The organism is Paraburkholderia sp. IMGN_8, from assembly GCF_038050405.1.
In the GTDB taxonomy this organism is placed as follows: Bacteria; Pseudomonadota; Gammaproteobacteria; order Burkholderiales; family Burkholderiaceae; genus Paraburkholderia.
On record NZ_CP150901.1, the window covers coordinates 1956888 to 2014558 of the forward strand.

Sequence of the window (57671 nt, forward strand, 5' to 3'; positions counted from 1 at the left end):
GCGTCGCTGTCGAAAGGCTTCCCTACTTTGCCGAGCACGTCATCGAGCACCTGGCGGGCGTCGAACTGATCGTGCTGGTCGGCACGCAACCGCCGGTGAGCTTTTTCGCCTATCCGGACAAACCGAGCTGGCTGACGCCCGACGGATGCCGCCTCGCCGTGCTCGCACATCCTCACGAGGACGGCACGACCGCCCTGGAAGCGCTGGTTGACGCGCTCGGAGCGGGACAGTCTCTCGTGCCGGTCAACCCGCGCAAGCCCGGCGAATTTTCGCGCAGCGGCCCGCTGGATGCGGAGTTCGTCATGCAGGTCGTCGCGAAACATTTGCCGGAGCAGGCGATCCTCGCGGACGAATCAGTGTCCTCGGGCTTCCCGCACTATGGGTTGACGGAGTCCGCCGCGCCGCATGACTTCCTGAACCTGACCGGTGGCGCGATCGGCAGCATGATGGCCGTGTCCACCGGCGCGGGCATTGCCTGTCCCGACCGCAAGGTCGTCACGCTTCAGGGCGACGGCAGCGCGATGTACATTCTGCAGTCGCTCTGGACACAGGCGCGGGAGAACGTCGACGTGGTGACCGTGGTTTATGCGAATCGTGGATACAGGATTTTGAGCAACGAATTGAAGCGCGTGGGGGCCTCTTCCGAAGGCGCACTCGCGGCGTCGATGTTCGATCTGCAGAACCCCTCGCTCGACTGGGTCGCGTTAGCCAAAGGCATGGGCGTCGAGGCAGTCCGCGTCGAATCGCGAGGAACCTTCGAGGAAGCGTTTGCTTCAGCGATGAAACAACGCGGTCCGAGACTCATCGAGGTAATCATTTGACGAAAACGCGATCGTCTTGAAGGACGGCGGTCAGGGATACGCACTCTCGTCGCGCCGCTCCTCCGGCTCGCTCGGATACCGATGCTGCCCGTAGCGGATCAGCAGTACGCCCAACGCCAGCAGCACGATGGCGGCGGCCGAGGCGAGAAGGTGCAGTTCGGTATTGGCGCCGGCGCGCAGGATCACGTCCCGCGCTATCGAGACCATCGCGATGTAGAGCGGAAAGCGCACCGGCAATTGTCCCGCCTTCAAGTATTGCCCGACCATGGCGAACACTTCGAGATAGAGAAACATCAGCAGCAGATCGGTCAGCGTGACACCTTCCGAGGCGGCCATCTTCCAGATCAGATGACCCATCGCCAGCGCGGTTGCGATGCCGATGACCAGCAAACCGATCAGTTCCGCCATCCCCATCAATTGGTCAAGCCGGTTCTTGATGCTCTTTTGCAGAACGCTTTCGTACTTCATCCACGGGTTCCTTGTAGGGTTGGCATGACCTCGCGCGGCACCGCGCCTGGAGTGGCGTAGCGGCGCGAGATAGGGCACCGACACCATGCCATAGCCAGCAGGATAGCAGTGTGACCGTGCACATTGCCCCGTGAAAAAATACGGATTGCCCGCAACCACCGTCGATGGCTTTGCCACGCCGCTGCGCGATCTCTGAATCAGGCAGCTACGCGGAACGCAGACGGATCCGGGGTGAGTTCAGTGAAGCGCAGCCGCGGCATCGTGCCGCGGCGAGCTGCATGCAAGCAGGTTATGGAAACGCGGGAATGGTCGGATCCGCCCCCTGAATGTCGGCCTCCGCGTGGTGAAGCTTGACCATCTGTTCGATTTCCTCAACGCGATCTTTCGGGACGTCGACTAGCATCAGGATTTCACCGAGCGCGATCGCTTCTTCGAACCGCTTCAATCGCGTGTTCGGCACGTCGACGCCGATCATCGGCGCCACCCACGCGCCGAACCCTGCGCCGGCGAGCGTAATCATAACCAGCGCGCCGCCCGCAATCGTCAGACCGGCAGGTGGATAGGCCATTGCGACCAGGCCTGCCAGCGCCCCGACAGCGCCGCCCGCTGCGGTCCCTCGCGCGAGTGCCGGAAGCAGGTCGCTGCGCTGCGTCAGCGTGGCTTCCGGTAAATGTTCGAGCGGCACGTCCTGTCTGGCAATCACGTGAATGTGCCGCCACTCGATCCGTGCCAGCAAGAGTTCGTTGATAATCGCCTTCGCGCTTTGCGCGTGAGGTAACAAGAAGTACAGGCGTCTCATGTTGGCCTCCGAAAGAGGGAGAGACCAGAGCAGGGCGTCGGACTCCCGTAAGTATTCTCGCGCCGACGAAAGATAGGAGGAAGTAGGGATGTCCGCCGAAAGGTGTGGGGAGTGACCCGCCATGTATGCGCAAGCGCTGCCGGACGACCCGGCGACTACTGAACCGCCTCTACGCATCCGGACACAGGTGCGCGCAATGCGGTAACCTGATGCAACGGTGGCGGCCTTTGCCATCGTTGGACAACGGCGTGCTCTCACGACTGAAGTCATGGAAAATTTCGACGACGCGCGCAACCGGATGGTCGAGCGTCAACTGCGAGCCCGAGGCATTCGCGACACGCGCGTGCTGGAGGCGATGCGCGCAGTGCCGAGGCACCGATTCGTCCCGGATGCGTTGTCCGAGTTCGCGTACAGCGATACGCCTTTGCCGATCGGCGAAGAGCAAACGATCTCGCAGCCGGCCGTGGTCGCAAGAATGATTGAAGCGGCGGAGGTCAAACCCGGCGACCGCGTGCTCGACGTCGGCACAGGCTCCGGCTATGCGGCCGCTGTGCTCGCGCAGCTTGCCGCTCACGTGGATAGTGTCGAGCGCCACCGCTCGCTTGCGGACCGCGCGCGCGCCGTGCTGGCCGAACAGGGTTACGACAACGTCGACGTATATCATGCCGACGGCACGCTGGGTCTGCCTGAGCGCGCGCCGTTCGACGCGATCATTGCAGCGGCGGGAGGGCCCCGGGTTCCGCAATCATGGCTCGACCAGCTGGCGCCCGGTGGGCGCATTGTCATGCCGATCGGACGGGGGCGCGAGCATCAGCGGCTCATCAAGCTGACGCGCAAAAGCGAAACCTGGTTCGATGAAGAGCATCTGGGTGATGTGGTTTTTGTGCCTTTGATCGGCAAAGAAGGATGGTTTTCGGATTCCGCTTAGCGCGGAGTGGCTTTTTTTTGTTCTGGTTGCTTTTGGTGGTGGTATTTGTCTGTTTTTTTTGAGGAGTGTTGGTTTTTTCCTGATTTTTTTGCCTGCGCGGCGCTATGGGTGTGTGCCTGTGGCGTTGGCCTTTCCTTGATTTCTTAGTGGTCTATTAGCGTCGCCCCTGTGCGGGGCAGGCACTTACTTTCTTTGCCGCCGCAAAGAAAGTAAGCAAAGAAAGCGGCTTCACACCGCTAATTCTTAAGCGGGTCCCCTGGCTTGGAGGGTGTAGTGGAGCATCTGGAATCGGTGCTCTCGCACATTCAGCCCTGGTGACAAGGCAGTCATACTTCCGGCGGCGCTGCGCGCGCCGTGGCGGTACTTCATTAAACCGCCCGCCATTTTTGCGCCATGTGGGACTTCACAAAACCAATCGTCGGTGTCGAGGCCTGCACTTGCTGTGGCGTTGTGGCGGGCACGTGCGTAGAGCTTTCGCCTCTCGCAACACGATTGCCCCCATCTGTCATATTGGCTCCACGCCGAGGCGAAGCCGATGCCCCCACCGCGCACAAACGAAGCCACTGGTTACCTCAGCGGACCGTTCCGGCGAGCACGTAGTGCGAGGCGGGAAGAATGGTGCCGGAAGTACATACCCGCGATCGGTGTTGGGAAGTACCGCTGCGGCGCGCGCAGCGCCGCCGGAAGTATGACGGCCTTGTCACCAGCGCGGAGTGCGCGAGAACACCGATTCCAGATGCTCCACTACCTCCTCCAAGCCAGGGGACCCGCTTAAGAGCTAGCGGTGTGAAGCCGCTTTCTTTGCTTACTTTCTTTGCGGCGGCGCCCCGAAGGAAGTCCACTTGGTGGGCAAAGAAAGTAAGTGCCTGCCCCGCACAGGGGCGACGCTAATAGACCACTAAGAAATCAAGGAAAGGCCAACGCCACAGGCACACACCCATAGCGCCGCGCAGGCAAAAAAATCAAATCGACCCCCGCGATCCCCGCTGCGCGGTGCCATCTCGCGAACGAACAACCCGCTCCCGCGCGATCTCAGCCAGTTGCCACGAAGCAAGCGCCATACATCCAAACACGACTTCGCGCATTCTCTTAACCAACGCCAACGAAAGCGCCGCATCGCGATCGACCCCAAACATCTGCGCGAGCAACACAACCGCGGCGTCCTGCACACCAAGCCCAGCCGGAATGAAAAATGCCGCGTGCCGAACTGCCTGGGTAATCGCCTCTATCGCGAGCGCGCCGCTTGGCGACACGGGATGCCCCAGCATGGCAAGTGCCCAGTAAGTCTCAAGAGCGCCTAGCGCGTAGCCGGCAAACTGCCACAGGAAACTGCGCAGCAACAGCCCGCCGCGAGACATCAACGCGTCGATCTCCCGGTCGAGCTGCTTGCCGTCGATGCTCCGCAATAGCGGATGCGCGTCGCCCAGCAAGCCGGCCGCCCAGCGTTCAATCGCGTGAAAAATGCCGCCACGGCGTGCGACCACGATCGCCATGACCGGCAGCGGAATGGAGAGCAAAAACGCCACGCCGATGCTTCGCAGTGCATCTGCGTGCTGTGCCGACACGACGATCAGCACAATGCCCAGCGCGGAAAACGCGTACTGCACGGCCATCGTCACAAGTACCTCGACGATGACCGATGCGCTCACGCTACAGGTGTCGGGCACGCGCCATCGCGCCAGCCGAATGCCGACAATTTCACCGCCGATGCTCGCCACCGGCACCAAACGGCTGACTGCCTCGCGCACGGTGGCGACCCACCACAGAAACCCGAGTGACGCCCGCTTGCCGAGCAGAAGCCGCCACGCATGGGCGTCGAGCAATAACGGCAACGCATGCAGCGGTACCAGCCATAACAGGACAAACCCGGCTTGCCCGATCACATGCATCACGTCGCCGATGCCATGATGCAAGGCGAGGGCAAGCAGCACCCCGATGCCGATCGGAAGCCCGGCCCACTGAAGCCACTTCATGCCGCTTGCAAACGGTGGGCGGACAGGTCGGCGAAACCGCCGCGCACGGTGCCCGCGGCATCGAGTGCCGCTGCGACGCGCGTGGACAGCAGTGCTGCGAGTTCGTCCGCATGCCGGTATGTCCGCATTCCCGCCGTGAGCGCGCCGTCCCCCGGCGAGGCAGGATGACAGTAGATTTCGCCGACGCCAGCGGGCAGGCGGGCGATCGCATCGAGCAGCGTGCTCTCGTCCATCTGTCCCGTGCGGGCAATGCCGACCACGTAATCGTTATGCGCGATGTCGGCCTGATCGAGCCGCGCGCGCATATGCGAAACCCAGGGTTTGAGCCACAGAGGCGTATCGAACTCGCAAGGCAGACGCATCGCCCGCATGCCGTACTCTTTGCCGATCTGCAGAATCAGCGAGAGTACCGTAGGGTGCATATGAAAGTGCTTGTGTGTATTGACGTGATCGAGCGGCAAACCCGTTCTCGCAAAAGCATCGAATTGGGCACGGATTTCCATCGCAAGTTGCGCGCGCACGTGCGGCAAAAAGAAGAAACGGAATCCGTCGCGCACCATGTTGTCGCCGAACACCCCCTGGGCGTCGACCAGTGCCGGGATCATGGCGCGCGGCAGGGTTGCCGCGCCGTCCGCAAGCACCAGATGCAAACCGACCCGCAGGCCCGGCAGAGACCGCGCCCGCTGGACGGCATCCTGTACAGCGGGCGCGCCGACCATCAGGCTTGCCGCGGTCAGTACGCCGTCCCGGCAGGCGAGCTCGACAGCTTCGTTGACACGCCGATGCAGACCGAAGTCATCAGCCGTGATGATCAGCCTGCGCTGCGGTTGCCGATTCGGCTGCGCGCGGTCACCGGCTACGCTCTCCATCACGCTTGGTGGGCGCGCAGGAACCGGAAGAATTCGACGCCTTCCCGCAGGCGCCGTTTCATCATGTCCCAGCTCGTCAGCATCTCGCGCAATATTTCCCAGATCTTCGAGGGCCGGAAATAGAAGCGCTTGTAGAAGTTCTCGAGCTGGTGGTAGATCTCGTCGCGCGACAGATGCGGATAGCCGATCGCCGCGAGTTGCACACCTTCCTTGCTGACGAGATTGATGACCTTGTTCTCTTCGAGCCAGCCGTTCTCGACCGCCTGGTTATACAGCGTCGTGCCCGGATACGGCGCGGCAAGCGACACCTGGATCGTATGCGGATTGATCTCTTTCGCGTACTCGATGGTCTTCTGGATCGTGTCCTGCGTCTCGCCCGGCAGCCCCAGAATGAAGGTGCCGTGAATCTTGATGCCGAGCTTGCGGCAGTCTTCGCTGAAACGGCGCGCGATGTCGGTGCGCAGCCCCTTCTTGATGTTCAGCAGGATCTGGTCGTCACCCGATTCGTAGCCCACCAGCAGCAGGCGCAGGCCGTTTTCCTTCATGATCTTCAGCGTCGAGTACGGCACGTTCGCCTTCGCGTTGCACGACCACGTCACGCCCAGCTTGCCCAGACCGCGGGCGATTTCCTCGACGCGCGGCTTGAAGTCGGTGAACGTGTCGTCGTCGAACATGATCTCCTTGACTTCAGGCATGTTGTCGCGAATCCACCTGACCTCTTCGAGCACGTTCTCGACCGAGCGCGTGCGGTAGCGGTGGCCGCCGACCGTCTGCGGCCACAGGCAGAAGGTGCACTTCGAGCGGCAGCCGCGGCCCGTGTAGATCGACACGTACGGGTGCTTCAGATAACCGATGAAATAGTTGTCGATCGTCAGATCGCGCTTGTAGACCGGCGCCACGAACGGCAGCTCGTCCATGTTCTCGAGGATCGGACGCGCTGCGTTGTGCTCGATCGAGCCGTCGGGCGCGCGATAGCTCATGCCCAGGATCTGCGCGAACGGCTTGCCTTCGGCCACTTCCTGGCAGGTGAAATCGAACTCTTCGCGGCAGACGAAGTCGATCGCCTCGCTCGCGGTCAGCGAATTGTGCGGATCGACCGCGACCTTCGCGCCGACCATGCCGATCAGCACGGAAGGCTTGCGCTTTTTCAGGTCTTCGGCGAACAGTGCGTCGGTGGGGAAGGACGGCGTGCTGGTGTGGATGATCACCAGATCGTATTGCTGCGCGATGTCGAGCGAGGCGTCGACGGACAGGCCGTCAGCGGGGGCGTCCAGTACGCGGCTATCGGGGATCAGTGCGGCGGGCTGCGCGAGCCACGTCGGATACCAGAACGAGCGGATTTCACGCCTGGCCTGGTAGCGCGAACCCGCGCCACCATCGAAACCGTCGTACGACGGCGCCTGCAAGAACAGCGTTTTCATGAATGCTTCGCCTATCAGATTGGGATGCAATGATTGTTTGTGTGAATGATGCCGCACCGGCTTGATCGGGCACCGGGTTGGACTTGAATGCTTATCTGCCGTCGGAAGCCTTCATAATCCTCGGGCGTGGCCGCGTGACGCGATTATCCACCGGCACGCGCTCCCCGCGCCACATCACGTTCGAGCCGAATGCCGCGGCCAGCCACTGTGCGGCCAGCAGGATATCGCGCAGCGGCACAAGCGGGAGATCGCGCCAGAAGGAGCGCGAGTGGCGAGCGCTGCGCGCATGCAGCATCACGCGCGACAGAGCGCTCACGATCGTGCTGACCACCATCGCCTTGGCCGCGAGCGGATGCAAGCCGGCCTCCGCGCCTACGTGGAAATAAAGCGCGAGCAGCGTGCCGGCGAGCACCCACGGTGTCGTGAACGTGATAAAGAGGCTCGCGAAGCCGAACCGGTTGACTGAACGGATAGTACGCAACCAACGCGTTTCGCGCTGCCACAACGTCGCAAACGTGGGTTCGATGACATCGGTGGCCACCATCACCTCGGACAGAACCGTGCGCAGGCCAAGGGCGCGGACATGCTCGGCGAGCCAATAATCGTCCGCAAGCGAATCCTTGATCGCCGCGAATCCGCCGATACGCGCGAGTGTCGCGCAACGCAGCACGAGGGTCGCGCCGAATCCGAAGCGCCGCGAGCCTCCTGCATGGGCAACACGTACCGAAGGTGCGAACCATTCATTGATAAAAAGCGCACCGACGCGCGGCCAGAAGCCGCCGACACCCTGTGCCCGGTAAAGGCAGGTCACGACGCCCACCTCCGGATCAGCCAGCGGCGCCGACACCGTTGCCAGGTAGTCCGGTTCGACAGCGATGTCGCTATCGGCGATCACAATGATGTCGTGCCGCGCCAGCCCGGCCATATTGATCAGGTTACTGACCTTGAGATTGCTGCCGTGCACGCTTGCATCGACCGCAAGCTGTATATCGACCTGCGGATACGCAGCCTGCAAACGCCGAACGACAGCAATCGCCGGATCGCTCGGCGACGACACGCCGAATAAAAGTTGAAAGCACGGATGAGTCTGCTCGCAAAACGTCGCCAGATTCTCATACAGCCTCGGCTCCGCGCCGCAGAGCGGCTTTAGCACGCTGACGGCGGGAGCCGGTCGAGTTCCATCAACAGGCGCGTTCCCGGTTCGTTCCGTGCCGAAGAAGGGCATTGCCAAAGCGGCAAACACGCCATAAATCGTGGCGAAGCAACACACCGTCATCAGCAGCCATTGGCAAACCGACAGCGAATGGGCCGTCATCTTCCGCTACTCCTGGCAGCCCGCCGCGCATCTGCCGGCAGGCGACTCAAGGAATTTTCATAAGGCACGCAAATGCGCATGATCTCAACTTCCCTTTGCATATCTTTTCGTTCGACGCTTTCCGCTTCAGCACACTGCAACAGGCGACATAATTTGAGTATTGTAATGTTTGAAATAATACAGACAGAATTGCAAGTCTGAAGATGGTTTGATTCGCCTGCTCTTATCAGTTCTGTGTCTTCGCTATCGTCGCACGGTCACTGAGCGCCGATGGAACCAGACTTTTACTTACCTGTCACTTACCCGCCACAGTGAAGCTGGAGACCAGCCCGCTTGCGGGTGCCGCAAATTCTAGCAATGCCCGCATCCGCTTTGAGTGTCTGAATGTGCATTTCATCGTTACATTAAATAGGACTTGCTCTATTCCATTGCGTGCAGCACATGAACTGGTTTAGCGCGCCGCCTTCGGCGTTCATGGATGTGCAGACAGCTTCACGTCCGAATGGTGTTGCCGATTGAACTGGTGTTCAAGACGAATCCGAAGTCCTTTATCGAGCTGCAAGAGCTGTTCGCGCACGGATCGCACACGTTGCTCGCTGGTACCCTGCAAGCTGATTCGCTGATCCAGCAGGTCACCTCTGCGCACTATCGTCCAATCGGAAACACAGGCTTGCTCATCCTTCATACAGTCCAGAATCTGGTCGACGATGTCCAGATCGGGACCGGAGACGACGTTCAGAATATGGGTCAATCGAAAGCCTGGAAGACAATTTTCGAAATCGTCTTCAGTACCGCTGGTGCCGGTCGAGGAAGGTGGGCAGGACGTTGCGTGATGCATAGCGACTCCGGAAAGAGATGAATCGAACCGGTGCAAGCTATGCCGCTCCCGCTTCGTTGCCGACTATCGGCCGCATTGCCTTCAAGGAAGGCTTCCACCTTGCCCGGGAGGGGCAGGTTGGCGTCGGTGTGCTACCGACTCTTAATGCATTTTCGATGATAACAAAATTTCGAACAGCCTGCCTCCGACGCAACGAACCGCTTTGTCCAAATCCCGAGGCCCCGGCGCGTTCTCGCGATCGGGCACACCGCCGCTTGCGACGTTGGATTGTTCCTCGTGCTGCGCACCACGGGAAATTGTAGCGAAAAGCGAGAAACTGCGTTCATCAAACGGCCGCTGATCATTCATGCGGGATAGCCGATACTCGCAGGGCAGGTTCTCCCTGCTTCGCTGTGTAGTTCCGAGGCGACCCGGTGATCGAGAAGTGCCGGCAAGTGACCCCCATGTCAACCCCGCATCTTTTTATGCAGAAGAAACTTTGCGGATCTCCGCGTGCCGCTGCGATTGTTCTTGCCGCGATTCGCGCAAATGCGAAGCGAAGCATCCTGTCCTGGTCGACTATTGCCCTGATAGCGGCCAGTGTCGCGACAGGTTGCTCTTCGGTGACGGACGTCGTTGCGAGTGACAAACCTGACGTCTACATGGTGACGGCGCAAGCGACCGGCACCAGTCTCGCCTGGGCGCAAGCGCACGAGAAGGCTGTGTCCGCGGCGGCTGGTTACTGCAAGCAGAAGGGGATGCAGTCCGCGATCAAATCAGAAGTGACAAGCGGCGTGAGCCATCTCGAACAACATAGCGCCACCGTGTCGTTTGAGTGCCACCGTCAGATATGGGCTGTCGCCACCGGCGCAGCGCATTGAGCGCGGAGCGTCGCGGCATGACAAAAGCGGCGGCAAGGGTGCCGTCGCTTCGCATTTCCTGACCTGGCCGTTTCGGTGACCCGGGTACGTTTCAAACACTATTTCGTATTGACGAGATCGGAAAAGGCGCAAATCAGACGGAGGCGTCCTCGTTCAGCTCCTTATCCGAATCGTCCACAGCTGTATCTTCACCGCCGTGTATGCCGTACGCGACCATCAGCCGATACAGCGTGACGCGCGAGATTCCGAGCGCCGTCGCCGCTTTGCCCACCCGGTAATCGTAGCGCCGCAATGCGAATTCGATCGCGTTGCGTTCGGCCACTTCGCGGACAAGGTCGAGCGACGTCGTTTCCTTGTCGATCGGCGATCCGAGGTCGAGATCATGGGGCGTCAGCAGCCTGCCTTCAGCCATCACGAGCGCGCGGCGCACGCGATTGATCAATTCGCGCACATTGCCGGGCCATTGGTAATTGCACATAGCGTCGATCGCCGACGGCGTGAAGCCGCGAATCTTGTGGGTGCTTTCGGTCTTGTACTTCTGCAGGACGTAATGCGCGAGTATTTCGATGTCTTTGCCGCGTGCACGCAGCGGCGGCTCGTCGATACGCAGCACGCATAGACGATGGAACAAATCGGCGCGGAAGCGCCCATCGAGTATTGCGGCTTCGAGGTCGACGTGGGTCGCCGAAATTATCCGTATGTCGACGGGAATCGATTCGTTGCCGCCGAGCCGCTCGATCTTGCCTTCCTGCAGGAAGCGCAACAGGCTCGCCTGCGCCGCGAGCGGCATGTCGCCGATTTCGTCGAGAAACAGGGTGCCGCCATGCGCCGATTCGATGCGGCCGATCTTGCGCTGCTCCGCGCCGGTGAACGCACCGCGTTCGTAGCCGAACAATTCCGATTGCAGAAGGTGCTGCGGAATGGCACCGCAATTGATCGCAATGAACGGCGCCTTGCGCCGCGGCGAGCGCTGGTGGATCGCGAGAGCGGTGAGCTCTTTGCCGGTGCCCGATTCACCTGAAATGAACACACTGGCATTTGCGTTGGCGACCTTGCGGATTATGCCGAAAAGCCGCTGCATCGCATCGCAGGTGCCAACCATCTCGTTGTCGCCCGGGAGGGCGGCTTCGGCGGCATTATCAAGGTAATCCAACGCTGCCATGCCTAGAGCATGGCTGAGCACATGGGAAATCGAGTCAGGCGACAGCGGCAGCGTGATGTAATCGAAACAATAATTGCGAATCAGTTCGCGCACCGCGCGGCTTGCCGGTTGGCCTTCGGCCGTCACAGCTACCCAGCCGATGGTCGATTGGCTCAGGCACGCCTTGAGGGCATCAAAGTCGCGCGGAGCGAAGCCGTCGAAATCGATGAGACCTGCTGCGACGCCCGTTTTCTTCGTCGCGGCTTCTGCACCGGCGGCGGTTTTTGCCACGGTTACATCCCAGCCGACTGCGCGCATATTCGCCAGGAGCACGTCGCTCGGTGCGCGAGCAACGCAAATCAGACGACGTTGGGTGTCCGGTCGGAGCAGGGGAGCGGACTGCGCCGGGCCGGCCGTCACGCAGGGGCTCGTTCGAAAACGGGCAGGTGATTTTGGCACGATATTTCCCCCTTCTTTTTGCGTTGTTGCACGCCTGAAAACCGGCTGTGCAACGACGTTCGGTACTTGATGCTACTCGCTACGGACACCGCAAAAAAAGAATATCGATGCCGCCGTCATAGCGAGGTCCGCGAAGCTCCTATACAGGCTAACGTCCCGATTCCCCCGCGGATATATTGGTACTTTCCCCGGGGTAATACGACCTGGAAGCCTTGTTCATTGCCAACTTACCCGCTAGCCGCCGCCCAGGGTGGGCAGAAGAATCCGGTAGATGTGGATAAATGCAGGCCCCAGCAGGACGGTGAGAAGGGCAGGAAAGATGCAGAAAATGAGCGGAAATAGCAATTTCAGCACGATCTTCGACGCCTGCTCCTCGGCGCGCATCCGGCGGCGTGTGTGTAGCGTGTCCGAAAGCACACGCAATGAGGAACCGATGCTGGAGCCGAAACGTTCCGCCTGAATCAGCATCGTGCAGTTGGGCCAGCGCGATCTGTGGCTTGGTCGCGAAGGCCAGATCGTCGGGAATGCCCGCGCGGCGCCGCGACGGCGGGGTCGCCGGCGGTGCGCCTGCGCAGCGGCCAGTACAGCGCGACCAGCACTGACGCGGGCTCGGCGTCGTCGTCGAGCCCGGTTGGCGGCCACTCGTGCGGCGCCGGTGTCCACATCGTGCCGAACAGGCGATCCCACAGCGGCAACATTTGCGTGAAGTTCTTATTGAAATGTTCGGCGCGGCGAGAGTGATGCAGCCGGTGATATTGCGGGTTGTTGACCCACGTAACGAAGCGACCGAGGTCGATGCGCAGGTTCATATGCGCAAAAAAGTTGACTGGCAAAAACACCAGGGTGGCGATGCCCGCGATCGACGGATCGACCCTGAACAGCACGCCAACCAGCGGAAACAGCAGGAAGCCCTTGAGTAGCGCCTCAAACCAGTAGTGGCGCGTGGTCACGGTGACGTTGAACGATTCCGCGCTGTGATGCAACGAATGCATGCGCCACAGCAGCGGCCACGCATGTTGCAGGCGATGAAACAGATATTCGAGCAGGTCGATCGTGAGCATGAGCGTAAGAACCGATACGAGCACGCCCCAGCCGTGGGCGGGCAACACGATCAGGCCGCCTCCCAGCAGGTTGACGATCCAGACCGAGGCGGCCGCGGTCAACGGCCGCCCGGCCTGACCCAAGGCCGTAGAGATGGCTGAGTATGCGAGGTTCAGGCGGATGGCCGCTCTGGACTGCAGACGCTGTACCGGCCGGCGCGCCTCGATCAACGCGCCTACGATGAACAGCGACAACACGATCTCATAGCCGAACCACCATTCGCATGCGAAGTGCCACAGCGCGGGAAGCGGATTGGACGCAAGCATGGATTTCCTCGTTAGATACAAGGCCGGCTTCTTGCCTGGCCGCCAGTTATGCTGTTCATCGTCGGCATCAGTCGGCGCAGCAGTTCCTGAGACGAAGCGAAGACGAAAAGCTCCAAAGTCGCTGCCGGTGCCGAACGATTCACAGGATCAGAACACCCCAGGAATCACCCGATAGCGAACCTTGCCTTTGTACCGACGGTAGTTCTCGTCGGAAGACAGGAGCCGCTCCTCACGCATGATGCGCCCAGCCTGCAGGGCAAACTGAAAGCCGAACACGAGAACGTTCTGCAAGCCAAAGTTCGTCAGCAGAAAGCCGATATCCGCGACGAAGTAGCCGAGATACATTGGATGCCGTACGAACCGGTAAGCACCACAGGACACGACACCGCGGTTGGCCGGCAGAATGCCGAACGAGCGTCGCAGCGAGGCCTTTGCAAGGAGCTGCCAGCAGATACCGGAAGCCTGAAGCGCAGCACCAACCCATTCCGGTACGAGTCGCACCCCGGGTCCAAGCTGAACGGCAAGAAAGTAGTACGTGGCACCCATCGAGCACAGGAACGCGAACGGCGTCCAGTCACGCTTGACCGGAATTCTAGCGAAAAGCGACAGACCCACGGTGAAGCACTCGGCGATCACCAGCAGCAACAGCGTGATACGTCCGGGATCGGCAAGCCAATGCTGAATCGCGAAGTAGGCGAATAGGCTCAAAAGCAGAGCGGAGCCGAGCCGCGCCGATACTTCGAGCAGCGCGTCGCGCAGGTGTGGCGCGGCCTTTTGCGCGATGTACGCCAGGCTCCCAGCAAGAGGTATCGCAAGCGCTGCTGTTTCGGCGGTGATTGTGCTCATGTCCTTCTCCGACTGTTCTTACTGGGGCGCAGCATCGAGTGGGCCTGCATCATCGGGCCGGGTGCCGACATATATTCGTCGAGGATCCTCACCAATCCGCACAGATACTTTTTGACGCTTTCCAGTTCTCCGCTATCGAGCGTGCGATCAAAATCGGCCAGATCACGGTTGACCGGTTCAAAGTAAGAATCGATCATCGCCCGCCGGCCTGGAATGAAGCGCAACAGGATGCGCCGCCCGTCGGTCGGATCGGTTTCGCGCTTTATCAGCTCCGCTTTTTCAAGGTTTTTCAGGGAGGTCGTGATCGTGCCAGGCGACAGTCCCGTCAGTTTCGCCAGCCGGCCGGGCGTGACCGGTTGCACCTCATCGAAATAAGCCACTTCCAGGCATTTCAGATCGGTGACGTTCAGTCTCAGTTGCCCGGCAACAAATTGGTTGAAGGCCGCGAGCTTGACACCCAGCATGAACCGGAGCTTGACGACCTCCACGCGTTCGTCAGGAACATGAGTCATGTTTGCACTCCAGTCATCAAAACTGCGACAAGGCTGCGCCTGCCTCACCGGCCAGCGTCGGCAACAGTACGCGCATAACCTGAATGACCGCCGGGCCGAGCAACACCAGCATCAGCGTCGGAAATATGCAGAACATAAGCGGAAACAATAATTTGACGGCGATCTTCCCGGCTGCCTCCTCGGCCCGAAGCCGTCGCTTGAGCCGCAGATTTTCCGAATGCACGCGCAGCGAATCGCCCATGCTGGTGCCGAAGCGTTCGGCCTGAATCAGCATCGCCACCAGCACGTCTATGTCTTCCACGCCCGTGCGCAGTGCCAGGTTCTTGAGCGCGGTTTCCTTGCTTGAGCCAGCTCTCAGCTCGAGCAGCAGCAGTTGCAATTCGTCGCTCAACGTCCGGCTTTTCAGGTGCATTTCATCGGCCACTTTCATCAGCGACGCGTCCAGCCCAAGACCCGCCTCCACGCACACGGTGAGCAGATCCAGCGCATCGGGAAAATCCTCGAAAATAGTCAGCTGGCGCAAGCGCACCTTGCGAGCCAGGGCGACGTTGGGCAGGTAATAGCCGATACCCGCCAGCACCAGCAGCAGGACCATAAGCAGGTTGCGGTTATCGTTCGAGAGGTAGGGTCCAACCGCTATCATGCAGACCAGAGGCAGTCCGATGACCAGAACCGTCTTGGCGGCGAAATATAGCCCGGGCGCAGACGGACCGCGCCATCCCGCGTGCATGAACTTCGTGCGCAACACCGAATGCTCCCAACCCTCTTTGGGAATCGAGAGTTTGGCGATCGGCTGCGAAGCCTGCACAACCTTCCTGACCCATTGCGAGACCTGGCCATCGCCGGTTTCCGGCAAGGACTGGCCGGCGCTAGTGATCTGACCAAGCCGGCGATGTAGCGAGTTCGGCATGAGCAACACCATCACCCCGAATGCGACAACGGCGACAATCACAAAAACGATGGCCAGCAATATGAGTTGTTCTGTTTTCATGGCGGGCATGGGATCGACCCATCTCCAAAGAATGAAAGTGACATGCCTCGATCAAACATGGATGCGAATGATTTTTCGCATCCAGACTACGCCCGTCATCATCATGACCAGCGCCGCGCCGATCAGTTTCAGTCCAGCCGGATCGGTCCACAAGACACGAAGGAAATTCGGATTCACAATCGAAATCAGAAGGGCTATCACGAACGGCAGAGCACCAAGGATCCAGGCCGACAGTCGGCCTTCTGCCGACAGGACCCGGACCTTGCCGAGCAGCGCGAGCCGGCTGCGGATAAGCTGGCTGATGTTAGCGAGAATTTCGGCCAGGTTGCCGCCACTCTCGCGCTGAATCAGCACCGCGATTACGAAGTAGCGCAGATCGCTGATCGGTACGCGGTTGGCAAGTCCCCCCAACGCGTCGTTGAGCGGCACGCCAAAATTGATTTCGTCGAACGCCGTGCGAAACTCGGAACCGATCGGCTCGGGCATCTCGTCGCCCACGATGCCGAGAGCCGTTGAGAACGAATGACCGGCCCGCAATGACCGGCTGATCATATCGGCGGCCTCGGGCAATTGCTCCTCGATCAGTCTCAGCCGCTTGGCCTTGGCCCGGCTGACTTTGAGCGGCGCAAAGAGGCCCACGATCAGCATCGCCGCCAATTGCGCCAGCGGCGGCATGTAGATCAAGCTGCCTACCGCCCATACCACCAGCGGCGGAAACACGGTGTAGGAAAGAAATTTCCCTACCGACCAGCTCAGCCCTGACTGAACCAGCCAGCGATCAAGCACTTGAATGCGCGGTACCCGCAGCAGCAGGCCGGTCATCAACGGTGAATTGCTCAGCTCACGCTGCTTGAGAATCGACACCGCCTTGTCGTTGCCGTGCCCCCCTGCGGACATCATACGGATGCGGCTTTCGAGGCGTTTGGCGGCGCTGCTATGCCGGCTCTGCCACCAGAGGTGGCCTGCCTCGATCAACAAAATGATCGCAAAAAACACCAGAATGATGAAGCCGTAGTAAAGATAGTTCATGGCGAAATCCCTCGTGGTGGGGCGGCCGCTCACCACAGCCGCTCCGTCCTGCCAGTCGTCTTTGTCAGCCGCCGTTACACCGGATAGTGATGTGTCGGGTCATACAACGTATCCGGCACCGGCACGCCAAACGCTTGGAGCCGCTCGGAAAATTTCGGCCGCACGCCCGTCGCGCAGAAATACCCGCACACCTTGCCGTCTTTGTCCATACCGGTGCGCTTGAAAGTGAAGATCTCCTGCAAGTTGATGACCTCGCCTTCCATGCCGGTAATTTCCTGAATGCTGACGATCTTTCTGCGCCCGTCGGTGAGACGGGCCACCTGAACGATGACGCTGATCGCCGAGCTGATCTGGTGGCGCGCGGCCTTGGGTGGCAGATTCAACCCGGCCATGCCGATCATGTTTTCAAGCCGTGTCAGTGCGTCTCGCGGGGTATTGGCATGCACCGTCGCCAGCGAGCCCTCATGCCCCGTGTTCATCGCCTGCAGCATATCCAGCGCCTCTGGGCCACGCACTTCGCCCAGAATGATCCGGTCGGGCCGCATCCGTAGCGCGTTTCGCACCAGTGAGCGCTGCGTGATTTCTCCCTTGCCTTCGATGTTAGGCGGACGTGTTTCGAGCCGCAGCACGTGCATCTGGCGCAACTGAAGTTCGGCGGCGTCCTCGATCGTCACGATACGTTCGTCGGACGGAATGAACCCCGACAGAACATTGAGCAATGTCGTCTTGCCGCTGCCCGTACCGCCCGAAATCAACGTGTTGATCTTGGCGGCGGACAGCGCTTCCAGCATCTGAACCATCGGTGGCGTGAGGCTCTGATAGTCGACCAGATCCTTCACCGTCAGCGGATTGACGGCAAAGCGGCGAATCGAGAGCAGCGGGCCGTCGATCGCCGACGGCGGAATGATCGCGTTCATGCGCGAGCCATCCGGCAGACGTGCGTCTACCATCGGGTTTGATTCGTCGATGCGGCGACCGACACGCGACACGATTTTTTCGATCACTTTCATCAGATGCGCGTCGTCGTAGAACGTCACATCGGTCATTTCCAGTTTGCCGCGCCGCTCGATATACACGTGCTTGTGCGTGTTGACCAGAATGTCGGAGATCGTAGGATCCGCCAGCAGCGGCTCGAGCGGTCCGAAGCCAAGCATCTCGTCGCGCACGTCGCGCACGAGGTGGCGCCGCTCGACCTCGTTTATCGGAACATTGTCTTCTTCGATAATGCGCTCGACCAGCAAAGCCAGTTCATGCTGAATCTGTTCGTTCGTCAGGCGCTGGAGTTTTTCCAGTTCAACGCGGTCGATAATGGCCTGATGCACGTTTTTTTTGAGTTCCTGATACGCTCTCCTTGCCATCCTGTTCCGGGTAAGGCTTTGCTGGTGCGCGGACTCATCGCCTTGCTCAATAAATTGCTCGCGCAGCGTCAAGATGTTTTCCATTTTTCTCTCCTCTCTCAAGCCCTGCTTAACACTGGTCTACCGAAAAATTTCTGCAGCATGCCGCCCCGATCGTTTGCCGGCTGCGGCGACAGGCTTCGCACCAGTTCGCTCAGGCTCTTTGCCACGCCACTCGATTTGGCAAGCCGCAGGATCGGTACACCCTGATTGATCGACGCCGACACCAAAGCACCGTCTTCGGGAATCACGCTCGCCACCCGCAGGCCCAGTGTCTTCTCCAGCTCGGGTAAGCCCACCGGCCCCTTCTTCTCATAGCGATTGACCAGTACACGTACCTTGTCACCCCGGTAGCCGAGCGAGCGGAACATATCGAGCAACCGGCGGCCGCCACGCAGATACGGCAAACTCAGTTGCAGCACCGGAAAAATGCACTCGCTCTGGTCCAGTGCAGCAATCGACACGTTGCTGATGCTCTGGCCGATATCGAAAATGATCAGGTCGTATTGACTGCGCACCAGATGCAGAATCCGCTGCAAATGTTCCGGTCTGATTTCCTTCGCCTTGGCCGGATCAGGTGCGCCGGCCAGCACATCGAAACGATCGCTGACGTGAGTCAGGCACGCATCGAGAAACGCGGGGTCGAGCCGGTCGATCTGGATGCAGACATCGGCCAGCGTGGCGGGCGGCGTAATTTCCGAAACCAGAAAGGCCGCCTCACCGAATTGCTGATTTAGATCGATCAGCAATGTACGCTTGCCGACTGCCGACGCGGCGAACCCCAGATTGGCCGCCAGGAACGAAGTGCCGCTTCCACCTTTGCAGGATACGAAAGAGATCACTCGACCCTCGCACCGCGTGCCGGTAACTTTTTGAGCGATGCCTTCGACGGCGTGCTGCAGGTCTTTGGGATCAGCCGGCCACGGCTGCACATCGCGCACGCCGGCACGCATCGCACGAATCAGCAGATCGGCGGACGGTGACGGTGCCAGCAGCATGCAGGCCAGACCGGCTCGCTGCACGGTCAGCGCAGTGAGTGTGCCGAAATCCTGCTGCGTCATCTGCGCGCCATCGATAACCAGCAAATCGACGCCATCGAGCGCCTGCTGATGCGCGCACAGATCGGCCAGCCCTGCGGTCGATGTCCTGACTCGGTGATGGGACTCTCCCGCCGCGACAACCCGTGCGATCGCGCTGGCATGTGCGGGATCCGATGAAATCGTGAGGATGTCGATCATTTCGTTCTTCCCTGTGGATGGTCGGTGTACTAACTGCAAGTGGGATTGGTGCCGTTCACGCTATCCAGGCTTTCCCGCGGCAAAGTCGTCGTGAAAGGGGGCATCGGCATTTGGAATGACACAAATGGCAAGATCGAGCTGATCGTGAGGTTGCTAACGCTGACTGTGACCGCTGTGCATGATGAAGCGTCACAGCCCGATGGGGTGTAAGTCACGGTGACGTTGGCAGGCTGGATAATTGGCAACATCTGCTGCATCTTCGCAATCACGGGGTTACTCGCCGACTGGCTGCTGTTGATATCGCAAACGACGGCCACTCGGGCGCCAAGTCGGGTTGCTTCTGCCTCTGTGTTCATATCGAACAGCACGCGCCCCATCTCCATGATGCCGAGAAGCAGGGTGAAGAAGAAAAGCGACGATACCAGTGCGAATTCGAGCGCAGCGATACCGCGCTGGCGCCGCATGCGCGGCTGACGATGGATGTTGAGCGTTTTCATAGCGCCTGCCTCATCACGCAGCTGATATCGCCAAAGATCAGACCTGCAAGATTAAAGAATCCGGTGATCTGCGCGTAGGGATACCCCGTGACTTTCACCTGGACGAGATTGATCGTGTCGCCGGAGGGGTCCGTTTGCACATTTTTGAATTGCCCGGTACAGCCACTGGTGTTGGTCTGGTCGCATATGACCACCATGTTGGTCGTTAACCCGTTGACCAATGGAGGGTTGGTACAAGCGGGGTTGCCGTAAACGACGAGACATTGGGCGGTTCCCATCGGGTAGTCGGCTTGCACCGGACTATAGGCTGACAGCAATCGCGTTGCGTCACGCACTGACTTAACGATAGTGTTGTACTGATAGAGGGCGTGGCCAAATTCAAGAATGCCCAGCAGCAAGATCACCATGGGAATCGCCAGCAAGGCGGCTTCGACGGACACGGAGCCCCGCATGCGGCGAACGGATCTGATTCGATAGTGCATGACGCCTCTCCTATTGCACCAGCACGGGCACCTTCGGCCCGATCCCGATGGTGTTTGTGCCAGGTATGCCTTGAGTTGCACAAGGCGTGTTCGAATCGGAGGCTAAGCCAAGATACTGGAGCATCGTCACACCTTGCATGGGGTCTTTAGTGGGATTGCTTGTCATCGGATGTAGCATCAGGACGCAAGCCCACGACGAAACCTTCACGGGTACCGATGTGCCACTCACCCCGCTGCAATTGCTGACGATCGGAACAATCGCCAGTCGGCGGTCAGCGCCATTGGCGTAGTCGCTTTTCGGCGGTGGGCTGGCATTTCCGTCCGTGGTGTACAAGCCCGCGCTGGTGTCGCCCTGGTACGGCTTGAATTTCAGGCGCTCGGCAAGAAAATCCTGAAAGCTGCTCTGTTGGCTATTCCCTTGCAACAGCCAATTATTCGCATAGGCAAAACCGGTGAAATCGGATGGGCCGCTGCTTGGATCCTTATATTGACCACCTGCATAAATGCCAAAGCGTGTATTCCATGCGGCCGTGAGCGAACTCTTGTTGCCGGGTGCCGTGTTCAGCGTTGGGCCGGTCGGCAGGTTGCATTGCCCGGACCCCGCCAGCAAAGCGGCAAGTGCGCTCGCCCCGCCGCCCGTGCCTAGATCGACCCAGCCGAAATTGCCCTTGATCTTGTCGCAAGGGGGCGGAGATCCTGGGCCGACCTTGCTGCAAACCCAGTCGAGCGGATTGATGGGTGGTGCCGGTGCGGGAGCCTGGCAAATGTACACCGGCAGCGCACACGTCGTCTGCGCCTGCGTGGTCGACGCTACCGCGGTTGCGGCAACGGCTGACGTACCGAGCGTAGCGCTGATCACCTGCATGAACCAGTTGTTGATGTTGGCGCGGTTGACGGTACAACGCACAAAACCGATGCTCGGCACATCTGCAGCACTGAACTGGTCTTTGGTCAGATACGGGCCGGTAAACTGCTTGCTAAACGTGACGTTGCTGTTGGCCGTGAGCGCCACATTTTCACTCTGCAGCAACACTTTATTCGCCGCACCAACCGTCATCCCCGCCGCCTCGGGCGTCGCCAGCGACAACGCCTTCGTGAGATCGCGCGATGCCGCCAGCGCGCAGGCGTCGGCGGCGTTGGACAGTTCGCTCTTGGCAATATAAAGCTTGCCCAGATCGAGCGCGAGACCGGCGAAGCCGATCAGCACGGCGAGCGATAGCGCGACGATGATCGCCACGACGCCGCGCTCTCCCCGACGACCCGGACCGCATGCACCCGATTGCATTACGTGACGCATGACGACCTCCCGCATGTTGTTTTCACTGACCGCCGGCCCCGCCGCCGTTCCCGCTCCCGACGCCGATGACGAATGCATTCGGCGAGGGGGTAGGCTGTTGAAACGATTTTTCGTAGGTGCCCATCGCCGAGACGGCGGACTTGCCGTCGATGCCCGATGCGGACTGCGCATGCTCGGCGGCGTGCGGATCGATGATCTGCGCCTGCATGACGGCGCGCTTGGCCTCGCCAAAGTGGGCGTCCCAAATCGGCGTGCTGGTCATGCAGCCGCTCAGGGCAGCGAGCATCGACACGGCGAGCACGGACCGATGCGGGAAGACGATGTGTGCGAGTTTCATGAGAGTCTCCTTGACGATGGCATCAGTGTTCGGCGGGCTGGCTGGCCACAGCGGTCTTTGCGACCTGCTGCGGCTTGTGGCCCTGCGTGCTTGCGGCGGCGATCCGGGCGGCAGCGCTTTCGATGCGCGCAGCGCGCTCGGCTTCACGGTCGGCGGCTGATTGCGCTGCTGCCGTTGTTGCTGGCGATGTCGCTGCTGTTGACGGCTCCGCTTCCGACGTCGGGCCCGGCACCGCGGCCTGCGGCTCGGCAGGCGGCAACGCTGTCGCAACGGGTGCGGCGGGCGTTTGCGGCGCCGGTGCGGGCGAGGGCAGGGGTGCCGGCGGGCTCACCGAAGCCGGGGCTGGCATGGGCGAAGCGGCCGGCGCAGCCTCGGCAGGCGCGGCACGCATTTTCGGGTGACGGCCTTCCATGTTGCCGGTCGCGTAGACGTCGGCCTCGTTCGGCTGCGAGAAGCTGTCCGTGGGCAGTGGCAGGTCCGCGGTTTGTAGCGGCTTGACGAGATGCGGCGTGATGATGAACACGAGTTCCGTCAGGTCCTGCTGGAACGACGTGCTGCGCGCCAGCGCACCGAGCACCGGCACTTCGCCAATGCCGGGAATGGCTTTCAGCGCGCCGGTGACGTTGCTCTTCATCAGTCCGCCGATCGCAAACGACTCGCCGTCGCTCATCTGGACGACGGTGGACGCGCGACGGGTCGTGATGAGCGGCAGGATCGACACACCGCTCACGTTGGACGCGCTAAGCGTGATGCCAGTCGGCGACAGCTCGGACACCTCGGGTGCAACCTTCAGGCTGATACGGCCGTTGGAAAGCACGGTCGGCGTGAACTTCAGGCCGACACCGAATTCCTCTTCCTGGAGCGTGATGCTCGTCACGCCGGTACCGCTGCTCTGCGGCACCGGAATGAAAATCTTGCCGCCGGCGAGGAAGGTGGCCTCCTGGCCGCTGATTGCGACGAGGTTCGGTTCGGCGAGGATCTTGACGAGGTCGTCCGTCTTCTGCGCATCGATGGCGAACTTTAACGGTCGGTTGTTCGCCTTGCTGCCCATAATGACGCTCGTCACGCCAGCCAGCAGGTCGCTCACGAGCGCGCCGCTCCATGAACCGAAGCCGCCCTGAATGTTGAGCGCCGCGCCCATCTGGTTGATGAGCGTCTTCGACACCTCGGCGACCTTGACTTCGAGCATCACCTGCTGGGGCGCGTCGACCGTCATCATGTTGATCACCTCGGCCGGCTTGCTGGTGCTCGCACTCTGCTGGTTCACAGGCGCGCCGCCTATGCTCCCGGACCCCGCCTGCGATTGCTGGGTGGGCTGTGCGTCCGCGTAGGCCTTCGCGATCTCCATCGCCTGCTGGGCAGCCGGCGAACTCGATACATGCCCCCCGAGCACCAGGTTGCCTGCTGCGGTCGATACCCGGATGCTGCGCTCATTGGGCAACAGTTGCCCAAGCGATTGCTGCACGCCATTGGCGTCAACGTTGACAATCACGTCGATCATCTGGCATCCGCCGCTGCGTCCCTGCACGATCATGTTGGTCGTGCCGACCGCCATGCCGACGAGATAGAGCGTGCGCGGCGACACCAGCGTGGCTTGCACGATCGTCGGATTGCCGAGCGTGCGGTTGCGTGCCGGTTCGGCGAGAGGCAGAAGTGCCGACTTGCCAACCGGTACGACGACGCTGGTTTCATCATGGATCTCGCCGGTGCAGTTCGGGCCGCGAAGCGGCGCGGCGGCAGCAGCGCCGGCAGCTCCGCCGGCCGGCATCGGCGCCATGCTGACCATCATCGGCATCGGTGAGCGGCCGGCCGGAAACGGCGCATTCGGCCTGGCCTTAGCGAGCGCCGGAACTTCGGCCGCTTCCTGCGCTGCGCCGCTTTGCGCGACAAGCAATCCGGTGCACAGCGCCGAGGCGAGCACGACGCCGCCGAGCGAGCGGCTACGCATCGCGCCGCCGGATGAGAACCCCTGTTTCGTCTTCATTTTTTCATGCCCCCGTTACCCGATATCGGTCAATCGAGACTTCCGTTCTTTGTCTTCGTGGTGTCCGCTGCAGCGGTCCGTCATCGCAGATACCACCGAGTCCAACCTAGAAACATTCGACACTGCCCAACACGCCCGACAGCACGCCCACGCAGTCCCGCTTCGCCGCTGGTCGTGCGGCGTAGTGCACGCGCGCCGGACGTGCGGGCAAAGCAGCGGGCGCCGAGGCCGGCACGGCTGGCGTGCCGAGCAGCGTGACCTTCGTGGCACCGACGGTGGGCAGCGTCGCGGTATCCACCTGGTTGCGCAGCACCAGTGACAGCGTGCCGACACTGCGCGCGAGGTCGAGTTTTTCCGCCTGCTCAGGCGTGACTTCGAGCGTGACCGCATTGACGACTTTCGGTTTTGTTTCGTCACGGCCCACTTCCTGCGCGACAGCCAGCACCAGAATTTTCTCCAGCACGATCTTGGAGATGCTTTCGTCGTTGCCCGATTTGTTCGTGCTGCTTTTGTCTTGCTGCGTGCTGACGATGATGTCGACATAGTTGCCCGGCAGAGCGAAGCCAGCCACGCCGATCACATCATTGACGCGTACTGTGATTGCGCGGCGACCTTCTTCGATCACCGCCGATAGCCCGCCCTGTGTGCCGACCGGCGTCAGCTTGCCGTCCAGAATCGGTTCGCCGCGCAGCGCGCTGTTTTTCATCACACGCCCGTCGAGTTTCTGCACATCGGTGAACGCACCGGACGGTATGCTGCCCGCAGGCCAGTCGACCATCTTGATGAATTCAGGGTTAAGGCGTTGCCCGAGATTGATGTCAAGGGCAGCGACCGCGACTTTGGTCGTCATCCCCGACGATCGGTCCATCAGCCAGCGCGATGCCATCGCGACCGCACCGAGCCCCGCCACTGCAGCGACCAGCAACATCACCAACGCACGTACGTTCTTCATGATGAATCTCCCTGATGCCTGACCTGTTTCCCGACTAGAATTTCCGGCCGCTTATCCGGTCAATTAACCGGCCGCGAATTTTTTTGCTGCCCACTCCGCGCCGCCCTGCTGCTGTGGCGGCGGGTTATCGTGTTCGCCGACCACCGCGAAATAACTGTTCCAGGCGCGTAGCAGGTTCGGCCCGTCCGCTACGGCCGGCTGTTCGAGGTATCGTGCGTTGGCCCGCACGATGCGCAGCAGATCACCCGGATAACACGCGAGCAGCGGCCGGCCGGACGACATATGCAAGTGATGCACGAGGTACTCGAAGGCGTCGTCGTCCGACGCCACGGAGAGTTCTCCACAGCGCTGCTCGTACACGGCGCGATACTCGACGACATCGAGTGGGCCGACGTACAGCTTGCAGCCGAGGCGCCGGAAGAACGCTTCATCGCCGAGGTCGGCTGGGGAGAAATTGCTCGAAAACGCAACCCAGACGTCGAAGGGCACCGAGAAGCGCAAACCGGTATGCAGCGTGAGCATGTCGCGTCCACGATCGAACGGCACGATCCAGCGGTTGAGCAGCTCGGCCGGCTCCACGCGCTGGCGGCCCAGGTCGTCGACAACGTACAGACCGCCGTTGGCCTTCACGTGCGGGGGGGCCTGGTAAAAACCGCTGGCCGCGTCGTAGCGCAGTTCGAGCATGTCGAGGGTCAGCTCGCCGCCTGACAATACGGTGGGCCGCTTGCAAATTTGCCAGCGGGCATCCGAAGGTGCGCTCAACGCGCTGTCGGGCTGCGTCGAGCCACAGGGTTCGTGAATGAGCGGGTCGAAAATCTGGATGACTTCGTTTTCGACCACGATTGCGTACGGCACGGCCACGTGGCCCGGCAGCAGCCGCCCCAATCGTTCGGCCAACGAAGTCTTACCGCTGCCCGGTGGGCCGAAAAAGATCACCGGCTTGCCGCTGTTGACCGCGCCTCCGATGTCGTCGAGCAGCGTCCCCCTGACAGTCAAGCCAGCAAAGGCAGCCCGCATGCCGGCGCGGGTAGCCTGCAGTTGCCGCACCGATTGGCGCTGGAGCATGGCTTCGTATGTAGCGAGCGCTACCGGCGCCGGGCCGACATAGCGGCAACGGGCCATGAACTCGCTTGCGCGCTGACGCCCGCTATCGGTCAGCTGCAGGTCGACGTCGATATCGCTGGCGCCGCGCCGGACGATCTCAAGCACCCGTTCGCGCACCGCGAAGGCCACTACGCCGTCGAGCACGCTGGCGCCCAGCTTGAGGCGCTGCACCAGTTGAGACAGCGACACCTTGCCCAGCAGGAAGGCAGTCTTGGCTACCAGTTCAAGCAGGAAATTTTGATCGAGGCCGGTATCGGCAATAGTGCGCGGCGCGCGCGCCAGCAAATGCGTTTCTGCGCCTCCCCCGTTGAGGCGAGCCCGGCTGGCGTCCTGCAGGCGGCTGATGTCAGCCGGCGCGCCCGGCGCCGTTTTCAATTTGTCGGTCATGTTATTTCCCCGGTTATCTCGTGCCGCGCACGAGCCCTGCTGTACTGCTTGCTCTTTTTCCCTTCTATGAGGGTGCTTCCTGCATGGTCGAGCGCTTGTGCGCTTAGCCGTCAGAGCGTGCCGCCTCTCGTCTGGAGAAACATCACGCACAGCGTGCCCAGGGCAATCGCGACGCCGTATGGCAGCGACCCTACCGAGGTGAACGTAGCGCCTTTGCCTCGCGCTTCCTTGCCACCTAACAAGGCGGGTCCTGCCAGGACGATTGCCAACATGTTCGCGCCTGTGTCCTTCACTGCACGCTTGAGAACGATCGTCGCCAGCGCCCACACGCCGCCCAGCACGAATGTCACAAGCACAATCTCCAGGGCAATGTCTGATCCGACAAACGCGCCGACCGCCGCCATCAGCTTTACGTCGCCCGCGCCCATTGCGCGCAGCAGGTACAGCGGCAAGAACAGGCTTCCCCCCGTGAGCATTCCGAGCAACCACCGGCCGCCACCTTCACCCACCCCATGCAGGCGCCACTGCATCGCCAGCGCCAGCGCCAGCCCTGTCAGCACAAGCCAGTTAGGAATGCGACGGGTGTGTAAATCCCAGCCCGCGGCCACCGCCACCAGTCCCAACAGGCACACACCGACCGGAAATTCAAAGGCGTTCATGGAGTCCCCCGTTTTCGTTTCGCCAAGGCAAAACAGGAAGCCGACCCAAAAGAATGAAAGGGCCAGCCCTTTTCTCAATTTTTAAGGCACCGTGATAGCGTTAAACCACGCACCAAGGTTGGTGTACAGGGTATTGAGGCCCCCACCGAGAGCTGTTGCGCCCCCAATGATGGCCACCCCTACCAGCGCGGCGAGCAGGCCATACTCGATCGCCGTCACGCCGTCGTCTTCTCGCAAGACGTTACGAATCAGATCGCGAATCCGTTGCATCTGAGCCCCCAGAAAAAGTTCCTTCCCCAAGCGCACTTCGCCAGTGCGACGCAAGGAGCTGCCCTGAAGGAGACACGGGCAGCTCCCTTGCCGCGGCTTATGCTGCTGCTGCGGCGGCGGTGTTCATTTTTCCGCCGATGTTGTTGAACAGGGTATTGAGGCCCGTGCCGAGAACTGTTGCGCCGGCAATAATGGCCACCCCCACCAGCGCAGCCAGCAGACCATATTCAATCGCCGTCACACCATCCTCTTCGCGGGCGAAATCACGGATCAGGTCGAGAGTCTTTTGCATTTGAAGCTCCTTGAAAAAGAAGTTTTTAGTACACCCAAACATGCCCGCTGCGGGACCGAGCAATCATGAAAGGCTGCTGACTGCGCAGCCGGAATTGGCCTGGCTCACCGGTTCAGTACTGGAGCGCATCGTTTCGGTATCGTGTGCTCCAGCCGTTCCCCCTCCCCAACGCCATCACTGCGGAAACTTCGATAACCGTCGACGCCAGTGATCGCTGTTCCCCGCCGTCGGCACTACCGTCCTTGAAGGTTGGTTATGTGCCGAAGCTTTCTGGCGCCGCGGAATTGATACCCCCGTCAGCAGTTCTACGGCGCCTGAAACCGCGGCGCCCTTTACTGCTCAAGCAGCGCGCCACCGTTGCGAGACAATTAGCGAAAAGAATGCCAGCCCGTCGAAGGGCTTGATGGCATTGAATGTTTCGCACAAGCAAAAGACCCGGAGCGCTGGCGACGTCCAGAATGTCTTAGTTTTGAGAAGCTTTTTGGCGAAATCGGCCCAAATAGCCGGAAAAGTGCTTCACCGCTACTTACGAAATATGGTTGGGACCGGGGGCACGTGTTGTTGCGATCAGTGCTACGTCTGTGCGAATGGGAACTGCCCGCCTTGGCACCCTAACTGCTTGTTTTTAATGAGAAAAACGGGCCAACCCGTCGCCGGAAAAGGTAAGGATCACGGGGGCTGCGATACGGCGACGGCTCGCCGAATGATTGTTTGCTCATCCGAAGAATGTTCGCTCGAACACAGAGCCGAACTATTTTGGTAAGGAGATACACCGATGACGCGCAGTGCCGGCACTGATCCGGCTACCCAAAAGAAACTGGCACAGGTTGTTACAACGCCGATACGTCAGTTGCGTCTTTGGTTCTCACGGCGCTTGATATTTTCAGATGTGGCGAATGGCTCCTCGCGTGTCGTGGTGCCGCTCGCTCAAGTTCAACGGCAGCTTCTGAGTGCGCCGCGACCGTAGCTTCGACCGTTTTGGTCGACTGAAACTGCAACCGATGTGTGCTTTTCTGTCTGACCGCGTACAGCCCTCGATGAATGACTGTTCATGTTTAAGGTCGATACCCCGAGGCCAGCATGACATCTTGATCCTGCAAGCATTGAACCGCGTCAGCGGCCACGCGCGTCCGCTCGAAGTGACACCGGCTCCGGCGCGCGCAGTTGCAACGCGAGCGACACGACGGTCGACCCGGGCGTGGACAGCACCGAAAACTCAGCGCCGAGCCGGGCCGCGCGCGTTTGCATGCTGCGCATGCCGGTGCCGCGATAAACGTCGACCGCTGCCGGATCGAAACCTGTCCCGTTGTCTTCTATGGCGAGACGCAGCGCGCCGTCGTCGTAATTCAGATCGATCTGGACGCTCGTCGCATTGCTGTGCTTGAGTACGTTCGTCAGCCCTTCCTGCAGCACGCGCATCACGTCGAGATTCTGAGAGGCAGTGAGGTTGATCATGTCGAGACCCGACACTCGCCATGCGCAGTCGATGCGCCGGATTTCGAAGAGACGCGTCATGCGGTGACGCAGCGGCGCGATCAGGTCGATCAGCGCATGTTCGCCCAGGTCGTGACTCGCAGCGGTATCGATGACGATACGCAGATCGTCGCGCAGCTCCTTCAGGATCGATAGGAACCGCTCGGCGGGAATACTGTGCGGCGCATGTTCGAGCGTCGCGATGCTGCTGACGAGCGTGCCGCCGAGGCCGTCGTGCAGATCGTGAGCGAGACTGAGCCGCTCGCCGAGCCGCGCATTCACGACTTCCAGTTCGTGCTGGCGATGCAGCGTCGCGGTAAGTTCGGAGCGGGCGTCGTCGATACGATCCTTAAGCTCGTCGTTGAAGCGCTCGATCCGGCGCAGGTTCGCAACGAAGTGCCACGCCAGCACGAAGGCCATGCCTACCATCAGCAGTTGCGACGTGAACGTGGTGTAGTAAAGGTTGTCGCGCAGTACGCCGGTTAGGGTCAGCAGATCGTGAATGGCCGCGACGATAAAAGTCACGATGCACACCGACAGGATCCGGTGATCGGTACGCCGGCTTTTCGCGGAGAGGGCCAAAAACACAAAACAACTGGCGAAGAAGATCAGCACCGACGCGGCAATGATTACGATACGCACGGTGGGCAAAAGCGACGTCGGCACGACGAGCAACGTTGCAATGCCGGCCGCCACGCTAAGCCACAACACGACTTCGACGCGCCATGAGCGGCGGTTGCAGAAGCGAAACACGAAAATCGAAAAGAACACACAGTAGGCGTGGAAGATGACCGCGTCGGCCGCTTCCAGCATGTCGTTCGACGAAAACGGCCACGTGCTCGTCGTGATCTGGTTCATGGCCCACAACCACCACGCCAGACACATCAAACCGAACCATCCGTATGCGGTTTCCGTGCGCCGCATCGACCAGAGCGCGATGAAAAAGCAGCCGAGCGTCGCCGTGATGGCAAGGCTGAAGAGTTGCAGATCGTGCCGCATCAGGTGCGCATGCCGGTAAAGCGGCCGCACGGCGTGTGGCGAGCCGACCACGAGCGGCCCAAGTCCTGGCTGATAGGCGGCGAGTCCGGATACGCGGATCAGCAGCGTGTTCTCGCCCGGAACCACTTCGCGTGCCGATAGCACGCGATACCACGGCGTATTCCACATCCGGCTGATCGGTTCGACAAGATCTGGATCCTCGCGCAGCAGTGCGCCGTTCAAATAGATCGCGCCGGCCATGTTCAGGTAGTCGAGCGCCACGGCGAGGGGTTGCGACGTCGACTGCTGGTTCCACGTCACGCGATACCAGACGACGCCGTCGAAATCGGGCCAGCGCGTCGTCCAGATGTCGGGCAGCGTGACGTCGGTCCAGCCGGTTTCCGGCGGTTCATGCGCCTGCCAGCCGGAGCGTACGGCTTCGACGCGGGTGAGCGGGACGGTTGCGGGGTCAACGGATTCGTTGGGCGAAGCGCCCAGCGGCGCGGCAGCGTGCGCCGCGCCCAGATGAAGCAGAACGAACGCCCCGATCAGGGCAGCAAGCCGTGCGAACGCGCTTCGAATACCGCCTGAGTGCGCGAGTTGACGGCCAGTTTCTTGTAGATGTTCTTGATGTGGCATTCCACTGTCAGCCTCGACAAGGACAGCAAATCGGAAATCTCCCGGTTGGTCAGCCCCTTACCGACCAGATTCAGGATCTCGATCTCGCGTGGACTCAATGGAGACCGGAGCGCAGCTTGTAGACGCTCGACATCCTGGCCTGGCGATTTCGCTTCTGCGGTGCCGAGCAGTTCAAGTATGTGTTTCGCGACGAACGGATCGATCGGCGCGCCGCCGCGCAGCGCGCTGCGTACCGACAGCGAAATCTCGACGTCGTCGCGCTCTTTCAACAGATAGCCCGTCGCACCGGCCTGCAGCGCCGCGACGATGACCTGCTCAGTACTCCACGCGGCGATTACCAGAATAGGTAACGCGGCGTCCCGTTCGTGCAAACCGCGGATCAGGTCGATACCGTTGCCGTCGGGCAAGCCGACGTCGACCAGTGCAAGTGCGAACGGCTGCTCGTCGAACAGCGCCTCAGCCTCGGCGATGCTGCCGGCGAACGACAGCATGTCGTCCTTGTAGCCGAGCGTCGACAGGATTGCGCGCAGACGGATCTGCATCATCGGCTCGTCTTCGACGATGGCGACCGGTCCGGGTAATACGGATTCCACGGGCAGGGGAGAGGGCAGAGGCATCGTTGGTCCGAGAAGGGATGAGCGAAGGGATAACGGACGGTGCTGATTGCGTGGGCCACAACGGTGCCGGTAGTCATGCAACATGACACGCCGCAAGGGAATCGGCCATCCCTGGAATTTGGTAGGTACGACAGGCGCGCTGGTGGCCGCTTACCTGATTCCAGGTATTGTGAGTGGCCATGCCAGGGGTTCAAATCGGTGCCCGCCGCCAATGATAGATCACAAACAATGGCGCGCCAGGGGAATCCGTTATGGACCATCATCAGATCGAAAAAGACATTCGGCACCTTGAACAGGTGCTCGCGCACATTTCCGGCGCGGAGTGCATTCCTCTATCGCACTGGCGTGCGCGGATCGACGCGATTCACGCTGCTGTGCGAGTGCCGGCGCAACTCAGGCGCGTACGGCGGCTGGATGAAATGTTAAAGCAGTTGGAAATGCGTTGCGCACCCCCGCGGTTTTCATGCGCCTGAAGTTCGGAGCACACGATTAACCGGCTCTATGAACGTATCCGGAGTTGTCGTGAGGTGCACATCACGACAACTCCGTCAACATTGACCCAAAGTCTTTTTTCTCGTGCTCGTCCAGGTCGGCTGCACGGACCACGGCTGGGCAGCGTCAGGCTAAACACGCAGGTAGCTCAATTGTCGTCTGACCTGCTCGGTAGATGCTCGTGCGGGACCGGCTCCGCTTCTGCGGCATCAGGAACGTCATCCGGAGTGTCCGGCGCAGGTTCAGGAGCCGGCGACTTGGTGCCTGGCATCACGCCGTGGACGGGGTAAATCGGTCGTGTGGTCGGGTTCGAGGGCATGATTTCCTCCTACGCTTTTGTGACCAGCAACGACCATCATACCGCTATCAGAGACGCAGAACGTACCGCCCCCAAGCCCACTATTTGCCTGTCGTACAGGTTTCTGCCGTTCCTTCGCGACAGCGGCAGAAGTCAACGCTTGTTCAGTCTTTGCGCTGATTGAAATTCGGGCAACGCAGCAAATTCACGTGCGCTGTAATAAATATTTCGCAATGTTGAGCTATGGATAGCCGCCTCAAGAAAACGATGACCTATAAATACAATATTCAAATATAAACTCGCACAATGCAGTAAAAAATAAACTACCATCCTTGGTTAAGTTATCTATTCAAATTTTGATGCGATTCGGATCAACCCGTGGGCCATACCAGGCAGGCATCCGCTGGTGTCGGCGGTGGCGTTGTGGGTGGCAATGCACTGCCATGTTATGCAAAAGTAATCAGCAGACGAAATGGCTTTTCCAATAAAAAGCATTCTGCATATTGCATTCGGAAATTGAGCGGTTATGATGACGTCTCCGTGATCCGATTTCTCGAATGATCGCTTCTCGGAGACGGCAGAAATATTTGCCGGGCATCCACGCTGGAGAGCGTAATTAGTACTTCCCGCGCAGACAGACTAAATCGAGGAGACGATATGCTGAGTCCCCATGAATTCGCTACCTTAATGCTCATCAAGAATGCGCCGGACCAGATTGAGCTGGGCCGCGCCGAGCTCGACACTCTGTTCGAGCAGCAACTCATATCACTGGAAAACCTCGCGTCAGGACGCCCACGTCCTCAAGTCACAAGCGACGGCGATTCCATTCTCAAAGCCGTCGCCCGGATGCGCTAGGCATTTGGGACGTCCATCTCCCGGCCCTTAATGAAATCGCAGCATTTGCTGTCCCCCATGTTCGACACGAATACTGCTACTGCACACGGCGATCGCGCCGACGAAACAGTCATGAACGAAGCGTCTCAGTTGGGGTTTTAAGTTGTAGTGCCTGTTGATGTAACGACCGTCCGAAGTCCTCGCGACGCGTGCTGCCTGGCAGGCGTCCTTGCACTTCGATTTATCCAGCATCGCGATCCGCCGCAACACACCCGTCCGATCGGGGTTTCGCGCGCCGGACCGAATTTTGAGGAATTCAACAATGACTATATTGAGTCCCGAGCATGTTGCTGCCGCAAAGGCCAACCTCGACGCATTCTTCGGGTTGACGGGGAAGGTCTTTGAAGGCGTCGAAAAACTGGTCGCGCTGAACCTGCAGGTCGTCAGGTCCACGCTGGCCGAGGCGCAGGAGAACGTGGCGAAGGTGCCCGGCACGACCGACCCGCAGCAGTGGTTCGCGCTGCAAGCAGGTTTCACCGGGCCTTTCGCGGAAAAATCGCTGTCATACGGCCGGCAAGTGTTGGACATCGTGTCGACCACGCAAGCTGAAGTCACACAACTCGCACAGACGCAGTATGAGCGGTATAACGGTCGCGTGCAGACACTCGTCGAGGAAGCGGCGAAGAGTGCTCCCGCAGGTTCCGAAGCAGCGATCGCTGCGTGGAAATCCGCGATTACCTCCACCACGACCCTGTACGAAACGCTGCAGAAAACGGGGCAGCAGGCCATGGAGGTTGCCGGGAGTAATTTTGATGCACTCACAGCCACAGCGTCAAAGGCCGTGCGAAGCAAACCCGAGCAAGCTCCCGTAGCGGCGGGCACGAAGCGATAGAACTGGCGCGGGCAGCGATGCCCGCGGTATGGTTTTTGTAATATATCAAGGATTCCTTATGGATAGGGGATTCCGGCTTCCAGTACATCCAATTCCTGGACTGAACTGACGGCAGTGTTGCTCCAGATGAGCATGACGCCAGCTTTTATGAGGACGATTCGATGGCAAAGCAGATCGCGGTGGTGACGGGTGGAATGGGCGGACTTGGCGAAGCGATCAGCATCAAGCTGCATGACGCCGGCTATGCGGTCGTGGTTACCTGTTCGCCGGGCAACACCGGTGCGAACGAGTGGCTCGCACGGATGGAAGCACAGGGACGACAATTCCGCGCGTACACGGTCGACGTCGCCGACTACGATTCGTGCGAAAGATGCGCGGCGCAAATCAGCGCTGAAGTCGGACCGGTTGACATCCTGATCAACAATGCCGGCATCACTCGCGACGCCAGCTTCAGGAAGCTCGACAAGGTCAATTGGGACGCGGTCATCCGGACCAACCTCGATTCGGTGTTCAACATGACGAAGCCGGTGTGCGACAGCATGGTCGAGCGTGGCTGGGGCCGCATCATCAACGTGTCGTCGATCATCGGCTCCAAGGGCGGGTTCGGCCAGACCAACTATGCGGCGGCGAAGGCCGGCATGCATGGCTTCACGAAATCGCTGGCGCTTGAGGTGGCGAAGAAAGGGGTCACCGTCAACACGATCTCGCCCGGCTATATCGCAACGAAGATGGTAATGGCGGTGCCCGAGGAAATCCGCGAGACGAAGATCGTTCCGCAGATTCCGGTCGGCCGGCTCGGACAGCCCGACGAAGTCGCCGCACTCGTGCTGTACTTGTGCTCGCGCGAAGCCGGCTTCGTGACTGGAGCCAACATTGCGATCAACGGCGGGCAACACCTGCAGTGAAGCGGACAGGTCTCCAATGGAGGTTCCGATGAGCGAAGCAGTGGCAATCGTTGTGGGTTCGTTCGTGCTGGCGATGGCACCCGTGTTCGTCGCCGCTCACTATTACCGGGAGCAAATGCGTCGAAAACGGCTCAGACAGCTGGATCACCGCCACTACTGGCCGCACTGGAGCAACGCCCGGCATTGAGCTACTGTGTTCCCTACCTTGTTATTGCAGTACCGGGGGGCTTCGCATCGTTGCCTGAATGGATGGGCACATCCGTTTCATCAGTAGACGCGCACCGGCAACACCTACGCAATGGCTACCGCCGCATCGTACGCCATGGCGGTAAACATCGATTCGCGCGACAATGAAACGGCGATATCTTGTGACTGGGCCGCCGCGTTCTCAGGCGCGGTGGCCACCCTCGGATTCTGCTGTTCCTCTCAACCAGAAGAATCGCCTATAAGCCAAGGCTTCACTGCCTTGGCTTTTTTTGTGCGCCCGGCACCGTGCTGGTCGACCGCGCGCCACAACCTTTCCCATCGCACGGGAACAGTGCTGTACCGCACCATTTCTGTGCCTGGCGTCGAAATATGTCGTCCCGCCGACAGGATGCGTCATGTGGCATCGCTTTCTCCGGCTTCCTGGCACGCCGAACACTGATTTTCCCCGTGTGGCACGGCATATGCATATAGAGCCCGCATAGGATCAAAGTCGATCTATCTTCAGTCGAACTAATAGCAGCAACCTCACAACGGGCTTTTGGACAACGGCGTCCCCCGAATCCAGTCATCTGACTGGGTTTGCGGGACGCTTTTTATTTTTTCTGGAACGACGATGACAGACAAAGCAACTCGCATCGACATCTTCAGCCTGCGCACGCCACCGATGCGTGCTTTCCACCTGACGTGGATGGCGTTCTTCGTCTGCTTTTTTGCGTGGTTCGCCTGTGCACCATTGATGCCGCTGATCAAGAGCGAATTCGGGCTTTCCGTCGACCAGGTCGCCAATATCAATATCGCCGCGGTCGCCGTCACGATCCTCGTGCGCCTGGTGATTGGTCCGCTATGCGACCGCTACGGCCCACGCAAGGTCTATTGTGGCCTGATGCTCGCGGGTGTATTTCCCGTGCTCGGCGCCGCACTGTCCACTGGCTACGGGAGCTTCCTGCTGTGCCGCCTGTGCATCGGCGCGGTCGGCGCCTGCTTCGTCATTAGCCAGTATCACACCTCGATGATGTTCGCGCCGAACGTGGTCGGCACCGCCAACGCGGCGACGGCCGGGTGGGGCAATACCGGGGCAGGCGCCGCACAGGCGCTCGTGCCGCTGATGCTGGCGGCGATCATGGCGCTCGGTGCGGAGCACTCCTCGGCGTGGCGCCTCGCGCTGGTGGTGCCGGGCCTTGCGATGCCGGTTATGGCGGTGTTTTACTGGCGCTTCACACAGGATTGCCCGCAAGGAAACTTTGGCGAACTGCGGGCGCGCGGAGTCGCCATCGACGGCGGCAAGAAGGGCGGTTGGGCGAGCTTTCGAGCAGCCTGCGCGAACTATCGCGTCTGGATGCTGTTCATCACCTACGCAGCGTGTTTCGGCGTCGAGGTCTTCATTCACAACGTCGCCGCGATCTATTACGTCGATCATTTCCACCTGTCGCTGAAGGGGGCAGGCATCGCCGCCGGCAGCTTCGGCCTGCTCGCACTGTTTGCCCGCGCGTTGGGTGGCTGGCTGTCGGACCAGGCTGCCGCGCGTCGAGGCCTCGACGTCCGCGCAACCTTGCTGTTCGCGCTGATCGTTGGAGAAGGCCTGGGCCTCGTGGGCTTCGCGCACGCGGACAGCATCGCACTGGCCGTGATCGCCATGCTGGTTTTCGGTCTGTTCACGCACATGGCTTGCGGCGCGACCTACGCGCTGGTGCCGTTCATCGACCGCAAGGCGCTGGGCGGCGTCGCGGGCGTGATTGGCGCCGGTGGCAATGTCGGAGCGGTAGCCGCCGGCTTCCTGATGAAAGGCGTCGGCAGCGTCCAGCAGACGCTGGCAATGCTCGGCATGCTGGTCACGCTGTCCGCGTTATGCGCGCTGGTGGTGCGCTTCAGCAGCGAACACAAGGCACGAGAAGCGGCGCTGCGCGAGCACGCGCTGACGGCCGCCGGCACCAACGGCCTTGCAAATTGACGGAATCGCTTTCGCATAAGGGCTGTCGTCATCCATCACGCGCCGCACGGAGAAGGTGCTGCGCCGCACCACCGTTGTGCTCTGCCGCATCAGAATGCGTCAAACCGCTCTGGGCGGACACGTCTTGCGATACGCCTTTCGCCTGCGCAAGGCTCAACGGCGGTGAGTTGTCTCGTATGGCACGGCCTTTGCATAACTCAGGGCAGCGGATCAACGATGATCCGGCCAGCATGCAGTAAAAGTCACTCTTTAGATCACTGGCTTGTTTTGGACAACGGCGTCCCCCGAATTCAGTCACTTGGCGACTGAATCCGCGGGACGCCTTTTTATTTGCCGGACGAAAATCATGCCGCGAAGCGCGTTGGAAATGGATGGAACTCCAGTCATGAACGTTGTCGTCATTGGCCACGGAATGGTGGGTCACAAGCTTCTGGAATGCCTTCTGGACGACGGGAGCGCCGCGCTGCACGTCACCGTGCTGTGCGAGGAGCCTCGTCCCGCTTATGACCGCGTGCATCTGTCTGAATTCTTTTCCGGCAAATCCGCTGAAGACCTGTCGCTCGTCGAGCCAGGCTTCTTCGAGCGTGAGAACGTGCTGCTCAGGCTCAACGCGAAGGCGGTTTCGATCGACCGGGAGGCCCACACGGTGAGCATCTCGACCGGCGAGACGCTGTCCTATGACAAACTGGTGCTCGCTACCGGTTCCTCGCCGTTTGTTCCGCCGATGGCTGGCAGCGATCGTGAGGACTGCTTTGTCTATCGCACCATCGAAGATCTCGAAGCGATGCAGGCGTGCGGCGCGCGGGCGAAGTCGGGCGTGGTGGTAGGCGGTGGCCTGCTGGGGCTTGAATGCGCGAAGGCGCTGCGTGATATGGGACTGGCCGCGCATGTCGTCGAGTTCGCACCGCGCCTGATGGCGGTGCAGGTCGACGACGGCGGCGGACGGGTTCTGCGCAGCAAGATCGAGGAACTGGGCGTGCAGGTCCACACCGGCAAGCACACGCTCGCCATCGTCGATGGCGAATCGGGCACCCACCGCATACAGTTCGCTGACGGCACGCATCTCGACACCGACATGATCGTGTTCTCCGCCGGTATCCGTCCGCGCGATGAGATTGCGCGTGCCTGCGGGCTGGAACTGGGCCCGCGCGGCGGCATTGCGATCGACGACACCTGCCGCACGAGCGATCCTGACATCTATGCGATCGGCGAATGCGCGGCGTGGAACGGCATGGTGTATGGCCTTGTGGCGCCAGGGTATGACATGGCACGCGTCACAGCGAAGCAATTGCTGGGCGATCAAGCCGGTTTCGGCGGCGCCGACATGAGCACCAAGCTCAAGCTGATGGGCGTGGATGTCGCGAGCATCGGCGATGCGCACGGCAAGACGCCGGGCAGCCGCGCGTACCAGTTCAGCGACGAACGCAAACAGGTCTACAAGAAGCTGGTGGTGTCGGAGTGCGGCAAGCAACTGCTCGGCGCGGTGATGGTGGGCGATGCGAGCGAATACGGCACGCTGCTGCAGATGATGCTGAACCGCATCGAGTTGCCGGAAGCGCCGGAATTCCTGATCCTGCCGCAAAGCGACGGCATGACCAAGGCGGGACTTGGGGTTGACGCGCTGCCCGAGGCCGCGCAGATCTGCTCGTGCAACAACGTCTCCAAAGGCGAAATCTGCGCGGCGGTGTGCGCGGGCGCGACCAGTATCGGCGCTGTAAATAGCGCGACATGCGCCGGCACGTCGTGCGGCGGCTGCGTGCCGCTCGTCACCCAGGTGATGAAGGCCGAGATGAAGAAGGAGGGGCTCGCCGTCAACAACCACCTGTGCGAGCACTTCCCGTATTCGCGCCAGGAGCTGTATCACATCGTGCGTGTCGAGGGCGTGCGCAGCTTCGGCGAATTGCTGGCGAAACACGGTCACGGCCTCGGCTGCGATATCTGCAAACCGGCGGTGGCGAGCATCCTCGCGTCGTGCTGGAACGAATTCGTGCTGAAGAAAGAGCACGCGTCGCTGCAGGACACCAACGATTACTACCTCGCCAACATCCAGCGCGACGGCACCTATTCGGTCGTGCCGCGCATGCCGGGCGGCGAAGTCACGCCCGACGGCCTGATCGCGGTCGGCCAGGTCGCGAAGAAATACGGCCTCTACACCAAGATCACCGGCGGTCAGCGGATCGATATGTTCGGCGCGCGCGTCGAGCAGCTGCCGTTCATCTGGGAAGAACTGATCGCCGCCGGTTTCGAATCGGGCCATGCGTACGGCAAGTCGCTGCGCACCGTGAAATCGTGCGTCGGCTCGACGTGGTGCCGCTACGGCGTCGGCGATTCGGTGGGCCTCGCGGTCGAGATCGAGAACCGCTACAAGGGCCTGCGCACACCGCACAAGATCAAGTTCGGCGTGTCGGGCTGCACCCGCGAATGCGCGGAAGCGCAGGGCAAGGACGTCGGCATCATCGCGACCGAGAAGGGCTGGAATCTCTACGTATGCGGCAACGGCGGCATGAAGCCGCGCCACGCCGAACTGCTTGCGTCGGACCTCGATAAAGAGACGCTGGTGCGCTACATCGACCGCTTCCTGATGTTCTACGTGCGCACCGCCGACCGGCTGCAACGCACCAGCGTGTGGCGCGACAACCTCGAAGGCGGCCTCGGGTATCTGATCGACGTGGTCGTCAACGACCGGCTCGGTGTCGCGGCGGAACTCGAAGTCGAAATGCAGCACGTGGTCGACACCTACGAAGACGAGTGGAAAAAGGCCGTCACCGATCCTGAAACGCGCAAGCGCTTCCGTCACTTCGTCAACAGCGATCAGGCCGACAGCACCGTTACGTTCGTCGAAGAGCGCGGCCAGATCCGGCCTGCGACGCCTGTTGAGCGGCAATCGAAGCTGGCGGCGATTCCCGTGGTCGTCGAGACCGCCTGACCGTCCACCACACCTACCTTGAGGAACTCAGCATGAACAACGATCGACTTCCGCAATCCTGGATGCCCGTGTGTGCGCTCGACGACATTGTTCCGAATACCGGCGTCTGTGCGCTTGTGAATGGCGAGCAGGTCGCGGTATTTCACGTCGCGAACGGTGAAGGCAGCGTGTTCGCGATCGACAACTTCGATCCGGGTTCTCAGGCGGCGGTGCTCTCGCGCGGGCTGGTCGGCAACCTCGGTGAGCGCATCGTGGTGGCCTCGCCGATCTACAAGCATCATTTCGATCTGCGCACCGGCGAGTGCCTCGAGGCGCCCGAGAATTCCGTCAACGCCTACCCGGTGCGCGTCGAGAGCGGCAAGGTGTGGGTCGCGGCATGAGACACGAATACCCAGCGCAGAGCTCAGGAGGCGCATCGCTCACCGCGCCTTCCCGCCCGCGTCTCGTAGTGGTCGGCAACGGCATGGCCGGCATGCGCACTGTCGAGGAATTGCTCAAGCTCGCACCGGAGCTCTACGACATCACCGTATTCGGCGCCGAGCCGTACGGCAACTACAACCGCATCCTGCTGTCGCCGGTGCTCGCGGGCGAGAAGAGTGTCGACGATATCATCCTCAACACGCGTGACTGGTATGCAGAAAACGGTATCCGGCTGCATGCGGGGGACCCGGTGGCCGCGATTGACCGCACGCGCCGCATCGTGCGCTCGCAAAGCGGCATCGAGGTGGGCTACGACCGGCTGCTGATCGCGACCGGCTCCACGCCATTCGTGATTCCGGTGCCGGGTCACCGGCTGCCGGGGGTGATTGCGTTTCGCGACATCCAGGACGTCGAAACGATGCTCGCCGCAGCGCGCAGTCACCGACACGCAGTGATCATCGGCGGCGGTCTCCTCGGGCTGGAGGCGGCCAACGGGCTCATGCGCCAGGGCATGTCGGTCACTGTCGTGCACGACACCGACAGCCTGATGGACCGCCAGCTCGACAAGAGCGCGTCGGCCCTGCTGTTGCAGACGCTGGAGCGCCGGGGCTTGCGTTTCCTGCTGAAGGCCCGCACCGCCGAGATCGTCGGGCCGGAGCGTGTCACCGCGGTGCGTTTTGACGACGGCATGGAGATCCCCGCCGACCTGGTTGTCATGACGGCCGGGGTGCGCCCGAATATCGAGCTCGCGAAGCAGGCGGGCTTGCACTGCGAGCGAGCGATCGTCGTCGATGACACGTTGCAGACCTATGATCCGCGTGTCTACGCCGTCGGCGAATGCGTGCAGCACCGGACCGCGACCTTCGGCCTCGTCGCGCCGATCTGGGACCAGGCGCGTGTCTGCGGCGCGCACCTGGCCGGTGCGGGCCACCGTCGGTACGTGCAGCGCGCGACAGCGACCAAGCTGAAAGTCACCGGCGTCGACCTTTATTCTGCCGGTGATTTCGCAGGCGGCCCGGACAGTGAAGACCTTGTGCTGCGCGATCCGCGACGAGGCGTCTACAAGCGCCTCGTGATCGAGGATAGCCGGGTGATCGGTGCGGTCCTGTACGGCGACGTCAAGGACGGAGCGTGGTACTTCGAGCTGATCCAGAACCGGACCGACATTTCTCCGCTGCGCAGCCAACTGCTGTTCGGCAAAGCCCTGTGCGAGGCGCAGCCCGCCTGAACCGGAATCGAACGTGAGTTTTCCCATCGTCATTTCCAACACACCTGACGGTAGCCGTGACGCGGTCCGAACCACCTGTCCCTATTGCGGCGTCGGTTGCGGCGTACTCGCGACGCCACGCCCGGACGGCCAGCCCGACATTGCCGGCGACGAACGCCATCCGGCAAACGCCGGCCGCCTGTGCGTGAAGGGCTCGGCGCTCGGCGAAACGGTCGGGCTCGATGGACGCCTGCTGAAACCGAAGCTGCGCGAGCCGGGCAGCGGTGAATTGCACGAGGTGTCGTGGAGCGAGGCGCTCGACACGGTCGCCGGCGGCTTTCGCCGGATCATCGATCAGCACGGCCCGGATGCGGTCGCGCTCTACGTCTCGGGGCAACTGCTGACGGAGGACTACTACGTCGCCAACAAGCTGATGAAGGGCTACATCGGCAGCGCGAACATCGACACCAATTCGCGCCTATGCATGTCGTCATCGGTCGCGGGGCACAAGCGTGCGTTCGGCGAAGACCTGGTGCCGGTGTGCTACGAAGACCTCGAACTGGCAGACCTGGTGGTGCTGGTCGGATCGAACACCGCGTGGTGCCATCCGATCCTGTTCCAGCGGATTGTCAAGATCAAGGAAACGCGACCCGATATGAAGGTCGTCGTGATCGACCCGCGCTACACCGCGACTTGCGAGATGGCCGACCTGCACCTGCCGCTGAAGGCTGGCACCGACGTCCGGCTGTTCAACGGGCTGCTCAGTTTTCTCGCGGAACACGACACGACAGATGCAGGCTTCGTCGATGCGCATACGACCGGCTACGCGCAGGCGCTCGATGCCGCCTCAACCGACGCGCCGAACGGCTTTGACCTCGCGCAATGCGCGAAGGCCTGCAAGGTCGACCCACACGATCTGCTCGAGTTCTATCGGCTCTTCGCGCGGACCGAGCGGGTGGTGACGGTCTATTCTCAGGGCGTGAACCAGTCGACCTCCGGCACTGACAAGGTCAACAGCATCATCAATTGCCATCTGCTGACAGGTCGCATCGGCAAGCCGGGGATGGGGCCGTTCTCGTTTACCGGGCAGCCGAACGCGATGGGCGGACGTGAAGTGGGCGGCCTCGCGAACATGCTGGCGGCACACCTGGAGCTCGACAATCCGCGGCATCGCGAACTCGTGCAGACTTTCTGGGGGGCGCCCGCTATCGCGGAGCGGCCGGGACTCAAGGCGGTCGAGCTGTTCGGGGCGATCGAGACAGGCCGGATCAAGGCCGTCTGGATCATGGGCACGAACCCGGTTGTGAGCTTGCCCGACGGCGATCAGGCGAAGCGCGCTCTCGCGCGCTGCGAGCTCGTGGTCAGCTCCGACATCGTTGAAAACACGGACACGAATGCGTTTGCCCACGTCCTGCTGCCGGCGCTCGGTTGGGGCGAGAAAGACGGCACCGTCACCAACTCCGAGCGCAGGATCTCGCGCCAACGGGCGTTCCTCCAGGCACCGGGCGAAGCGCGCGCCGACTGGCAGATCATCTGCGACGTCGCGCAGCGGATGGGGTATGCCGGCTTCGACTTTTCGGATCCGCACGAGATCTTCGACGAACATGCGCGGCTCAGTGCTTATCGCAACGAGACCGGCAACGGTAGCGAGCGCATTGACAGCCACGGGAAAACAGGCAACGGACACATCGAAGGCGATGTGCCGCGTGTGTTCAATCTGGACGGGCTCGTCGCCCTCGGCCGCGAACGTTACGATGCGCTGCAGCCGGTCCAGTGGCCGGTGCTGGCGGCGAACGGCGCGGCGCCGCGTGGTACCGCGCGTCTTTTCGGCGATCGCCGCTATGCCCACGCGGACGGCAAGGCGCGTTTCGTCGCGACACCCCCGCGCGCACCGGTCCATGCACCGGACGGCGAGTATCCGCTGACGCTGAATACCGGCCGGGTGCGCGACCAATGGCACACGATGACCCGCACGGGCAAGTCGGAGAAGCTCGCCGGCCACGTGACGGAAGCATTCGTCGATTTGCATCCGCAGGACGCGCTGTCGTGCGGTGTGCGCGAAGGTGAACTCGCGCGCGTGTCGAGCCGCTGGGGCACGATGGTCGCACGTGTGCAGCATGGCGGTGGCATGTCGCGTGGCAGCGTGTTCGTGCCGATCCACTGGAACGATCAGGTTGCGTCCGACGCGCGTGTCGGCGCAGTGGTGAATCCCGAGGTCGATCCGGTCTCCGGGGAGCCCGAGTTCAAACATACGCCGGTTCGCATCGACAGGTTTGACGTCGCCTGGCACGGTTTCTCGTTGAGCCGTCACGCCCCGGTGCTGGACGGCATGACCTACTGGACGCGCGTCCACGGCACGCAGTTCGTGCGCTACGAACTTGCAGGTCGCAAGCCGCTCGCCGATCACGGCGGCTGGGCGCAAGCGCTGTTCGGTATTGACGATCCGCACGCCGACTGGCTGGAGTACGAGGACAGGACGGCGGGCATCTATCGCGCCGTGCACCTGGTCGACGAGCGTATCGAGAGTTGCATCTTCGTATCGGCGCGCCCCGAGTTGCCGTTGCCGTCGCGTGCGTGGCTCGCGGGCCTGTTCGGGAAGGGCAGGCTCGACGAGGAGGATCGCGTCGGCCTGCTGCTCGGACAGCCGATTGGCAAGGGCGTCGATACGGGGCCCACGGTTTGCTCGTGTTTCGGTGTCGGGCGCAACACGATCTGCACGGCGATCCGTGAGCAAGGGCTAAAGACTGCGGCGGAGATCACCGCGTGCCTGAAGGCCGGTGGCAACTGCGGGTCCTGCGTGCCGGAGCTGAAGAAGCTGCTGGTCGACACCGAGCTGGAACGGTTGAGCACGGCCTGAAACTGACGCCAGGCCGAGGCGTCGATATCCGGCAGAACCAGGCATCGAGCCGTTGCATTCAGGCAGGCGATCGGATTGGCCCACCAGTGACATAACCGCAGGGTGGCGCGCGGGTAGTCGCGGCAGCTGATGCGCCAAAAACAGGAGACTGAAGTTTCATGATGAAGAGACTCAAAACCATGCTGGCTGTGATCAAACCCGGCGATACTTTCTTCGTTCGCAATGACGACGGCAACGTCACTCCGTCAGGTTCAGAGGGCGTCAGGGAAGTACACCTGCGGCATACGGCGAACCTTCGCGCCTCGAATCTGAGCGAACGAGGGCGACATGAACGTGCACGCCGCCGCAACCAGAGCGCGGCCGTGGGGCAGGCGCACCCCGGCACGCCACTTTCGCATCGCCATCGATTGCGTTGAAGGTGGTGCCGTATCGGCGCGCAGCACTGTGCTGATCGACAGCGCGCCATATTTGTCACTCTGCCGCTATGGCACTGCCGCCCAGATACGCCGCGCGAACCCGGCTATCCTGCGCCAGATCCCGTGCAGGGCCGGCGAGTGCGATGCGGCCGCTTTCCAGCACGTAGGCCCGATGAGCGATGCGCAGTGCCTGGCGTGCGTTCTGCTCGACGAGAAGGATCGAGGTGCCTTCGTTGCAGATGTTGGCGATCATGCCGAAGATCACCCGGACCAGCTTCGGCGCCAGTCCCATGGACGGTTCGTCCAGCACGATGACGCGTGGCCGCAACATCAGGGCGCGTGCGATTGCCAGCATCTGTTGTTCGCCACCGCTGAGCGTCCCCGCCAACTGGCTGCGTCGCTCCCCGAGCCGCGGGAAAGTCTGATAGACCTCGGTCATTCGCCGTTCCAGCAAGGCGCCGTCGGTCCTGATCAGATAACCGCCGAGCCGCAGATTTTCCTCGACTGTCAGCGCCCCGAACATGCGGCGGCCCTCCGGCACATGACCGAGACCCAAGGCCACGATCTGGTGGGCCCGCAGTCCGGTGAGCGGGTGCCCGGCCATCACGATCTGTCCCGCACGTGGGCGAATCAGGCCGGAAATGGCGCGTAGCGTAGTGGTCTTGCCCGCCCCGTTGCTGCCGAGCAATGCCACGATCTCACCTTCCGCGACGTCCAGCGATATGCCATGCAGAACCTCGACGTTCCCATAGCTCACGTGCAGATCGCGAATTTCTAGGAGTCCCACAGCGATTTCTCCCCGCCGGCATCGTCGGCCGCTTCGTCTATCCCGGCGGTACCGAGATAGGCGTCGATCACGCGCGGGTCGGCCTGGATCTCGGTTGGCGGACCCTCGGCGATGATGACGCCATGGTCCATGACGATGATCCGGTCCGACACGCCCATCACCAGCATCATGTCGTGTTCGATCAGCAGCACCGTCACGCCAAGATCCCGGATACGCCGGATCAATTCCATCAGCGCGTGCTTCTCGGTCGGATTCATCCCCGCTGCCGGCTCGTCCAGCAGCAGGAGATGCGGGTTGCTGGCGAGCGCACGGGCGATTTCCAGCCGGCGTTGATCGCCATAGGGCAGGTCGGCCGCACGTTCGCCCGCCCGGGGACCGAGGCCGACGAAGCTGAGCCAGCCGAGGCCCTCTGCCGCGTGATCGGCAGCTTCGGAACGAGCGGAGGGTAGCGCAAGCAGCTCGGCGATCAGCTGCGTGCGGAGCCGATGGTCCATGCCGATCAGCACGTTCTCGAAGGCCGTCATGTTGGCAAACAGGCGGATGCCCTGGAAGGTGCGCGCGATGCCTCGATGGACGATGCGGTGCGGCGCTCCGCCGACCAGCGAGGCGCCGCGCCAGAGAACCTGACCGCCGGTCGTGCGGATCACGCCGGTGAGACAGTTGAACACCGTGGTCTTGCCGGCGCCGTTCGGACCGATCAGGCTGAGGATCTCACCGCTGCGCACCGTGAAGCTGACGCCGCCGACCGCCAGCACACCGCCAAAGCGGCGCTGCATGTCGCGCACGTCGAGCAGGATCTCTTCGGTGACGGTCTCGCGGGGCACGGTCGCTGCGGCGCCGGCGCCCTCGCGCGGCGGCGCCACGCGGCGCAGCGGCGCCGGCCACAGCCCTTGCGGCCGGAGCAGCATCAGGATCACCAGCCCGATCGCGAACCCGAAGATGCGCCAAAGGTTGAGGAAGCGCAGCATCTCGGGCAGGCCGGCAACGATCACGGCGCCGAGTATCACGCCAGGAATGCTCCCGCGACCGCCGAGCACGACGATGATCAGGATCGTGACGGACTGCAGATAAGTGAAACCGGTCGGGTCGATTGTCCCGAAGCGCGCAGCGAACAGGCTGCCGCCAAAACCGCCGATCAATGCGCCCATCACGTAGGCCAGCAGTTTGACGCGCAACGTCGCCACGCCTACGGCCTCGGCAGCCGACTCGTCCTCGCGGATGCTGGTCCAGGCGCGGCCGAGCCGCGACTGGCCGAGCCGGATTGCGAACACGAGCACCAGCACGAGGAACACGATACCCAGTTCGTAGACCGCATGGGGCGAGTTGATCTCGTAACCGAACAGGCTGGGGCTGTCGATACCGTAGATGCCGTTCGGGCCGCCCGTAATCCGCAGGTTGGTGGCGATGATGCGCGTGATCTCGCCGAACCCGAGCGTGACGATCGCCAGGTAGTCGCTGCGCAGGCGCAGGGTGGGGTAGCCGATGACGATACCCGACGCACCGGCGAACGCGAGGCTGAACGGCAGCGTTTCCCAGAACGAGAAGTGCAGCAGCGTTTCCAGCAGCGCCGTCGTGTAGGCGCCGATTGCAAAGAAGGCTGCATAGCCCAGATCCAGCAGCCCTGCATAACCGACCACGATATTCAGACCGAGGCCGAGGATCGAATAGGTGGCGATAGTCAGGCCGACATCGACGACATAGCTGCTGGCGACAGCCGGCAACGCCACGGCGGCGACAAGAAGACCGGCGCCGGCCGCAGGGCGGCGCCAACGCGCTGAAGCCCGCGTCGCGCTCATGGCCTACATCCTCTCGACGACGCGTTCGCCGAACAAGCCGGTCGGCTTGATCACGAGCACACCGATCAGCACGCCGAACACCAGCACATCGGTCCACTGCGAGGAGACATAGCCGGCGCCGAAGGCCTCGAGCAGGCCGATCAGGATGCCGCCGGCCATCGCGCCCGGAATATTGCCGATGCCGCCGAGAACCGCGGCGGTGAAAGCGCGAAGACCGAGCACGAAGCCCATGAAGAAATTGATCTGCGTGTAGTAGAGCCCCTCCATGACCCCTGCCACGGCGGCCAGCACCGAACCCAGCAGGAAGGTCAACTGGATCAGACGCTCGACATTGACGCCCATCAGACGTGCCGCGTCCTGATCGATCGCCAGCGCGCGCATCGCCGTGCCGAGGAACGTGTGATGAACGAAGAAATACAGCGCCAGCATCAGCGCAAGGCTCACCACGATGATGCCTATCTGTGTAAAGGTGACCTGCACACCGTGGAGATCGAATCCTGCCTGGCTGAGCACGTGCGGATAGGTGTTGAAGCCGGCGCCGTAGAGCAGCAGCACGCCATTCTCCAGCGCGAGAGAAACGCCGAGCGCCGTGATCAGAATCGAAAGCCGCGGCGCGCGTAACAGCGGCTGGTAGGCCAGCCGCTCGATCGCAAGACCCAGTGCGCCGGTGACCGCCATCGAGGCGACGAGCGCAATCAGCAGTGCCAGGGCGAGTGGCAGGTGCGCCGCGGCAAGCACCGTCAAACCGGTCCAGCCGACGAACGCACCGACCATGAACAAGTCGCCGTGAGCGAAGTTGATCAGCCGGATGATCCCGTAGACCATCGTGTAGCCGAGGGCGACGAGAGCATAGAACGAGCCGGTCGTCAGCCCCTCGACGACGAACTGGAAAAAGGTGCTCATGGGCGAGCGCGGCGCGCGAGAGGGCCTATTTCATCGCCACCCAGTGTCCGCTTGCATCGAGCCGCTGGTAGGGCGTGAAATTGCCGCCGCGCACGGTGATGACGATATACACCGCGTTGCTGCGGTCACCTTTCGGGTTGAAGCCGATCGTTCCGGTCACGCCCTGGTAGCCCGAGATCTTGTGCAGGGCAGCACTGATCGCCGCGGGCGCCGTCGATTTTGCGTTCGCGATCGCTTTTGCGGTGACCCCGACGGCATCGTATTCGTAGACGGAATAGGGGCCGGGCGCTTGCCCGTAGGCCTTCGTATAGTCGTCGACATAGCCGTGCGCGGCGCTCAGGAACTGCGCCAGCGGCGCCGTGGTGATGACCATGTCGTCGGCCGCGGGGCCGGCGGTTTTCATCAGCGTGGGGTCGTTGGTGGCGTCGCCGCCCATCAGCGTCATCTTCAGGCCCAGTTGCCGCGCCTCCTTCACCAGCAGGCCGGCTTCGGCGAAATAGCCGGTGTAATAGATGACGTCCGGCTTCAGTGAGGCGACATGAGTCAGCGTCGGCGAGTAGTCCATCTGGCCGGGCGTGATCGCATCGTCGTAGACGACATCGACGCCGTTCTTCTTCAGGGCTTCCACCGTGTTGTCGGCGAGGCCCTTGGAATAGGTCGTGTTGTCGTTGATGACCGCCGCACGTTTCGCGTGCAGGAAGTTCTTGATGAAGTTGGCCGCGAACGGACCCTGCTCGTCGTCACGGCCGATCGTGCGGAACACGTTCTCGTAGCCCATCTCGGTCAGTTTGGGATTGGTCGACGCGTCCAGCACGTAGGGAATGCCGACGCGGTGAAAGGTCGTCAATTCCGGCAGCGCCGCGCTGGAGCAGTAACCGCCGGCCACCGCGGCAACGCCTGCATCGACGAGTTTCTGCGCCGCTTGCACCGCTGTCTGCGCGTCGCAGGCGTCGTCTTCCGGCACCAGCTCGATCTGCTTGCCGAGCACGCCGCCAGCCGCATTGATTTTGGCGGCGGCCAGCTTGGCGCCGTTGACGATGTCCTGGCCGGCATTGGCACTGCTGCCCGACAACGGCACGGGCACGCCGATCTTGATGGTCGCGCCCTGGCTTCGCGCCAAACCGGGGACCGTGCCGGCGAGCACGGCCAGAGCGGCCATGGCCGCGATTGTCGTTCGCCGCAAGACGCGAACTGCGCCGGGTGCGCCATTCTTCTGAGCAATCATGTTAGCGACTCCTTATTGTGAAAGGGATCGAAGCGATCCGCCACGCGGATAGACCGGTGACATCAGAAAACGGACGAAAACGCGCGTTCGCGTGCCGTGCATGACCTGCCAGATCAATGGCTTGTCAGGCGGGCTCATCGCAGCGCCGTTACGAAAGTGCTCCTTTCATGATAGGTCTCGCCGCACATTCGACGGGATAGGGTATCCGCGTATAAACCACCATTCGAAGCTTCGCCAGCGCTATATTTGAACGGCTAGCAACTTTGCATGGGACCGGAGTGCGAAGCATGGGACCAGAGTAAGCGCTAAAGCGCCAACTCTGGTCGACACGCTAACTCCGGTCGACTGCTCTGCATGGAGCTGGAGTAAGCGCTAAAGCGCCAACTCCAGCCGACTGCTCTGCATGGGGCTGGAGTAAGCGCTAAAGCGCCAACTCCAGCCGACTGCTCTGCATGGGGCTGGAGTAAGCGCTAAAGCGCTAACTCCAGCCGACTGCTCTGCATGGGGCTGGAGTAAGCGCTAAAGCGCTAACTCCAGCCGACTGCTCTGCATGGGGCTGGAGTAAGCGCTAAAGCGCTAACTCCAGCCGACACGGGAGCCACGCATGAAAAGCGTTGTGCTGGGGGGCGGAATCGCAGGCGTCACGGCCGCCTGGTACCTCGCGAAAGAGGGCCGCGAGGTAACGGTCATCGACCGTCAGCCGGGCGTCGCGCTCGAGACCAGTTTTGCCAACGCTGGGTTGGTCGCGCCGGGGCATTCGTATACCTGGGCATCTCCACGTGCGCCGAAAATCCTGCTGAAGTCGCTTTTCGTCGAAGGGCAGGCGCTGCGGCTCAAGCTCAACGCGGACCCGCACATGTGGATCTGGTGCCTCCAGTTCCTGCGAAACTGCACGGCGGAGCGCTCCCGCGTGAACACGACGCGCAAGGTCAGGCTCTGCCGCTACGCGCAGACGCAACTGCAACAGCTGACTGCCGCCGAGAATCTGCAATACGACCGCATCAGCCGCGGCCTGTTGTATCTCTATCGCGACGAAGCGTCTTTCGCGCGAGGCACGCAGAACATGTCGATCCTCAAGGACAACGGCCTGCCGCTCAAAACGCTCGATGCCGCACAGGTCGTCGCACGGGAACCGGCGCTTGGCGCTGCGCGCGACAGGATTGCCGGCGCAATCTATTGCCCAACCGACGAAAGCGGCGATGCACACCTGTTCACCCGCGCCTTGAAGACCGCGTGCGAACGCCTTGGCGTGCGTTTCGAATTCGACTCGCCGATCAGCGCAATCGAGGCGTCCGGCGACCAGATAGTCGGCGTGCATACGCCGGCGGGACTCGTGCGAGGTGACGAGTTCGTCCTGGCGCTCGGTTCCTGGTCGCCGATTGTTGCGCGTCCCTTGGGTTATCGGCTACCGGTGTATCCGGTAAAGGGTTACTCGGCCACTTTCCCGGTCGGGCCGGATCACCGTCCGCCGGATCTTGGTGGCGTCGATGAGAACCACCTTGTGGCGTGGGCGCGTTTCGGCCAGCGGCTGCGCTTTACGGCAACCGCGGAATTCGCCGGCTATGACACCCGCCACACGCCCGCCGACTTCACGACCATGCTGCAGGCCGCACGCGAGCTGTTCCCCGGCGGCGCCGACTATGACAGTCCGTCCTACTGGGCCGGCCTGCGCCCGATGACGCCGGAGGGTACGCCGTTGATCGGCCGCACGCGTCACAGGAACCTGTATCTGAACACCGGGCACGGACACATGGGGTGGACGATGTCGTGCGGCACCGCGAAACTGCTGGTCGATATCATGGCCGGTCGCCAACCCGAGATCGACATGACAGGGATGACACTGAAATGAGCACGAGTGCACTGCAGGACAACGCCTACGCAAGGCTCGATTTCAAACTGGACGACGGCATCTGCCGGCGTGCCGCCATTGGCCTCGTGGTGCTTGCCACCGATCATACGATCGAACACGAATGGCGCAAGCTGCTGACGCAGGACGGCGTGGCGTTCTACGAAAGCCGCGTGTACAACTCGGCGGACATCACGCCCGAACGGCTGATGGAAATGGACGCGCGCATTGCGCCGGCGGTCGCGCTGATTCGCCCTGCCGAGCGGATCGATGTCGTGGCGTTTGGCTGCACGTCGGCATCGATGGTCATCGGCGAGGAAAACGTGTTCGCGCGCATCCGCGAAGCGCGTCCCGGCGTCGCATGCACCACGCCGATCACCGCGGCGCTCGCTGCGTTGCGCGCACTCGGCGTGCAGCGCGCCGCACTGTTGACGCCCTATGTGCGTGCGATCAACGACTATATGCGCGACTACATCGAGGCGCGGGGTGTCGGCGTCACGCGTATGGCGTCGTTCGAGCACGCGAACGACAACGAAGTTGCGCGGATTGACGCCGCGTCCTTGCGAGCAGCCGTCGAGCGCCTTGCACAGAGCGCCGACGTGGACGCTGTTTTCGTGTCGTGCACGAGCTTGCGCATCGCCGGGCTCATTCCAGAACTCGAGGCAAGGATCGGCAAGCCAGTGATATCGAGCAACTACGCGATGGCCTGGCATGCGTTGCGCCTCGCACGTGTGGAGGATTGCGAGCCGCATCTGGGGAGGTTGTTCGCGCTTTGATCGTAGATAAAGTGCGTGACCTGGGAGCGATCAGAACATCCGGAGCGGCCCTCGCGCCGCTCCGGACCAGGCTGCGTTAGAAGAAACCCAACGGCTGCTGGCTATAGCTGACAAGCAGATTCTTGGTCTGCTGATAGTGGTCAAGCATCATCTTGTGAGTCTCGCGGCCGATGCCCGACTGCTTGTAGCCGCCGAATGCCGCATGTGCCGGATACGCGTGATAGCAGTTCGTCCACACCCGGCCCGCCTGGATTTGCCGGCCGAAGCGATAGGCGCGCGTACCGTCGCGCGTCCACACACCGGCGCCGAGACCGTAGAGCGTATCGTTGGCAATCTCCAGGGCTTCGTCTTCCGTCTTGAAGGTCGTGACCGATACCACCGGCCCGAAGATTTCTTCCTGGAAGATGCGCATCTTGTTGTGGCCGCGGAACACCGTCGGCTTCACGTAGTAGCCCTTGCTCAGTTCGCCGGCGAGCGTGTTGCGTTCGCCGCCGATCAGACACTCGGCGCCTTCCTGCTTGCCGAGATCGACATACGAGAGGATTTTTTCGAGCTGTTCCTGCGAAGCCTGCGCGCCGATCATCGTCCTGGTGTCGAGCGGGTGCCCTTGCGTGATTGCCTTGACGCGCTTCAACGCGCGCTCCATGAAGCGGTCGTAGATCTTTTCGTCGATCAGCACGCGCGACGGGCACGTACACACTTCACCCTGATTCAACGCGAACATCGCGAAGCCTTCGAGCGCCTTGTCGAAGTAACCGTCGTCCTGGTCCACCACGTCGGCGAAGAAAATGTTCGGACTCTTGCCGCCGAGTTCGAGCGTCACCGGAATGATGTTCTGGCTCGCGTACTGCATGATCAGGCGGCCCGTGGTCGTCTCGCCCGTGAAGGCGATCTTCGCGATGCGCTTGCTCGACGCGAGCGGCTTGCCGGCTTCAAGGCCAAACCCGTTGACCACGTTCAGCACGCCCGGCGGCAGCAAATCCTGGATCAGTTCGATCAGCACCAGGATCGACGCAGGCGTTTGCTCGGCAGGTTTGAGCACGATGCAGTTCCCCGCAGCCAGCGCGGGCGCTACCTTCCACACCGCCATCAGAATCGGGAAATTCCACGGAATGATCTGGCCGACCACACCAAGCGGCTCGTGGAAATGATAAGCCACGGTATCCGCATCGATCTCGGAGATCGTTCCCTCCTGCGCGCGGATGCAGCCGGCGAAGTAGCGGAAGTGATCGATCGCGAGCGGAATATCGGCGGCGAGCGTTTCGCGGATCGGCTTGCCGTTGTCGATCGATTCAGCAAACGCGATGCGCGACAGGTTCTGTTCCATGCGGTCCGCAATGCGGTTCAGGATATTCGCGCGCACGCCCGGCGCGGTGTCGGCCCACGCCTTGCGGGCGCGGTGAGCCGCATCGAGGGCGAGCTCGATATCTTCTTCCGTCGAGCGGGGAATCGACGTGAAGGGTTCGCCGGTGATGGGCGACACATTGTCGAAGTATTCGCCGCGCACCGGGGGAACCCACTCGCCGCCGATGAAATTGGCGTACTGCCGCGCATACGGAAATTCGACATCGAGAAACTGCATATCTGCGTGGTTCATGCTGGACTCCTCCAATGATTGTGTAGCTGGTCTCGATGGGGAAAGCATGCGTTGCCTCCACGCATACGCAGTGCTCACGCTCTTCATCGTGCGGAGCGTTCAGCGAGAAGCGTGCCATTCGATCCTGGCCGCATCGCCACAAGCGTCAGTCGCATAGGGATGCCATGCACCGCGTGCGGCACACGCGTAGCGGCGAGTGCATTGAGCTCGTGTCGTTCGATCCGCCCGCGTAGCAACTGTCATTTTTAGCAACACATCCTCGCTCGACTGCGCCAGCGTGCAACACCGGTTGTCATGCCGCGGTGGCCGTTTAACAGCACACCGCACTCATCTTTCATGAGGCGCTACGGCTTGCGGCGGCGCGACTGCCAATGGCACGCGACTTGCCTTGAATGGGCAGCAGCCAGTCTGCGTTCACTAGACGATAGCGCCGCCGCACGGCCTCGCGTCGACAACTCAACAGCAACCATGTTGCATGGGACCAGAGTAAGTGCTTTGCATGGGACCGGAGTAACGCGCTATGGGGCTGGAGTAAGCGCTAAAGCGCTAACTCCAGCCGACACGCGAACTCTGGTCGACAGCTAAAGCGGCGACTCCGGTCGACACAGGAGACAAGGATGAAAACACGTTTAACTTCGGCGACGCGGCCGACGGCGCTTGCAATGGGCGTGGCCGTCGCCGTCAGTCTGGTATTCGCGTCGGCGGCAGCGGCCGACGACTATCCCGCCGTCACCTATGAGCGGTTGACAGCGGCGCAGAGCGATCCCGGCTGGCTCACGTATTACCGCACCTATAACGGTCAGGCGCATTCGCCGCTTAAGCAGATCGACGCAGCCAACGTCAAGAACCTCAAGCAGGTGTGGAGCTACAAGTTTCCGGCGGACCTGCAGCAGGGTTTCGAAGCCACCCCGATCGTCAATGGCCGCTACCTGTTTGTGACCACGCCGAAGGACAACGTGTATGCATTCGACGCGGCAACCGGCAAGCAACTCTGGAAGTTCGAACCCAAGCTCGGCGCGGAATCGTTCAAGACTGCGTGTTGCGACGTGATCAACCGCGGTGTGGCGTTGTACGGCAAGAACGTCTACGTCGCGATGCTGAGCGGCGACGTCGCGGCGCTCGATGCGCAGACAGGCGCGCTCGTCTGGCGCAAGCAGATGTTCGAGCCGGGGCTGGGTTACGCGTTCTCCCTCGCGCCGCTCGCGCTCGACGGCGCGCTGGTGGTGGGCAGCGCAGGCGGGGAGTACGGCGCGCGTGGCTTCATCGCGGCGTTGAATCCGGATAACGGCAACGTGCTGTGGAAGCGCTTTACGGTGCCGGCGGCCGGCGAGAAGGGCGGCGACACATGGCCGAACGGCATGCAGGAGCATGGCGGCGCACCGGCCTGGCTGACGGGCACCTATGACGCCGCATCGAAAACGCTCTACTGGGGTGTCGGCAACCCCGGGCCGTGGCTCGCCGATCTGCGGCCGGGCGACAATCTCTACTCCGACTCGCTGCTCGCACTCGATCCGAAAACCGGCGACCTCAAATGGCATTACCAGTACACGAAACATGACACGTGGGACTACGACGGCGTCAATACACCGGTGCTCGCCACCATCAAGTACCAGGACAAGGAGTACGACGCCATCATTCATGCGGACCGTAACGGCTTTTTCCACGCAATCGATCGCGGCACCGGCAAGCTGATCTACGCGAAGCCCTTCGTCACGGCAACCTCGGTCACAGGCTATACGGCGGGCGGCTCGCCGATCCAGGATGCGTCGAAATATCCGAAGGCAGGCACGACGATCGAAACCTGCCCCAGCTTCCTTGGCGGCAAGAACTGGTGGTCGGTTTCGTACGATCCGGAGAAACACCTCGCGATCGTTCCCGCGTTGCATGCGTGCATGTCGCTGTCCGGCAAATCGGTGAACTATATGGAGGGGCTGCCGTACCTCGGCGAAGGGTTCGAAATCAAACCGGAGCCAGGCAGCAAGGGTTATGGCGAACTGCAAGCGATCGATGTCGACACCGGAAAGAAAGTCTGGAGTCACTGGAGCAAGCTGCCGTGGAATGGCGGCGTAGCGACCACGGCGGGTGGCCTCGCCTTTAGCGGTTCGCTCGACGGCCATCTATATGCGTTCGACGAGGCGACCGGCAAGGTGCTGTGGCAAAGCCCGAAACTCGCCAGCGGGATCATTGCTCAACCGTCGGTGTTCGAAGTCGATGGCCAGGAGTATGTCGCCATCCTTGCCGGTTACGGCGGCGCGAACCCGATCTGGGGCGGTCCGATGGCGAAGGCGGCGGAGAAAGTTCCACGCGGCGGCACGCTGTACGTGTTTGCGCTCAACCACAGCTGATGTTCACCTGGCTGCCGCGACCCGTTTGACCTACGCACATTTGCGCAGGCCATCCAGTCGTGGCGGCCTGGCCTTTCCCGGAAGCAAGATCATGAAGACTCGACTTAATTCGTTTGCTCTCGCCAGTGTACTGCTGGCCACAGGCGCGCTCACGCCGGCATTCGCTAGCGCGGGCACCCGCGTCTGCACGTTTCCCGGCAGTCCGTCAACCGCGCTCGACGAGGCGGTGGCGCGCGAAGCGTTTCGTACTGCGGGTATCGCAATGTCGCTCGCACCCGGCGGATTCGACGGCAGCGATGACGACGGTGTGTCGCTGAAAGAACTCAACAAGGCGCTTGCTCGCAAATGCGACGTCATCGCCGGCTTCCCGCGTTCGGCAGTCGCCGACGGCTCCGGCAGCAAGCTGACCTTCTCGCGCGGCTATCTGCAATCCGGCTATGTGAGCGTTACTTCGGGCGGCTCGTCAGCACAGACCAACGGCGCGGAGGTCGTCGCGGCAACCTACGCGAGCCCCGCGCAGTTGATCGCCGTGCAGCAAGGCGGTGTCAAGCTCGATCTGGAGAACACGGCGCAACTCACGGTCGATGCCGTCGCAAGCGGACGTGCCCAACGCGCGATCGTCTGGTACCCGGCGGTTGTGGCCTATACGATTGAACATCCGCAGCGGCACTTCAAGATTGCGGGCGCCGCCTCGCCGTATGCCGACTGGAATCTGGTGTTTGCATTTGGCAAGAACGGGGCGGCGTTGCAGCCGCGCATCGACGCCGCGCTGGAGAAGATGGCGTCCAATGGCAGGTTGGCGGCGTTGACCCGTGCATGGCGGTTGCCGGAATCGGTTCAGGCTGCAGGACCTACCGCGGGCACATTTGCCTACCGCGACGGCCCTGGCCGTAGCGACGCGGCAGCATGGCGAATGACACTGGCCGGTAATCGCCAGTCGCCGCAAGGACGCTTCATCAAGGTCGATGCAAGCACGCCAGCCGAGGCTCCCGGTTTCGACCGCGCGCAGGTAGCGCACGGCAAGACGCTGTACTCGAGTGCTTGCGCGAAGTGCCACGGTCCCGACCTGCAAGGTTTGAATGCACCCGCTTTGCGTGGTCCATCCTTCGCGCCGGCCGCCAACGCGAAGCTCACCATCGGCGGCGTGTATGGATACATGGCGAACAATATGCCGGCAGACCGTCCTGGCAAGATGAAACCACAGGACTATGCGGACATCATGGCATTTCTGTTGTATTCGAACGGCTACAGCGCCGGCACGACCAGGCTGACGGACGATAGCGCGAAAGCGTCGTCGACGCCGCTCAACGCGCGAACCTCGCAATAGCGAATGCCCCCGGCGATCTCCGGGTACTTCACGAAGATCGCCGGCCGTCAAAGAGGGGAATGGGTGTTCAGGAACGGCCGCTACCTACGAGCGAAAGTCACCTCCCATCTGAACCAAACCGCCGTGCTACCCCAGAAGCAACGAGTTATCCCTGCTGCGGAAAATCAACGGCTGCGCCTCGCCATGACGTGCCGGCCGCCGCGCGAGCGTCACCACCTGTTCGATTTGCCCATGATGCCCGGACTTTGCGCACACCGGGTCGGCGGCCGCGGCATCTCCGGTCAGCAGATACGCCTGACAGCGGCAGCCTCCGTGATCGGTCTCCCGCTCGTCGCAACTCCGGCAGGGCTCGCGCATCCAGCCGTCGCCACGAAAAGCATTGAACGCGTGACTGCCGTACCAGATATCCGCGAGTGAAGCGTCGCGC

52 protein-coding genes, 1 pseudogene and 1 riboswitch (2 of these 54 cut by a window edge) are annotated in these 57671 nt (G+C 61.7%); of the genes and pseudogenes, 19 read left to right on the plus strand and 34 right to left on the minus strand.

The genetic code is table 11. The annotated features are described in order from the left end of the window. Nucleotides 1-821 carry the 3' portion of an acetolactate synthase large subunit gene (locus WN982_RS29955; RefSeq protein WP_341319175.1) on the plus strand. The gene continues 727 nt to the left of window position 1, outside the view, so only the last 821 of its 1548 coding nucleotides appear in the window; the start codon falls outside the window, past its left edge; its stop codon occupies nt 819-821. Between the two features lie 30 nt (nt 822-851). On the opposite strand, the gene WN982_RS29960 is transcribed toward WN982_RS29955, so the two are convergent. Next, the gene (locus tag WN982_RS29960) at nt 852-1289 is read right to left on the minus strand and encodes a phosphate-starvation-inducible PsiE family protein (RefSeq protein WP_341319176.1); all 438 of its coding nucleotides are present in this window, start codon (nt 1287-1289) and stop codon (nt 852-854) included. A gap of 289 nt (nt 1290-1578) precedes the next feature. Next, nucleotides 1579-2088 carry a DUF1269 domain-containing protein gene (locus WN982_RS29965; protein ID WP_341319177.1) on the minus strand — a complete coding sequence of 170 codons (510 nt, stop codon included), beginning with the start codon at nt 2086-2088 and terminating at the stop codon, nt 1579-1581. Between the two features lie 268 nt (nt 2089-2356). On the opposite strand from WN982_RS29965, the gene WN982_RS29970 reads away from it, so the two are divergent. Further along, nucleotides 2357-3016: a protein-L-isoaspartate(D-aspartate) O-methyltransferase gene (locus WN982_RS29970; protein WP_341319178.1), complete on the plus strand. Its 660-nt coding sequence runs from the start codon at nt 2357-2359 to the stop codon at nt 3014-3016. 962 nt (nt 3017-3978) lie between these two features. On the opposite strand, the gene WN982_RS29975 is transcribed toward WN982_RS29970, so the two are convergent. From WN982_RS29975 to WN982_RS29995, 5 genes are all read right to left on the minus strand, one after another. Then, a complete protein-coding gene (locus tag WN982_RS29975) occupies nt 3979-4989 on the minus strand; it encodes a lysylphosphatidylglycerol synthase domain-containing protein (protein WP_341319179.1) in 1011 nt (336 codons plus the stop codon). Then, the gene (hpnK, locus tag WN982_RS29980) at nt 4986-5858 is read right to left on the minus strand and encodes a hopanoid biosynthesis-associated protein HpnK (protein ID WP_341319180.1); all 873 of its coding nucleotides are present in this window, start codon (nt 5856-5858) and stop codon (nt 4986-4988) included. Before hpnK ends, WN982_RS29975 begins: the two co-directional genes overlap by 4 nt. Continuing rightward, complete coding sequence (hpnJ, locus tag WN982_RS29985; protein ID WP_341315580.1) at nt 5858-7279, minus strand: hopanoid biosynthesis associated radical SAM protein HpnJ; 1422 nt, start codon at nt 7277-7279, stop codon at nt 5858-5860. The genes hpnK and hpnJ overlap by 1 nt, the downstream gene beginning before the upstream one ends. A gap of 91 nt (nt 7280-7370) precedes the next feature. Beyond that, nucleotides 7371-8594, minus strand: a complete 1224-nt coding sequence (gene hpnI / locus WN982_RS29990) for a bacteriohopanetetrol glucosamine biosynthesis glycosyltransferase HpnI (protein ID WP_341319181.1) — start codon at nt 8592-8594, stop codon at nt 7371-7373. A gap of 472 nt (nt 8595-9066) precedes the next feature. Further along, a complete protein-coding gene (locus tag WN982_RS29995) occupies nt 9067-9432 on the minus strand; it encodes a hypothetical protein (RefSeq protein ID WP_341319182.1) in 366 nt (121 codons plus the stop codon). A gap of 42 nt (nt 9433-9474) precedes the next feature. After that, a riboswitch (SAM-I-IV-variant riboswitch) is annotated at nt 9475-9585 on the minus strand. 260 nt (nt 9586-9845) lie between these two features. On the opposite strand from WN982_RS29995, the gene WN982_RS30000 reads away from it, so the two are divergent. Further along, nucleotides 9846-10292: a hypothetical protein gene (locus tag WN982_RS30000; RefSeq protein ID WP_341319183.1), complete on the plus strand. Its 447-nt coding sequence runs from the start codon at nt 9846-9848 to the stop codon at nt 10290-10292. 133 nt (nt 10293-10425) lie between these two features. Here WN982_RS30000 and WN982_RS30005 read toward each other — a convergent pair whose 3' ends face one another. The 21 genes and pseudogenes from WN982_RS30005 to WN982_RS30105 all read right to left on the minus strand — a co-directional run bounded on the left by WN982_RS30005 (nt 10426) and on the right by WN982_RS30105 (nt 31240). Further along, entirely contained in the window at nt 10426-11853 is a 1428-nt protein-coding gene (locus WN982_RS30005) for a sigma 54-interacting transcriptional regulator (RefSeq protein ID WP_341319184.1), read from the minus strand. 273 nt (nt 11854-12126) lie between these two features. Next, a pseudogene (locus tag WN982_RS30010) lies at nt 12127-12360 on the minus strand (type II secretion system F family protein); the annotation flags it as partial. Continuing rightward, a complete protein-coding gene (locus tag WN982_RS30015; RefSeq protein ID WP_341319185.1) occupies nt 12354-13259 on the minus strand; it encodes a sterol desaturase family protein in 906 nt (301 codons plus the stop codon). The pseudogene WN982_RS30010 and the gene WN982_RS30015, both read right to left, overlap by 7 nt. 147 nt (nt 13260-13406) lie before the next feature. After that, nucleotides 13407-14105, minus strand: coding sequence for an isoprenylcysteine carboxylmethyltransferase family protein (locus tag WN982_RS30020; protein ID WP_341319186.1), 699 nt, complete (start codon nt 14103-14105; stop codon nt 13407-13409). Then, entirely contained in the window at nt 14102-14617 is a 516-nt protein-coding gene (locus WN982_RS30025; protein WP_341319187.1) for a MarR family transcriptional regulator, read from the minus strand. The genes WN982_RS30020 and WN982_RS30025 overlap by 4 nt, the downstream gene beginning before the upstream one ends. Before the next feature lie 16 nt (nt 14618-14633). Beyond that, nucleotides 14634-15617: a type II secretion system F family protein gene (locus WN982_RS30030; protein WP_341319188.1), complete on the minus strand. Its 984-nt coding sequence runs from the start codon at nt 15615-15617 to the stop codon at nt 14634-14636. A 42-nt stretch (nt 15618-15659) separates the two neighbouring features. Next, on the minus strand, nt 15660-16637 hold the full coding sequence (locus tag WN982_RS30035) for a type II secretion system F family protein (RefSeq protein ID WP_341319189.1): 978 nt from the start codon (nt 16635-16637) through the stop codon (nt 15660-15662). A 74-nt stretch (nt 16638-16711) separates the two neighbouring features. After that, entirely contained in the window at nt 16712-18067 is a 1356-nt protein-coding gene (locus tag WN982_RS30040) for a CpaF family protein (RefSeq protein ID WP_341319466.1), read from the minus strand. Between the two features lie 26 nt (nt 18068-18093). Beyond that, entirely contained in the window at nt 18094-19272 is a 1179-nt protein-coding gene (locus tag WN982_RS30045) for an AAA family ATPase (protein WP_341319190.1), read from the minus strand. A gap of 29 nt (nt 19273-19301) precedes the next feature. Continuing rightward, nucleotides 19302-19769, minus strand: a complete 468-nt coding sequence (locus WN982_RS30050) for a TadE/TadG family type IV pilus assembly protein (protein WP_341319191.1) — start codon at nt 19767-19769, stop codon at nt 19302-19304. Beyond that, nucleotides 19766-20251 (minus strand): TadE/TadG family type IV pilus assembly protein, encoded by a 486-nt coding sequence (locus tag WN982_RS30055; RefSeq protein WP_341319192.1) that lies wholly within the window; start codon nt 20249-20251, stop codon nt 19766-19768. Before WN982_RS30055 ends, WN982_RS30050 begins: the two co-directional genes overlap by 4 nt. Nucleotides 20252-20261: 10 nt before the next feature. Next, the gene (locus tag WN982_RS30060; protein WP_341319193.1) at nt 20262-21548 is read right to left on the minus strand and encodes a pilus assembly protein TadG-related protein; all 1287 of its coding nucleotides are present in this window, start codon (nt 21546-21548) and stop codon (nt 20262-20264) included. Between the two features lie 22 nt (nt 21549-21570). Continuing rightward, nucleotides 21571-21885, minus strand: coding sequence for a hypothetical protein (locus WN982_RS30065; protein ID WP_341319194.1), 315 nt, complete (start codon nt 21883-21885; stop codon nt 21571-21573). 22 nt (nt 21886-21907) lie between these two features. Further along, a complete protein-coding gene (locus tag WN982_RS30070) occupies nt 21908-23869 on the minus strand; it encodes a type II and III secretion system protein family protein (protein WP_341319195.1) in 1962 nt (653 codons plus the stop codon). Between the two features lie 106 nt (nt 23870-23975). Continuing rightward, nucleotides 23976-24821 carry a Flp pilus assembly protein CpaB gene (cpaB, locus tag WN982_RS30075; RefSeq protein WP_341319196.1) on the minus strand — a complete coding sequence of 282 codons (846 nt, stop codon included), beginning with the start codon at nt 24819-24821 and terminating at the stop codon, nt 23976-23978. Nucleotides 24822-24884: 63 nt separating this feature from the next. Further along, a complete protein-coding gene (locus WN982_RS30080; RefSeq protein ID WP_341319197.1) occupies nt 24885-26312 on the minus strand; it encodes an ATP-binding protein in 1428 nt (475 codons plus the stop codon). Nucleotides 26313-26422: 110 nt separating this feature from the next. Continuing rightward, nucleotides 26423-26971, minus strand: coding sequence for a prepilin peptidase (locus WN982_RS30085; RefSeq protein WP_341319198.1), 549 nt, complete (start codon nt 26969-26971; stop codon nt 26423-26425). Nucleotides 26972-27052: 81 nt separating this feature from the next. Then, nucleotides 27053-27271, minus strand: a complete 219-nt coding sequence (locus WN982_RS30090) for a Flp family type IVb pilin (protein ID WP_341319199.1) — start codon at nt 27269-27271, stop codon at nt 27053-27055. 67 nt (nt 27272-27338) lie between these two features. Next, entirely contained in the window at nt 27339-27533 is a 195-nt protein-coding gene (locus tag WN982_RS30095) for a Flp family type IVb pilin (protein WP_341319200.1), read from the minus strand. 1113 nt (nt 27534-28646) lie between these two features. After that, complete coding sequence (locus tag WN982_RS30100; protein WP_341319201.1) at nt 28647-30623, minus strand: 7TM diverse intracellular signaling domain-containing protein; 1977 nt, start codon at nt 30621-30623, stop codon at nt 28647-28649. Continuing rightward, nucleotides 30533-31240, minus strand: a complete 708-nt coding sequence (locus WN982_RS30105) for a response regulator transcription factor (protein WP_341319202.1) — start codon at nt 31238-31240, stop codon at nt 30533-30535. The genes WN982_RS30100 and WN982_RS30105 overlap by 91 nt, the downstream gene beginning before the upstream one ends. Nucleotides 31241-31491: 251 nt before the next feature. On the opposite strand from WN982_RS30105, the gene WN982_RS30110 reads away from it, so the two are divergent. From WN982_RS30110 to WN982_RS30165, 12 genes are all read left to right on the plus strand, one after another. Beyond that, the gene (locus tag WN982_RS30110) at nt 31492-31713 is read left to right on the plus strand and encodes a hypothetical protein (RefSeq protein WP_341319203.1); all 222 of its coding nucleotides are present in this window, start codon (nt 31492-31494) and stop codon (nt 31711-31713) included. Between the two features lie 974 nt (nt 31714-32687). After that, nucleotides 32688-32885, plus strand: coding sequence for a hypothetical protein (locus tag WN982_RS30115; protein ID WP_341319204.1), 198 nt, complete (start codon nt 32688-32690; stop codon nt 32883-32885). Nucleotides 32886-33186: 301 nt separating this feature from the next. Next, entirely contained in the window at nt 33187-33756 is a 570-nt protein-coding gene (locus tag WN982_RS30120; protein WP_341319205.1) for a phasin family protein, read from the plus strand. A gap of 161 nt (nt 33757-33917) precedes the next feature. After that, nucleotides 33918-34661 carry an acetoacetyl-CoA reductase gene (phbB, locus tag WN982_RS30125; RefSeq protein WP_341319206.1) on the plus strand — a complete coding sequence of 248 codons (744 nt, stop codon included), beginning with the start codon at nt 33918-33920 and terminating at the stop codon, nt 34659-34661. Nucleotides 34662-34689: 28 nt separating this feature from the next. Beyond that, nucleotides 34690-34848, plus strand: a complete 159-nt coding sequence (locus WN982_RS30130) for a hypothetical protein (RefSeq protein ID WP_341319207.1) — start codon at nt 34690-34692, stop codon at nt 34846-34848. Nucleotides 34849-34959: 111 nt separating this feature from the next. Then, nucleotides 34960-35307, plus strand: a complete 348-nt coding sequence (locus WN982_RS30135; RefSeq protein ID WP_341319208.1) for a hypothetical protein — start codon at nt 34960-34962, stop codon at nt 35305-35307. A gap of 174 nt (nt 35308-35481) precedes the next feature. Then, on the plus strand, nt 35482-36816 hold the full coding sequence (locus WN982_RS30140; RefSeq protein WP_341319209.1) for an MFS transporter: 1335 nt from the start codon (nt 35482-35484) through the stop codon (nt 36814-36816). A gap of 385 nt (nt 36817-37201) precedes the next feature. Next, entirely contained in the window at nt 37202-39742 is a 2541-nt protein-coding gene (gene nirB / locus WN982_RS30145; RefSeq protein ID WP_341319210.1) for a nitrite reductase large subunit NirB, read from the plus strand. A 32-nt stretch (nt 39743-39774) separates the two neighbouring features. Continuing rightward, a complete protein-coding gene (nirD, locus tag WN982_RS30150) occupies nt 39775-40122 on the plus strand; it encodes a nitrite reductase small subunit NirD (RefSeq protein ID WP_341319211.1) in 348 nt (115 codons plus the stop codon). Further along, a complete protein-coding gene (locus WN982_RS30155) occupies nt 40119-41390 on the plus strand; it encodes an FAD-dependent oxidoreductase (protein ID WP_341319212.1) in 1272 nt (423 codons plus the stop codon). The genes nirD and WN982_RS30155 overlap by 4 nt, the downstream gene beginning before the upstream one ends. 13 nt (nt 41391-41403) lie before the next feature. Then, nucleotides 41404-44226 carry a molybdopterin-dependent oxidoreductase gene (locus tag WN982_RS30160; RefSeq protein ID WP_341319213.1) on the plus strand — a complete coding sequence of 941 codons (2823 nt, stop codon included), beginning with the start codon at nt 41404-41406 and terminating at the stop codon, nt 44224-44226. A gap of 158 nt (nt 44227-44384) precedes the next feature. Then, a complete protein-coding gene (locus WN982_RS30165) occupies nt 44385-44642 on the plus strand; it encodes a hypothetical protein (RefSeq protein ID WP_341319214.1) in 258 nt (85 codons plus the stop codon). Nucleotides 44643-44697: 55 nt separating this feature from the next. Here the strand turns inward: WN982_RS30165 and WN982_RS30170 are convergent, their stop codons facing one another. The 4 genes from WN982_RS30170 to WN982_RS30185 are packed head-to-tail and all read right to left on the minus strand — an operon-like array spanning nt 44698 to nt 49272. After that, on the minus strand, nt 44698-45429 hold the full coding sequence (locus tag WN982_RS30170) for an ABC transporter ATP-binding protein (RefSeq protein WP_341319215.1): 732 nt from the start codon (nt 45427-45429) through the stop codon (nt 44698-44700). Next, on the minus strand, nt 45417-47225 hold the full coding sequence (locus WN982_RS30175; RefSeq protein ID WP_341319216.1) for an ATP-binding cassette domain-containing protein: 1809 nt from the start codon (nt 47223-47225) through the stop codon (nt 45417-45419). Before WN982_RS30175 ends, WN982_RS30170 begins: the two co-directional genes overlap by 13 nt. 3 nt (nt 47226-47228) lie before the next feature. Further along, nucleotides 47229-48128, minus strand: coding sequence for a branched-chain amino acid ABC transporter permease (locus WN982_RS30180; RefSeq protein WP_341319217.1), 900 nt, complete (start codon nt 48126-48128; stop codon nt 47229-47231). Nucleotides 48129-48153: 25 nt separating this feature from the next. Beyond that, on the minus strand, nt 48154-49272 hold the full coding sequence (locus tag WN982_RS30185; RefSeq protein WP_341319218.1) for a branched-chain amino acid ABC transporter substrate-binding protein: 1119 nt from the start codon (nt 49270-49272) through the stop codon (nt 48154-48156). 685 nt (nt 49273-49957) lie between these two features. On the opposite strand from WN982_RS30185, the gene WN982_RS30190 reads away from it, so the two are divergent. After that, entirely contained in the window at nt 49958-51202 is a 1245-nt protein-coding gene (locus WN982_RS30190; protein WP_341319219.1) for a D-amino acid dehydrogenase, read from the plus strand. Continuing rightward, nucleotides 51199-51975 carry an aspartate/glutamate racemase family protein gene (locus tag WN982_RS30195; protein WP_341319220.1) on the plus strand — a complete coding sequence of 259 codons (777 nt, stop codon included), beginning with the start codon at nt 51199-51201 and terminating at the stop codon, nt 51973-51975. The genes WN982_RS30190 and WN982_RS30195 overlap by 4 nt, the downstream gene beginning before the upstream one ends. Nucleotides 51976-52051: 76 nt before the next feature. On the opposite strand, the gene adh is transcribed toward WN982_RS30195, so the two are convergent. Continuing rightward, on the minus strand, nt 52052-53572 hold the full coding sequence (gene adh / locus WN982_RS30200; protein ID WP_341319221.1) for an aldehyde dehydrogenase: 1521 nt from the start codon (nt 53570-53572) through the stop codon (nt 52052-52054). Nucleotides 53573-54189: 617 nt separating this feature from the next. Here adh and WN982_RS30205 point away from each other — a divergent pair. Continuing rightward, complete coding sequence (locus WN982_RS30205; protein WP_341319222.1) at nt 54190-55917, plus strand: methanol/ethanol family PQQ-dependent dehydrogenase; 1728 nt, start codon at nt 54190-54192, stop codon at nt 55915-55917. A 91-nt stretch (nt 55918-56008) separates the two neighbouring features. After that, nucleotides 56009-57244, plus strand: coding sequence for a c-type cytochrome (locus tag WN982_RS30210; RefSeq protein WP_341319223.1), 1236 nt, complete (start codon nt 56009-56011; stop codon nt 57242-57244). 126 nt (nt 57245-57370) lie between these two features. Here WN982_RS30210 and pqqE read toward each other — a convergent pair whose 3' ends face one another. After that, nucleotides 57371-57671: the final stretch of a pyrroloquinoline quinone biosynthesis protein PqqE gene (gene pqqE / locus WN982_RS30215; protein ID WP_341319224.1), read on the minus strand. The gene runs 836 nt beyond the window's last position; 301 of the gene's 1137 nt are visible here — the last part of the coding sequence; the start codon falls outside the window, past its right edge — the gene reads right to left on this strand; its stop codon occupies nt 57371-57373.

Excerpts from the sequence above, each read along its gene's own strand:
- WN982_RS30045 (WP_341319190.1), bottom strand. The coding sequence starts at position 19,272 with ATGATCGACATCCTCACGATTTCATCGGATCCCGCACATGCCAGCGCG.
- cpaB (WP_341319196.1), bottom strand. The coding sequence starts at position 24,821 with ATGAAGAACGTACGTGCGTTGGTGATGTTGCTGGTCGCTGCAGTGGCG.
- WN982_RS30085 (WP_341319198.1), bottom strand. The coding sequence starts at position 26,971 with ATGAACGCCTTTGAATTTCCGGTCGGTGTGTGCCTGTTGGGACTGGTG.
- WN982_RS30110 (WP_341319203.1), top strand. The coding sequence starts at position 31,492 with ATGGACCATCATCAGATCGAAAAAGACATTCGGCACCTTGAACAGGTG.
- WN982_RS30155 (WP_341319212.1), top strand. The coding sequence starts at position 40,119 with ATGAGACACGAATACCCAGCGCAGAGCTCAGGAGGCGCATCGCTCACC.
- WN982_RS30100 (WP_341319201.1), bottom strand. The coding sequence starts at position 30,623 with ATGCCACATCAAGAACATCTACAAGAAACTGGCCGTCAACTCGCGCAC.
- WN982_RS29975 (WP_341319179.1), bottom strand. The coding sequence starts at position 4,989 with ATGAAGTGGCTTCAGTGGGCCGGGCTTCCGATCGGCATCGGGGTGCTG.
- WN982_RS30205 (WP_341319222.1), top strand. The coding sequence starts at position 54,190 with ATGAAAACACGTTTAACTTCGGCGACGCGGCCGACGGCGCTTGCAATG.
- nirB (WP_341319210.1), top strand. The coding sequence starts at position 37,202 with ATGAACGTTGTCGTCATTGGCCACGGAATGGTGGGTCACAAGCTTCTG.
- WN982_RS30055 (WP_341319192.1), bottom strand. The coding sequence starts at position 20,251 with ATGCACTATCGAATCAGATCCGTTCGCCGCATGCGGGGCTCCGTGTCC.
- WN982_RS30105 (WP_341319202.1), bottom strand. The coding sequence starts at position 31,240 with ATGCCTCTGCCCTCTCCCCTGCCCGTGGAATCCGTATTACCCGGACCG.
- WN982_RS29960 (WP_341319176.1), bottom strand. The coding sequence starts at position 1,289 with ATGAAGTACGAAAGCGTTCTGCAAAAGAGCATCAAGAACCGGCTTGAC.
- WN982_RS30165 (WP_341319214.1), top strand. The coding sequence starts at position 44,385 with ATGATGAAGAGACTCAAAACCATGCTGGCTGTGATCAAACCCGGCGAT.
- hpnK (WP_341319180.1), bottom strand. The coding sequence starts at position 5,858 with ATGGAGAGCGTAGCCGGTGACCGCGCGCAGCCGAATCGGCAACCGCAG.
- WN982_RS30030 (WP_341319188.1), bottom strand. The coding sequence starts at position 15,617 with ATGCCCGCCATGAAAACAGAACAACTCATATTGCTGGCCATCGTTTTT.
- WN982_RS29970 (WP_341319178.1), top strand. The coding sequence starts at position 2,357 with ATGGAAAATTTCGACGACGCGCGCAACCGGATGGTCGAGCGTCAACTG.
- WN982_RS30140 (WP_341319209.1), top strand. The coding sequence starts at position 35,482 with ATGACAGACAAAGCAACTCGCATCGACATCTTCAGCCTGCGCACGCCA.
- WN982_RS30050 (WP_341319191.1), bottom strand. The coding sequence starts at position 19,769 with ATGAAAACGCTCAACATCCATCGTCAGCCGCGCATGCGGCGCCAGCGC.
- phbB (WP_341319206.1), top strand. The coding sequence starts at position 33,918 with ATGGCAAAGCAGATCGCGGTGGTGACGGGTGGAATGGGCGGACTTGGC.
- WN982_RS29965 (WP_341319177.1), bottom strand. The coding sequence starts at position 2,088 with ATGAGACGCCTGTACTTCTTGTTACCTCACGCGCAAAGCGCGAAGGCG.
- WN982_RS30035 (WP_341319189.1), bottom strand. The coding sequence starts at position 16,637 with ATGAACTATCTTTACTACGGCTTCATCATTCTGGTGTTTTTTGCGATC.
- adh (WP_341319221.1), bottom strand. The coding sequence starts at position 53,572 with ATGAACCACGCAGATATGCAGTTTCTCGATGTCGAATTTCCGTATGCG.
- WN982_RS30115 (WP_341319204.1), top strand. The coding sequence starts at position 32,688 with ATGCTGAGTCCCCATGAATTCGCTACCTTAATGCTCATCAAGAATGCG.
- WN982_RS30180 (WP_341319217.1), bottom strand. The coding sequence starts at position 48,128 with ATGAGCACCTTTTTCCAGTTCGTCGTCGAGGGGCTGACGACCGGCTCG.
- WN982_RS30020 (WP_341319186.1), bottom strand. The coding sequence starts at position 14,105 with ATGAGCACAATCACCGCCGAAACAGCAGCGCTTGCGATACCTCTTGCT.
- WN982_RS30195 (WP_341319220.1), top strand. The coding sequence starts at position 51,199 with ATGAGCACGAGTGCACTGCAGGACAACGCCTACGCAAGGCTCGATTTC.
- WN982_RS30015 (WP_341319185.1), bottom strand. The coding sequence starts at position 13,259 with ATGCTTGCGTCCAATCCGCTTCCCGCGCTGTGGCACTTCGCATGCGAA.
- nirD (WP_341319211.1), top strand. The coding sequence starts at position 39,775 with ATGAACAACGATCGACTTCCGCAATCCTGGATGCCCGTGTGTGCGCTC.
- hpnI (WP_341319181.1), bottom strand. The coding sequence starts at position 8,594 with ATGACGGCCCATTCGCTGTCGGTTTGCCAATGGCTGCTGATGACGGTG.
- WN982_RS30190 (WP_341319219.1), top strand. The coding sequence starts at position 49,958 with ATGAAAAGCGTTGTGCTGGGGGGCGGAATCGCAGGCGTCACGGCCGCC.
- WN982_RS30095 (WP_341319200.1), bottom strand. The coding sequence starts at position 27,533 with ATGCAAAAGACTCTCGACCTGATCCGTGATTTCGCCCGCGAAGAGGAT.
- WN982_RS30175 (WP_341319216.1), bottom strand. The coding sequence starts at position 47,225 with ATGAGCGCGACGCGGGCTTCAGCGCGTTGGCGCCGCCCTGCGGCCGGC.
- WN982_RS30120 (WP_341319205.1), top strand. The coding sequence starts at position 33,187 with ATGACTATATTGAGTCCCGAGCATGTTGCTGCCGCAAAGGCCAACCTC.
- WN982_RS30060 (WP_341319193.1), bottom strand. The coding sequence starts at position 21,548 with ATGCGTCACGTAATGCAATCGGGTGCATGCGGTCCGGGTCGTCGGGGA.
- WN982_RS30070 (WP_341319195.1), bottom strand. The coding sequence starts at position 23,869 with ATGAAGACGAAACAGGGGTTCTCATCCGGCGGCGCGATGCGTAGCCGC.
- WN982_RS30025 (WP_341319187.1), bottom strand. The coding sequence starts at position 14,617 with ATGACTCATGTTCCTGACGAACGCGTGGAGGTCGTCAAGCTCCGGTTC.
- WN982_RS30080 (WP_341319197.1), bottom strand. The coding sequence starts at position 26,312 with ATGACCGACAAATTGAAAACGGCGCCGGGCGCGCCGGCTGACATCAGC.
- WN982_RS29995 (WP_341319182.1), bottom strand. The coding sequence starts at position 9,432 with ATGCATCACGCAACGTCCTGCCCACCTTCCTCGACCGGCACCAGCGGT.
- WN982_RS30130 (WP_341319207.1), top strand. The coding sequence starts at position 34,690 with ATGAGCGAAGCAGTGGCAATCGTTGTGGGTTCGTTCGTGCTGGCGATG.
- WN982_RS30065 (WP_341319194.1), bottom strand. The coding sequence starts at position 21,885 with ATGAAACTCGCACACATCGTCTTCCCGCATCGGTCCGTGCTCGCCGTG.
- WN982_RS30210 (WP_341319223.1), top strand. The coding sequence starts at position 56,009 with ATGAAGACTCGACTTAATTCGTTTGCTCTCGCCAGTGTACTGCTGGCC.
- WN982_RS30135 (WP_341319208.1), top strand. The coding sequence starts at position 34,960 with ATGGCTACCGCCGCATCGTACGCCATGGCGGTAAACATCGATTCGCGC.
- hpnJ (WP_341315580.1), bottom strand. The coding sequence starts at position 7,279 with ATGAAAACGCTGTTCTTGCAGGCGCCGTCGTACGACGGTTTCGATGGT.